Origin of the sequence: Halolamina salifodinae, assembly GCF_017874235.1 — an archaeon.
GTDB classification, from domain to species: Archaea; Halobacteriota; Halobacteria; order Halobacteriales; family Haloferacaceae; genus Halolamina; species Halolamina salifodinae.
Genome location: NZ_JAGGLC010000003.1, coordinates 53,704 through 109,506 on the forward strand (window position 1 = coordinate 53,704; position 55,803 = coordinate 109,506).

Consider the following 55,803-nt stretch of genomic DNA (forward strand, 5'->3'; position numbering starts at 1 on the left):
CTCATCCGTCGCCGCAAGGATATCGTTCTCGTTTCCGTTGAGTGTGTTAATAGTATCCGACTCGTAGGAGCTTACTGAGATGGTCTTGTCCGTAGTAGTAGAGATATTACCCGTACCGTCATAGGATGCGTTGTCAACGGTGATTGTAGCGTTTTTATCGATACTGTAGATAGTATCTTTAGAGAGCGACTGACTCTCGTGGCTTACGCTGGTGAGGAGATTGTCTGATGGGTCGAGAGCGAGTTGCGTCACATAGTTATCGGTTCTGTTGGTGAGATTGCCCGTGCTTGCGTTTAGGGTATAAATTTCTTTGTTAGAGGCAACATAGACATACTCGGAAGTCCCGACGACAGAAGCGCCAGTAAGACCACTACTGAGGTTAGAATTAGTCACCTCGGTCTGCCAGATGATTGTACCCGTCTCGTTGTATGCTGTTATCTCGGTCGTGGTGGAACCGCCGTTAGTGGTGGCTTCGAGCCAGGCGATATCTGTCGAGATTTGAGCGTCTGTTTCGTTCCCTACTGGTTCGCTGTCACCGACGGAGTTCATCGCCGCTACGGTGAGGATTGTTGTCCCTGCGACCGCTAGAACGATGAAGAGAGCGACAGCTGCAATAGTGAGTTGTTCGCCTAAATTTGAATTTCGTAGAAATCCAATCATATTAATTACACTATTGTCGAGTCCTATATAATTAATCCTTGACAAGTAGTGTGTTGACTTTCTACCTGGAGTGATACTCTGGTGGCAAAAGCTAAAGCTATTGAGCTAAACCATCGGGACAGATGCACGGCAACTTCGAATCGTTCGATGAGTTCGTAGAAAAACTCGAAGAGATAGAGAATATGGGATATGTCAAATCCCATCGGAGTGGGAATACGGGCATCGGTAAAACGCTCGAAGACCTACTCGGTATCGAGGAGAACAACATCCCTGGTCCTGACGCTGCTGGTGTCGAGCTGAAGTCCGCCCGACGGGACTCGGGTAGTATGATGACTCTGTTCACGAAAGAACCACCCCGAGGTTCCAGAGAACTGTGGGCGTCGTCGCTCGTGGAGAAGTACGGGTATGAAGACGATGACGGACGGCCCGCACTCAAGGTCACACTCTATGTGGATGAGTACAACAACCAGGGCTTCCGCACGGTCACGAACGAAGAAGGTGTCCACATCGAACACGAAGACGACGGTATAATCGCCACATACCCGCTCGACTACCTGCGAGACACCTACGAAGAGAAGTTCCCCGAGATGGTTCTCGTGGAAGCGGACACGCAAACTATCGACGGCGATGAGTACTTCTGGTACAACGAAGCGTTCTACCTGGAGGGGTTCGACGCCGCCGAATTCTTGAATTTGATTCGGGAGTCTATCATCAAAATCGACCTGCGGATGCACTTGCGGGACTCGGGCGGCGCACGCAATCACGGAACAGCGTTCAGAATCAAAGACACCTCGAAGCTCGATAGAGCGTTCGAGACTCGTTCGCAATTAATCGACGGTATCGGTCGGGACGCAACAGTCACCGAAGACCCACAGCAAGGACTCAGCGACTTCTGAGTTAAGTGGTCACGGCGCTCTGAGAATAACGATATTCTCGTTCGCCATCAGATTCCCTTTCGTTCCCTCGATGTTCTCAGGGGCGTTCTCCCACGGAAGCGTCTTGTTCGGGATTTCTCTTGGGAGATTAACATCGAACTCGTAGCCGAGATGCTCGCACAACTCTCGGGTGATGAGGTGCGTCGGGATGTTCACTCGGCTCATCGTCCGATTGGCGACAACCCACGCCACAGGCTGACCTGACTTGGTGACTTCGGCCACCTGTTCCATCACGGCGTAGTAATCCCTGAAGAAGTCCATCGCATCTTCTGCACGCCCGTCCTTCTCCCGAAGCGTATCGAGCGTGACTTTGAGTGTCTCCGAGTATTCTTCCAACTCAGAGAGCGGTTCGAGAACATCATACCGCCCGCCAAGCCCTGTCTTGTCCACATCCTTCATCTCGTCGTAGGTGACTTTGCCTGTGAGGAGAGCAGGGTCTTGCGAGAACTGCCCATAGGCAACCGTGGTCTGGTGGTCGCCGTATGGAGGCGAGGTGATGACGATATCGGCTTGATTCTCGCCAACATCATCAACTGCAGAGCGGGAGTCGGAGTAGTGGATGGTCGTGTCGAGGTCGTGGTCTACACGGTTCGAGTACTCCCGCATCTTCTCGATGTTCCGCTTCAGTTTCTTCGTGAAGATAGCCTCCACATCGGGATTGTGGTCTTCTCGGTCTTCCTCGGCAAGCCTGTAACGCTTGTACTCGCCGTTACGCTGGTAGGATACCTTACGGGTCGTGTGGGAGAGAACGATGCGGAAGAAGCGTGCATACGCCTCTCCAAACTCATCGTCAACCGAATCGATGCGGTCTCGGAGAGCGGTTAGTTCGTGGAGCTGCGGTTCGGGGAACCAACCATCACGCACATCGGGCATCTCCAACCACGACACTTCTCCGTCTTCCTCGTATGCTTCACGCACTTCTCGAAGGTCTTCCGACAGGCCGTCAACCAGAGCATCCCGAGCCTCACTCAGACTACCACGCTCTAACGGGATAGACTTCGCCTCGGAGAGCATCACGGCGAACGGATTGATATCGTTCCCTTCGGCGTTGAGACCGTGTAATCGTCCTTCGACAGCGGTCGTCCCACTCCCGCTGAACGGGTCGTATACAAGGTCGCCCTCTTCGATGACGCCCTGTTGTTTGTAGTGTCCGAGAAGCGTATCGGGAATCTTGGGAATCATCCGAGCAGGGTAGTTGTGCAGTCCGTGCGTGAGGTACTGCGTGTCGGAAGATTCGAAAGTCCAGTTATACGATTCAAGACTGTCGTCGTCCGTTACGACGCCTTCGATAGTAGATTGATGTGAGTTAGTCATGCGTGATGCGTAGTCGCTTGTGCAGATGGTTGGTGGTCGAGTTTATCGTCTTTTCGCTGTCCGTCTGAAGATGTTCCTGGCACATCAGTATCGAGACACTCCAGGGTAATATAGGTACTTTATTTGATAGTTTAGCTAAACGAGTTGAGCTTTTACTTTCCAAGATGATACCGACGACTATCCACACGAATACGATACTCCCCAAGCCGACCTGTGCTCTCAGAACTATTGGCTACTATCCCAGTCGAAGTCAATACGGTCGGATGGGCCTGTCCACGACTCAACTTCTGTCGGGTCAAAATTCGAAATCAGTACTTCATCCGCTTCTGTAGAATTCGTATCCTGGACGACTGACTCTTCGCTAATCACATACCATCCGTCGGGAAGGTCGAACGGAATCTCGTTCCCATATGAGAGTAGGAAGTACCCGTCTATGTCTTGGAGTGTGTTGAGAAGACGGTCGTGGTCAAACTCGCCGTCGTGATTGTAATAATCGTCACCTCGGGCATACGGCGGGTCAAGGTAGTACAGCGTTTCGTCGGTATCATATTTCTCGATGACTGCCTGATAATCTCGATTCTCTAGGATAACTCCACGAAGCCGTTCTGCTACATCATACACATGGTCTTTCTTCTTCTCCCAAGTTCGGGCACGATTTCCACTACGGGATGCTTTGAACCCGTTAAGACTTGTTAGGTCGGCCTGCATCGAAGCAGTTGCCACGAGGAAGAATCGAGCTGCTCGTTCAACACCATCGTCAGGATACTCGCCGTTGATGAGTTCCTGCTGGTACTCCTGATAGAGTTCTCGGGAGTATGGTGTCAGTTGAATCGCTTCAACAAGTTCGTCGGGCCGTGTTTTGACTATCTCGAAGAAGTGGACGATGTGGGAATACCCATCGTTGTAGACTTCAGAGTATGACCGTTGCTTGTTGAGGAGTACGGACGCCCCACCACCGAACGGTTCACAGTAAATTCTGTGTTCAGGAAACTGGGAGATAATCCAATCCGCTAGACGAGTCTTCCCGCCAATATACGGAACTAGCGTCGTCTGACTCATAGAGCATCAGGATAATCACCTCCGAGGTCGAAGTCGTGGTCTGGGTTGTCTGTCTGTTCGTAATTATGATGCTCTGAGAAGTAATCGAGAACATCGTCTCGGGTTTGAATCGTCCACTCTCTACCGTGGAGGTAACTCCCGTCGAGGTCGGAGAAATCGTGTTCTCGTTGCTCGTCTAGTTCGCCGTCGATATAGACGATGAATTCTGCGTGGTCGTCGTAGACGATAGTGTAGCGAGTCTCATAGCGTCGTTTCATCGTATCGTATTTCGCATACTCGAAGATGATTGGTTCCGAATCTGTACTCTCTTTAGTTGATTGTGTCATCATATATATTTATATGTATTGAGGGGTTAAAGGGATTGTCCCGAAAAGAAATAGAAAGCGGTCGAATTACTGGCGGACGAATTGATACTCGAACTCGTATGGTTCGAACATCCGTTCGACTGTTGCTCCTACAGCGTTTGTGGAGACCTCGACCAGGAGTTCTTCGTTAACGAGTCCAGAGAGTTCGTTCTCGAAGTATTCGCTTAGGTACGGGTCTTCCATCTCTCTCCGTGAAATCGTCCAGTAATCGGAGCGTGTGCCGTCTGTGTAGGCGAAGATTCCGATGCGGTTGTTGTAATTGTAGAGTCGGACTTGTGGGCTGTCGTCATCAAGGCGACCGACACCGATTGTTACATCGAGGACTTTCTGGGAGTCTCGTCGGAGCCGTTCGAATTTTTCGAGGTCGAGCTGCTCGTTCGGGTCGAGGTCTGTTGGATTGTTAGCGAGTTCGAGGTTGGTGCATCGTGGGCTTTTGCCGTTGAAGTCGAGTTGGACGATTACTTCGTCGCCTTCTTCGAGTTCTGTGGCTCGGGTGAGGCCAACATCTTCGATATGATAGAACGCATCTTCTTCGAGGTCGTCTACGGAGATGAATCCGAATAGGTCAGATTCTTCGCTGACGAAGGTGACTGTGCCTTCGTGTTGTTTGCTTGCTGTACTGTCGTCAGGTTTTGTTTGAGCTGACATAAGGAGCGTTGACGGAATCGAACCGTCGGGCGTGTTTCAGCCATCACCTGAGAAACGCTTAGATTAGTGGAGGTGGACACGCTCGGTCTCCACGGAGCCGTCAGCGCAAAGGTAGTACTCTACCTTGTCTGTGCTACACTCCTTGTTGTAATCGTCACAACCCTGTGTGTTGTCGTACACAAACTGTCGCTCACCAGCGTCAAGGTCTGAGAGCATCGCATCAACATCATCAACATAGTCGTATACTGCGACGATTTGACCAAATTCAGATTCTATCTGCTGGACTTGTTGGCGGTCATCTGCTCGGCGGAGTTGGACACCACTAACTTCCTGACCATCAATTTCAACATCGTTCCAGAATTTGAGTACATCGTCCTCACCGTGCATCTCTTTGTAAAACCAATCTGAATCGATGTTTTGTCCGTCTACGGTCATCTGGTTTTCTGTGTTAAGTGTGCCGTCAGCGTGGAGTGTTGCTGTGTAGTTGATTTTAACTCGTCCGTTTTTGAGGGAGAGTGTCTTGTCGTATACGGTTCGTGCGTCGGATTCATCAGTAGTCTGACTCATCATATATATGTATATGTGTTGAGGGGTTAAAGGGATTACCCCGAAAAGAAATACTATGAAAGAAACTGCACAACGAGTTGAGACAAGATATGAAGATATCTCACCCGCTCACACGCAAACCACTACTATACTACTAATAATAAAATAGCTAATAGCTAAGAAAATAGCTAATTAGCTATTCTACTATTATACTATTATACTATATCTTAGAAAATACAGGTCTGTCTTGGGAGTTAGGATTCAGCAACTTCTTCATCCCGAGTCTGCTCATCAGCGCCAGCGTAGAACATCGAGTAGGTTGTGTGGCCGATGGGGTAGACAGCAAACACTATCCCGATGATAGTTATCACAACTGAGCTGATGGTGACGCCGAGTAAAACGAGACAGACGCTCACACCACCAACTAAGAATAGATAGTCGAGGAAGTCGAATCGTTTGAGAATCCAGTTGGTGATAACGAGAGCTGGGCCGCCGCCAATCACGCTCCCCAGATAGTAAGCGCCGACATGTTCGACCGTCCCGAAGACAAGATAGACGATGACAGGGAAGACGAGGAGAGAGATACTCCATAAGAAGAGATGGTCTTTACGCATACGCATCACCCGACGAATCATCGGAGAAGTTGACGACCGTGTTCAGGTCGATGTGGTTTCGCTGTTCGGTGATTGATTGTTCGAAGACCTCTGGATGCTCGAATTCTTCTAACGGGAGGGAAAACATCTCCGTTCGTCCAAAGCCGAAGAAATCAGTCTTATCCTCCCAATAGCCGATGACATACTTCTGACCATCATCTCGATACTCAAGTTCCCACTCTACGATTTCGATGTGAGACCGTGGCAGTTGGTCAGAGAGTTCAGTTTCGGGCGTGCGTTCTGGATTGTCTGGTTCTACCTCAACTGAGACTGTTTCAAGTTCATCCTTTCGGATGAAACGCCGACAGTCCCTATCTGGGGTTTCGAACTTCCAGGAGTAAGAAATCGGATTTATAACATAAAATTCTGGGTTTTTCTCATACACTTCTATCCAAGGAGATTCATCATCGAAAACCCGAGTCCAATAAATCTCCATCGTGTCTCCAATAATCGAGCCTAATTCTTCTTCGATTTCATCTAGTGAAGCGTACTTGTTATCAGATTCTCGTTTTCGCCGTATTGCTTCGACTTTCTTCTCACCTCCACAAATTCGAGTAATTTCATCTCCAAGATATACTCGAAGTCGGTCGATAGGGTTACGCATACGCCTCACCCGATTCAGCATCGGCAAGTTCGAGAACTTCATCATAGAGGACTTCACTAGACTGTACCTCGGATTCATCATACAACTCATCGAGGAAGTTGAGAATATACTCGTCATCTGTTGGCGTCGATACATCGTCGTCATCATCCCGAAGCCCGTAGAATAACTCTACGACCGTGTAAGTCTCTAAAATCTCATCACGCACATCTTCGAGGAGACCGACGAACTCGACCGTATCCCTGGACGGGTCGTTGATTTCGTCTTGAACAAGGTTGATGAGGTCTACCAGTCGTTCGATGAGACTGTATTCGTAGTACCCTTCCGTTGGCCCATACTCTTCGATGTATTCGTGAAGAGGTTCGAGTTCGGCTTTGCTTCCGTGTAACTGTTTGATGTGGTGTTTTCGCTCGATTACATCGAGAGCGTCTTCACACCGCACGATTTGCTTGACTCGATGATGGTCAGTATGCTGTTCATCTTTGGGTTTGTATGCGACCCAGACAGTCGGATATACAAAATCCTGTTTAGTATCTGTCATAATTCTAACTAGCATATCCAAGCCTATTAGTTTACTGGCGAGGAGTATTTGAAGAAAAGTAATCGAGTTAGGATTGAGTGTGAGTTAGTCTTCAGAGAGCACAGGTCGGCGTAGGCAGAGCGTGCGAGCCATCCAATAGTAACTCCGACCAGACACGCACCACCGACGATAATCCCGCCAGCATACGCTTCAGCCTGATATGAGACACTATCAGAATAACTCACAAACCATCACCCGCACACTGGCGATATACTTTATGAGTGAGAGTCTGAATTGGCATCTCTTTCGTCGCATACATCTCACCACCACAATCTGGACACCCGAAATCGAACTTCGGTCCAGCATCTACCATCCACCGACCACCACAGTTAGTGCAGATGAAAACCGTGAGTGGAGCGACGAGAAGAAGAATAATACTGATTAATAGTCCGATGAGAAGACCGATTATACTCAAACTCACAAGTCATCACCCTCAGCGTCGAGGTCGTCTTCATCGAACTCAGCTAGAATAGCGTACTTCTCACCGTCTACGACGACTACACCTTCAGCTATTTCTTCCATCTGTTCGGGATAGTTAGTATAGACAGCATCCGAGCTAACGCCGAGTTGGTCAGCGATTCGCTCCTTCGCAACTTTGTCTTCGAGATAGCTTCGCAGATGTTCTACGGTCTCTTCGTATTCTTTGTCTGGATGACCGAAGTAATCCCACAGGCTTCGGAGTTCGTCTTCTGTAATCTCGCCTCGGATGTGAGATTCAACTGCTTCTCGAAACGCTCCTTCGTCGTAGGTGTTTGACGGGTCATGTTCGACTACTTCAGCGGAGACTTCGACTTGGAGTCGTCGCCCACAATCTTCGCACACAAGTTCGACTTCGCTTACATCGAGACCGCCGATATAGTGGAAATACTTCCCACAGACACAGTGTCCCCGAAGTCCGTCAACGGCTTCGAATCGGTCAGAGAGGTCGATATCCTCGTCACTATCCGTCATCGTAATCACCGTCGTTTCCGACAGAAGACTCTGGAACAAGCTGTATACCGACGACCTGCTGCTCGGCTATTGCTTCCATCTCTTCACGGTTCTGTTCAACATCATCCGACCGAATCCACTTTCTCACATCACTCCGACTCACACCATCTTCTTTACACAGATGAGTCGAAATCCCCGTCTCAACTTCTGGCGTCAACCAGAAGATGAACAACTCTTCCGTCTCAAACACAAATCCTTCAGGATAGGATGCAAGGCCATCATCGAGTTTGAATAGTGGTGGATTGTTACCGTGCTTATAACCCGTAATTTGAATCACATCCGACCAATCTATTCCAAATACTTCCTCTAATTCCGATTCAATCACATCTGGTTGCAAGTACTTTTGCTTATAACCAATCATATGTAAATAAGTCTATGTGTTTAAAACCCTATATAATTACTCCCGCCGTTATCCTGCAATAAAGACCTTTAAGCCCTGGCTGGAGTTATATAATTACTATGACATATAATAGTACTCCAGACGGTATCGACCCAGAAACAAAGTTCAACTATGTAATCGAATTATCGGACTCGCAAGTCTCACCGTTTGCTGTGGAAGTGTTTGATGAGCTTCCGTGCGTGGATTATGAAGAAGAGGACGATGGTTTTGTGCGAGTTAGTGTCACCGAGGACAAGACGACGCATATTAAAAAAGAACACATCGAGTACATCAAAACCCTCTAAGAATCGTCTTCGAACATCTCGTCTAATTCTTCATCATCTGGATTCTCATCCAGTAAATCATCTACATCAACTTCATCGATAACTCCAGGACTCTCTTCTACGAGGTCTAGAGTTAGAATCTTAGAAGTTTCTACTGCATGTTTCCAACAGTACCACTTTTTATCATCTATCCCTGTTTCAACAGTTCGAAGACGATTACAGTTTTCTTCGTCGCAAAATAGACGATTACTTAGAATACTGTATATGTGTTTCAGCATCGGTCATCACCCTCTTCATAGAGGTCTTCTGGAATCATCTCGTCTTCGTCAGGCGTGAAATACCAGTGAGTTAGAAAGTGTCCGTACCGCTGCCACAAGACGATGAGAGCGAGAATACTCGCACCGATAAGATATAAGATAGAGAGTTCGATTTGATAGAAAATCGTGAACCAATCATACCCACATAGGAGCTGTAACTTGTCAGGGTAACACGCAAAATCTTCAAAATAAAACTGGTATCCGAGAATACCCACAGACAAGTACGCATAGAGGTCTACAAAGTCCCGAGTCCTGAACACGACCGCTAACAACACGGCCACGACCAGCATCGCTACGAGACCATAATCACCTAAAAACTGTACGCCAGTATCTACTAACTGTTGAAAATCCAACATATAAAATAGACTATACTCGAACCCTAAAAAGATTATTACAAAGATAAAACAAACAAAAAAAATAATACACAGCGAAGTTACTTACCGAGAATTGGTTCCATCAACCATAAGGCGATACCAACTGCTATCTCAGCCTCATCACGGTCAAGGTCATACTTCTGTACGATATCTATGACTGCATCCTGAAGCCCAGGAGTTAGTTCTTCAAACCCATCTATCGCTTCGATGCGATACACATCCGAGAAGTACTCTGCAACTTCTTCTTCCGACGCACTTTCGCCGTTAGCAGCTCGTTCGATACTATCTTGAAGTTCAGAAGTCAAGTCAATCTCGTCAATATATTCTGGGACTTCGCCAGGGTTGTCTTCGAGGTCGCCAACATCTGTTTTAACCCGAGCCGCTAGAGCGTTCCCGATACCATCTACAGATGCGAGGTCGGACTGTGTAGCCGCCTGCAAGTCTTCCATCGTCGTATACCCTTCACGACGGAGACGAGCCTCTTCAACAAGACCTACGCCACTAACCGTAGTCAAATCCTCTTCACGATTCTTCATATAATTCGAACGCAAACACCCACCGTCTTCAACGACTTCAATATCATCTCGTAGTTCAATTTCAGACTCTCGAATATTCACCTGTTCGTTACCGAGCCAAGTAGATTGATAAATATATTCTCTGTCTCCGTCTTCTTCGACCCAATACCACCCGACGATTTTGTATCCATCTTCGATTAGAAAATCCGAATCATATTCGTCGTGGTCAGATGGTGTGAGGATTAAATCTCCCGTCGAATATTTCGGCTCGGTTTGCTGGTCGTCTTCGTCATCGTCTGACTGTGCTCGAATTGCTCGCAAGGCTTCCACGGTCTTCGACACGCCAGACCGACCAGAATCCACAAGAATAACCTCGCCGTCTTCACTTTCGACTGCTTCCATAAGTTCTTCAAGACGCTCATCTGTTGGGCCACTCTCTAACATCTCATCAATATCTGCTTCTTCCCGAGACTCCGCTGATTCAGAATCGAAGGCTTCTCGCCAATCCTCTTCACCAGCAAGAATCCTGTATTCTAAATCTTCGACAACCTCATCTGCTCGTTCTCGAACCTCACTAAAGCCACCTGTGAGAGTCGGTCGTTCGTCTTCCTCTTCATCGTCCACACGAATAGTCAAAATTGGGTCGAGACCGTTCTCACGATTCGCCGCCATCCGAGTCTTACTCCCCCAATACTCGACCTCGTTCGCAGACTTATACGCAAACACATCCACATCTTGCTTCGTCAAGAAATACGGCACATCATCCATCTTCGATACACCCACGAATAACCGACCACCGTTCCGACGCACAGTACGCAGATTCTCTTTGAGTCGCTCAGTCGGGCTATACGCTCGCACAAGCATATCCTCGTCATCTAAATCAAAGAAAACTCGACCCACTGAACCCACTAAGATAACTACATCACTATGCGTCTCAATATCTAAATTGTCAACTGACATATAAGAATATAACATATCAAACCCTATATAATTATTCCCGAGAATAAGTCGAAGAAAGCCCGAAGCCGACCTGTACTCTCTGAAGAATCGTCTCCTAGAGAATAGAGTATAATATAGTATATAGTAAAATAGCTAATTAGCTATTTTCTTAGCTATTAGCTATTCTAGTTATTACTACTACAGTACTTTTCTCTCAGATACATCTTGAACATCTCCACACTAAGAGCCATCACCACAAATCCCAAGAAGACGCTTTCAAAACTCATCGTCCTACTCTACCGATTCTTCATCGGGTTCTTCATCACGGTCGTCAGGAGCGTACTCGTCTTCGAATCGTTTCTTGTTCCGAGTTACCGTCTTTTCACTCACATCGAAGTGTTCAGCAATCTCGGCTCGGGTTAAGTCGGACTGCCATCCAAGCCATCCCATAAGTTCTCGTTCGTAGTCCTCGATTTCTTCTTCGAGCCACTCCTCGGCTTCTTGCTCCGACATATACTCATCGTACTCTTCCTCTTCACCAAGCATCCCCCAACTGGAGATATCGCCCGTCTTGTACTCGTAATCAGTTGGCGGAATCTCAGAGAGGCTCAATCGTTCCTCGACGCCTCGACGGTTCTTCACATCTAAGTAGAAAGTCGCCTCTTTCTCTGCTGTCTTATGAACACAGTAGGATGTAAGAGACCGAATCGCTGGCCCAACATCCTTCCCGTCTTGCCCGATGAAGATAACATGTCCGCTGTACTTACGAGCGAGCTTGAGTTTCTTCCCGACTTCTGCAGAGTTCTGTGCATCAGAGCCGACGCCAGACAGGGCTTGAGCGGCTTCGTCAATAATTAAGATGCGTTCGTAGTCGTCATCGACTTCCCCTTCTTCAAGCCAATTCTGCCAGTCTCGGTAGTTGTCGATGTACTGGTCGCCTCGTTCGAACGATTGTATGTTAGAAGCGACTTTGACTGAATCTTCACTATAGACGGCTTCGAAGACCTGGATGAGGAGGAGAGCGAAGTCCGTTTTACCGTTCCCCATCGCCCCCCAAATATAGAGGATGAGGACAGGCTCTTTCTTAATCATCTTCATCAGCTCGGAGATGACACCCATCCCTGAAGCGTCAGAATCGTAGTTTACGAGACCGCTGAAGAAACTCAGTTGAGTCTTATCTCGACGGTGGAAGGCTTCTGTTGCTGTCTCCGTCCCATACTTACGACGGATTTCTTGGGCTACATCAGTATCCTCGAAATTGGTTGGGACTTCTTCGTCGTCATCGTATTCGTCGGCGGCGTATTCGGGGTCGTAGGCTTCTGCAGCGAACGCCATAAATTGTCGAACGAGCGGGTCTTCGATTTCTCCCGCCCAGGGGTGTACGGTTTGATGGTCTACATCAAGTGTTCCCCGAGCGTATTCTCTGAACTCTGCTGCCGCATCTTGGGAATTTTTACTAGACATAGTTATCTATCACCACCGTTGTTGAGGTGCGAGTATCTATCTGGGAGATTGTCGCCGTCGATATCACCGTTCTCGACTTCTCGACGCAATTGTTTGTCAACGGCATCATCGACCCGCTCATCAGCGTCAGAACTAATCTCATCCATAACCTCTTCTGAGTCTGGGATGACGCCACGCTGGAAAGCGTGGACGATGTGATTCACCGCTTTTTCAACACGGTTACGGATGAGTTGCCCCTCGTTTAGCTTACGGAGCGTACCGAGTTGTGCTCGGGTGTGGAGGTCTTTCTTAACGACTTTACGGAGGTCTTCGTCGTTGCGGATTAACTCTGAAGTACGAACTCCGAGTTCTTTGTTGACGAACGAGATACGAGCCTCGTTTGCGTATGGGAAGTACTCATCTACCTCATAGGCTTCCCGAGGACTATCGCTGTGTGCTGTACAGAGAGCGGCGTGTGGGACATACATCTTCGACCCGTCTTCTGAAATCTTGTAATCGTCTACGAGTTCGCAGAGTTCATCAAACGCTTCTTCTGATAGGTTAGAGATATCGAGGAACACATCCATCTCTGCGAACCGACTCGGTGTGAGATACCAGAGCCAGAAGCCAGCGTCATCAGTCCTAATCTGGTCGAGTTCTACCCAATTCTTCCGAGCGAACCAAATCCCGACAATACCCGATGGAATCCCGAAGAGCAGCTCCCCATACGCCATATAGATGTTTATCTCGTTAGCGAGTTCAGAATCGAAGAGTCCGTGTCCGAAGAACGCTCCCACTCCACCGAGGAAGATTACAGCAGGAAGTACGATGAGACCCCATCCACTAATCCACTGTTTAGTGAATTTCAATTGTTTCACCATCGAATTCCAAATCCACGGACGATTAGATTTCAGATTATACTGGTAGTCAGGCGACTCGACTTGCAGAGTCTTCGGCCCGTTGATGTTCAGAGCCACCCGAGTCATCCGATTCTCCTTGCGGAAGAACCCGAAGATGAGGAGGAAAATCGGAATCCCACCAGAGAATACGATAAGAATTTCATGCGGTACATCAGGGCTGTGATTGACCGTGATGATTGTGTGCTCGATTTCGTAAGTTAATCGGGTGGTTTTACCAGTACCATCTTCCCCTGTAGTCTCGTCAAATTTCGAATTCGAAATCCCCGTATTCAGAATTAGCTTCCACTTCAGCGAGCCGTTCATCTTGATAGTCAAATCTCGCTGACCGTTTGCGGGAACAGCAACGAGAATATCTTCTTTACTGCCCGACCGCCGCAGGATGACACGCTTCTTCGTATCAGTCGGATTTACGAGCGTTAAGCGAGCCATCTCATCCGTATGATTACCTTCGATGAGTCGCAGACCGTTTAAGAAGACGAAATCATACTTAGAGAGATTTTCGTTCTGATTAGCGTTCGCAGATGAATTGTTCTGCGAACTGTTGTTCGCCGTGTTATTAGACGAATTGTTTTGCGTGGGCGTAGCCGTAGATTCGTTCGTCGTGTTGTTTGCGGTCGTGTTGTTAGTCGAAGAACCGTTAGCAAAGTCGTCATCGCCATCTTGTTGAAACAGTACATCGTCTGAGGGAGCAGCTGCTACAGTCCCGACCGACCCGATTAAGAGCGTCGAGATGATGAGCAAGACCCCGAGATGAGAGAGACTCGTCATATGTGTAGGAGGACGGAGAAGCGGAATCGAACCACCCCAAAGCGACCACGCTCCGTCAAAGAAACCTCGATAAAATCGAGGAGAGTTTTTTGAGAGAGTCTATGGACGACCTAGGGCACGACCAGCACCTCCAGATAACATCGCAATAATTCCGATGATGAAGGCGAAACCAAGTAGGCCACCGACAACGATGTAGACGAAGTAGGTTCCGTAAGTACTAGTATCACCACCACCGAAGACATACGAATTATCGCCCGTCACATCGATGGTTTCGTCTACCGCACTATCAGCATCAGTTGACTCTTCATCAGAGAGGTCAGCTGCAACCTGATATGTGAAGGTCGTACCGTTGTCGTAGACAACCTCGACTGTGTACGACTTACCGTCGTCAAGGTTCGAGACTCCAACCGTGTTATCTTGGTTGGAGTTTACAGAGTAACTCTGAATCGCAGTCTCGTTATCTCCGATAGTACCTTGGTAGACCTTAAGGTCAAAACTATCGAGAGGTTCTCCATCTTCTACGACCTCGAAGTCGTAGTCAACTTGAGTTCGCTGGAAGGCGAAGTCAACTGTCGAAGTCGTGTTGTACGAGATGCTGACTGTCTTACTGACGGTATTGTAGTGGTCAGCGTGTAGTCGGACCGTGTAATTCTCACCAGAGACGAGTTGTTTGCTGTAAGTGTCCGAGAAGTTAGTCGTGTTGACTACTTCTGTTCCGCTACTGTCTTCGATGATGAGTCGTTCACCGCTAAGGTTGGAGAACGATGTTCCATCGGAAGTCGTGATATTACCTACAGCGAAGGTCCCTTTCTCTTGCTGATATGCGAAGGTGTCAGTATAGGAACTGACTGCACCACCAGTAGTAACATCGGCAGTACCTGAGTCTGAGAATTGAATACTACTCAGACTGACCTCCATCGCAGTACCAGATGTGTTACTGGTAATATCGATGGTCACGACGAGTTTGCCGTCCTTGGTACGATTAACGTTATTAACACTAGCGTAAGCATCGCCCACCGAAGCAGTCGTATTCGTTAGGTCGATTTCGCCTGCTTCGTCTGTGTTGTTAATCGTCACCGTGACCTGCTCACCGCTGGTTGCTGTGAGATTTTGGACTGTGGCAGTCGTCGTCCATGTGTCTTCAGCTTGTTTATAGGTCGGGTCGTTAACGACGAGACCGTCAGCGGAGCCAGCGAGAGCTGCTCCAGCGAAAATCTGCATGATGAGTCCGAGGACTGCGAAAACAGTTAGTGCTTGTACGATTCTACTTGATTCGTGCCCGCCAAGGCGGGTTTTGATTTTATCTATCATATTTAATCTTACTTGTGAAGGGCGACTGGCAAATTCCATCCACCCGACTTCTGACTTCGATACACGACCATCGCCAACCCCGAAATCGCCACAAGCCCGAAGACGCCGAATAGAATCGACAGCACGGGCGGGATACCGTCATACAACGGAACCCAGTGGGCGATTAAATCGAGACTGAGCAACATCGTGTGAAGCGACAAAATCATCAGAACGGAAACAAATCCCAGTCTTCCCATAGTATAACAATACTGACAGTCCCCTAAATATATATCGGAGTTTCAAGACTAAATATTATCGAAAACAGCGATATATTTTTAGATACCCAAAAGAGTATTTATGATATGAGTTTTACACGATTTCGTTCGATACTCGCTGTAATCGGACTTGGTACACTCATCGCAATCGGAAGCATCGCAACTCTGGAACTACTCAAAATCAACCTCACACTCAACACGCTCATCGAGACCGTGGGCGGCATCTACGGAATTGGAGCTGTTCTCTTCTCCGTCTTGTCCGTTCTCGTCGTCCTCTACTCAGCATACTCGATATCCCAAAACGAATTCTAAATTATGACACGCAATATCCTCTCCACGACCTTCCTCGCTGTACTCGTACTCTCCAGCATCTTCCTCGGGAGTATCCTATTTACAGATACAGCGCACGCACAAGAACAAACTCTCAACATCAACGCTGATGGACTACTCTCGAATATTGACGCAGAGATGGTCGGCATCGGTTTCTGGATTCTCGTCTTCATCATCATCGTTCTCAAAATCCTCGGCCTCATCTGGGCTATCTTCACAGGATTCATCCCGTTCATCTGAATCCGAAGTCGATATTTCTTCTATAACCACTGTTCTCTTCTTGAGAGCCATAAGTAGAGATATCGGCGTTATGAGGGTTTGTATAGCCCGTGAGGGTGTATTGCTCGTTGTCGGTGTTGGTGGTCGAAGTCTAATCTGTCGGGAGAGGGTCTCTATGTCCCATACTGATTTTCTTAACCGTAAGTTTTATATAATATAGTTTTAATACAGTATCGACTCTAAACGAGATATAGACAGGGACAGGCTCGGTCTCGATGCCGTGGGTGGATTTTGAGATTTTGGAGAGAGACAGACAGACACGATAATCTTGGTTTCGTGCGCACGCTATTACAGAGGGGCGGGGGTGGGTGTCTGTCTGTCGTCTAGGTGGTTGCTTTCTTGCGATTTTGAGAACATAAACAGACATGTCTCGGGATGGGAGCCAAGAAAGCGACACCACTCTAAACCGTCAAGAACAGTACGCTCACACGCTCACACGCACGATGTGACGATGAAGACAACGAGAAGTCGGATAATCGGGGGAGACACTACCCACCGTATCCTACGAAAGTCTGTCCGTAACCCATCCGAAACCGTTGAATCGTGTTAAGATAGAGTCCGACTCCCAAGCCAACCTGTGTTCTCTGAAGATGAGTTAAGATTGGGCCAAGATAGAACAGTACTGTAACAGTAATAACTAGAATAGCTAATAGCTAAGAAAATAGCTAATTAGCTATTTCTCTAGTATAGTAGTATAGTAGTATAGTAGTATAGTAGTAAATATAGTAAATAGCTAATAGCTAAGAAAATAGCTAATTAGCTATTTGTTAGTATAGTAGTTAGTATAGTAACAGTAGTTCCGTGTGTTTGGGTGGAACATCTTCATCCCAATCAGGGTAGACTCGTCGGGAGAAGAATCTTGACGGGATATGTCAGGGTACTGTATTGTGACTATATTATTTAAAGTTTACGGGTACTTAAAAGAAACCCACCTATAGGGACAGACGGACACTCAGACAATCTTGACACCACCAGCCTACCTACCACCGACGGCGTGCATATGCCTCAAATACGCCTGTATATGGTGGATATGACCGACAGTATAGCCGTATACACGGGCACGCATAGACGGGTTGTATAGGGCGTTAGAAAGTGGGTGTGTAGTCGTCGTCCATCCGACCTCGTATCTTTTCTCGGATGATTTGTTCTTCTGACTGTTGTTGATTGTCGATTTGTCCTTCGGCGGCGCAGACTCCGAGATGATGGACGCAACTGTAGTATTCGTCTAAGAGTTCGTCGTCTTCGAGGTCGTCTAGGGTTGTAGAATCAGTGTCTTCGATATCATCGGGGATGTGTTCTGTGGGGTCTTCGCTCATAGGAAAGAATAGTATCTACAGCTTGTTAGGCGCTCCTCTATTCGTCTATTTCCTGTTTTGTCGTTTGACCCCTAGCTTACTAACCGTGGGTGTATTAGTAAGCTATATGACAGAAGTTGATATTAGCGACCGTGATTTGTCTGAAGAGGAAGCGAATAAAGCGTTGGATAGAGCTGAGAAGAAGAAGGGTGGTTCGGGGTCGAGTTCTTCGAGTAGTTCGTCTTCGTCGTCGGATGATGGGAACGGTGGGTTTTGGTTGTTAGTGGCTATTATTGCGTTGGTTGTGATTGCGAAGTATGGTGCTGATGCGTCGGGTATTTTGATTGGGTGATTTGGTCGGTCGGAGGTTTTGGTTTTGTTCAATTTCTGGTCTTCCGTGTGCGTGTGTTCAATTTCGGCGTGTTTCTCGTCGTGTTGAGCGTGGGAGGTCGATAGCGTACAAACAGCGTTAGTAAAATTAGTTTATTTCTGGTTGTAGAGGCCGGCCGAGGAGATGGTCTCGGCGAGTTCGTCCTGCGGGGCGGCGGCGAGCGATTCGGCGAGATCGCCGGCCGGGCCGTCCTCGTCGTACCGGTTCATCAGGCTGTCGTGGGCCGGCTGGCTGGCCTTGTCGCTGGTGTTCTGGCTCAGAATCGTTCGGACCAGACACTCGAAGGCGTCCTGCCCGCCGTAGGCCTTCTGCCAGTACATCTCGCCGAGTTCGTCGACGACCGCCTCGGCGCGGGTTTCCGGCTCGCTCTCGCCGGCCCCGATTGGTGCGTCGCCCTCGGTGGGTCGCGGGTCGTCGCCATCGTCGATGTGCTCGCCATCGGCGGCAGCAGTCCCGGCGTCGATGTGCTCCCCGCCGCCGCCCGGGCCGCCACTGATGTTCTCGGCTGGCTCGTCCGGCCGGTTGTCGGCGTCGTCGCTCATACGCGCCGTTGGCTCGCGGTCCGCAAAAAGCGCCCGGCAGCGGTGGGCGGCCTCAGTTCGCTCCTGGCTCGACGGTCAGCGTCAGGGTCAGCTCCGCACCGTCGGCGAGCGCGTCGATCAGGTCCTGATCCAGATCCGTGGCGGCGCCGTCGGCGTCGACGAACACGGTCCGGTCGTCGACGTAGTCGCTGGTTCGGCCGACGAGGCTGCGGTCGCCCTCAAAGGTGAGTTCCGGGTCGCCGCGTGCGCGGATGGTGTCCGTGAGGGTGCCGTCGTTCGTCTGGACGGTGAACTCCGCGGTGATCGTTGCGTCGGCGGACTGGCAGGCGGAGACGAACGTCTGGTCGAAGTCGGCGGGCGTCGTATCGGCCTCGATGCCGACGATACAGTCGCCCGCGGGGGTGAGCCAGTCGTCGCTGGTGAGTTCGACCGTGCTCTGGTGCTCGCCGCTCACGTGCTCGTGGCCGTGGGCGCGGATCCGATGGACGTGGCGGCCGTCGTCGACGGGCACGTCGTCTGCGTCGCTCATACCGCCCGGTCGGCGACGGCGCGGGAAGTGCCTGCCGGACCGGAACGACCTCCAGTGGGGTGTGCGGGTACGTGACGGTCGGTAACGGGCGTGTGAGGCAATTACACCCGCCACTCACCGAAGAATTTAACTACGGCAACAGCATACGTTTGATCACCAGAACGCCTCCGGCGCTGGTGGCACCGCACGCAGAATGATCGGGAACTCTTATTCACGTTCCGTCGCGGTTCCATCAGCGTCCGCTGTGTCCGGAGGGCGGATGGTACAGAGGTTTGATTAGCATGGTAACGAAAGAGGACGTACTCCAGAAGTACGACGTCGCAGCACTGAAAGAAGAAGACAACGTCGACCTCCCCGACGAGAAGTTGGAAGACGGTTCGAAAGGTGAGCTGATCAAGCTCGCCGGCCAGCTTCGGGATCGACGAAACGACCTGAACCAGCTCGCATCCGAGCGAGCCTCCGAGCGTGACGACCTGAACGCGAAGACGCGCGAGAAGGTCGACGAGGCTCAGGAGCACCGCGAGAAGCGCGACGAGCTCAACGAGCAGGTTCAGGAGCACAAGGAGAGCCGAAACGAGCTCAACGCCGAGGCCAACGAGCTGTTCGACGAGGTCGAGGAGATGAAGGAGGACCTCGAACTCGACGACGGCAAGGACGCCGAGCAGCTCCGCGAGGAGATCGAAGACCTCGAGTTCCGTCAGCAGACGGAAGTGCTCTCCGCGGAGGACGAGCGCGAACTCATCGAGGAGATCGAGGAGAAGCGCGAGCAGCTCGCCGAGCGCGAGGAGAAGGTCGACCAGAGTGGCGATCTCGAGGAGACCGTCGAGAAGGCCGAGGAGGTCCGCTCCGAAGCCAGCCAGCACCACCAGAAGGTGACGGAGCTGGCCGACAAGGCCCAGGAGCACCACAACGAGATGATCGAGGCCTACCGCGAGGCCGACGAGATCCGTGACGAGGCCGACGAGATGCACGAGCTGTTCGTCGAGGCCCAGGAGGCGGCCGACCGCCACCACGAGGACTTCGTCCGCGTCCAGAAGCGCCTGCGCGAACTGGACAAGGAAGAAGAGGAAGAGCGCAAGGACGAGCGCGAGCAGAAGATGGAAGAGGAGAAAGAAGAGGCCGAGGAGATCTACCAGAAGTTCAAGGAGGGCGAGACCCTCGACACCGAGGACCTGATGAAGCTCCAGAAGACCGGCCTGCTGTAACGTTCGGGAACAACGTTTCCGTTTTTGCGTAGTCCACGAGCCAGATAGCGGCGGCACCGTCGACACCGCTGACGCCATCGGCGCCGTCGACATTCCGACGCCATCGGCGCCGTCGACATTCCGACGCCATCGACCCGCCCACCTATCGACGCCTCCCCGTTGCGGCCACCCTTTTGTATGATCGCGCCGCAGTAGGATCCATGTCTAACACGACTGAACGACTCGGACGATTCCTCCTCGTCGCCGGCGGCGCGTTCGTCACGCTGGTAGCGGGCTGGCTGCTGTTCGTCGAGTTCGCGGCGGATCTCGCCGATCTGCTCGGGATCCTGCTCGCCCTCCTCCTCGCGGGCGTCGCCGTCCGCCTGTTGGCCGGTATCGCCGGGAGCCAGTTCCCGACGTACAACGTCGCCGAAGTAGGGGTCGAGGGACCGATCACCCGCGACGGCGCGGGCAACAACCCAATTCCGACTGGCCCCGTCGGCGCCACTGCTGACGAGATCGCCGACCAGATCGACACCGCCGACGACGACCCGGCCGTCGACGCGCTGCTGGTCAAACTCAACACGCCCGGCGGCGAGGTGGTGCCCAGCGAGGACATCCGCAACGCCGTCGAGCGCTTCGAGGGGCCGACAGTCGCCTATGCCACCGACGTCTGTGCCAGCGGCGGCTACTGGATCGCCTCCGGCTGTGACGAGATCTGGGCGCGCGAGCCATCCATCGTCGGCTCCATCGGCGTCGTCGGCTCCCGGCCCAACGTCTCGGACCTCGCGGACCGACTGGGGATCAGCTACGAGCAGTTCACCGCCGGCGAGTACAAGGACGCCGGCACGCCGCTGAAGGAGATCGAGGAGGACGAACGCGAGTACCTCCAGGGGATCATCGACGGCCTCTACGACCGCTTCGTGGACCGCGTCGCCGAGGGCCGGGAGCTGAGCGAGACCGAGATCCGCGACACCGAGGCCCGGATCTATCTCGGCGACGAGGCCGAACAGATGGGGCTGGTCGACGATACCGGCACCCGAGAAGACGTGACCGACCGCTTCGAGGAGGAACTCGGAGAGGAGGTCTCGGTTCGGGAGTTCGAGCCCCAGCGCGGGCCGCTCGCCCGCGTCGGCATGGGCGCGCGTTCGGTCGCCTACGCGTTCGGCGCGGGGCTTGCCAGTCGCGTCGATGCGGATGGGCTGGGGTTCCAGTTCCGGACGTAATCAGCGACGGCACAGTCTCCATCGCCGCGCGACGGAGCGCGCGGCAGTGAGCGAGCCGTCGCTGTCGCAGAGTGGATGATTGTCGACCGAACAACGCACTGACCCGAAGCTTAACCTCCCGGGGCCCGTCGCCCTCGCTGTGAGCACGCTGGTCCTCTGTGTGGACCGCTCCAACGACATCGGCGCCAAGTCGGGCGCGGCGATGCCCGTCGCTGGCTGGGAGGCGGTCCGCTCGCTCGTCACCGACGTCGGCCTCGCTGACCCCGAGGACGCGAGCGTCAACTGTCTGCTCGAAGCCCTCCGCGTCGCGCGCGAACTGACAGACGGCGGCGACGACGCCACCGTCGCGGTCGTCTCCGGCGGCGGCGACTCCCGCGTCGGCGCCGACCGCGCCATCGCCCGCCAGATCGACGACCTGATCGAGCGCTACGACCCGGATTCGGCTGTGGTCGTCGTCGACAGCGCCGAAGACGAACGCGTCGTTCCGATTGTGGAGTCCCGCATCGGCGTCGACGGCGTCGACCGCGTGGTCGTCCGGCAGGCCCGCGACCTCGAGTCCACCTACTACCTCCTGAAGCAGTTCCTCGGCGACGAGGAGATGCGCGAGACCGTCCTCGTCCCGCTGGGGGTCGCGCTCCTCGTGTTGCCGGCGCTGGCGATCCAGTTCTCCCTCCAGATCGCGATGGCGGGGTTGGCCTCGCTGCTCGGGGCCGTCTTGCTGTACAAGGGGCTGGCTATCGACGACCGACTGGAGAACACGCCCGAGCAGGTGCGTGAGGCGCTCTACTCCGGGCAGGTGTCGGTCGTCACCTACGCCGTCGCCGTCGGGCTGGCGCTCGTCGGTGCCTTCCTCGGTGGCCTCTCGGCGTCCGCCGCCGCCGAGGAGCCGGTGTTGATCCGGGTCGCGCTGTTTATCTACGACGCCGTGCCGTGGCTGGCGCTGGCAGCGCTGACGGCCTCCGCCGGCCGGCTGATCGACGAGCGCATCCGCGACGAACGGCTCACCTCGCCGGTGTTGAACCTCCCGTTCGGCGTCGTCGCTGTCGGGCTGGTCGTCCGCGGCTTCACGGGCTACTTCCTCGAACGGCAGGCCGGCATCGATCACCTCACGATGTCTCTCTGGACGATGGAGATCACGTTCCAGCCGGGCCAGCGGCTGCTCGCGTTCATCGTCGCCGGCATCGTCGTGTCGCTGATCGGCGTCCGGGTAGCCTCGCGCGTGACCGAAGAACTGCCAGAAGAGACCGTGGAGTCAGAAGCCGAGCAGTCCTAGAACTGGCCGGAACTGCTCGAGCGGCTGGTGTTCTCCTGCTGGGGGCGGATCACGTCGGCGAGCGTGACGACCCCGCCGAGCAGCCAGCCCAGCGGGACGGCGATACCGAACCACATCGCGACGTACGCCGGGCCTTCGAGGGCGAACCGGCTCCGGATGATCTGGTTCAGCCCGCCGACCGTGAGCACGTTGTCGAGGATCCAGATGGCGAGGTTCGTGCTCCCGGTGAGCACGCCCGCGAGCGCCGGCGAGTAGAGCGCGGCGACGACGGGCGGCAGGAACAGCGCAGTCATCGCCGCCGGGTACGCGAGCACGACGCTCGTCGCGCGGCCGCCCCGGCGCGAGAGCACGAACGCCAGCGCCGCGGCGATGGTGGCGACACCGCCGGCGGCGCCGACTGCGATCAGTCCGTCTGTCGAGAACTGGCGGACCCACGCCCCGACGGTGAGCAGGCCCCAGGTGACTGCCGCGAGGCCGACGACGCCGACGATACCGAGTCGGGTGGTCGCGGAGTCGAGTTTGGTCGCGTAGTAGCGGGTCGCGAAGCCAAGCAGGAGAAGCGGGTAGCCGATCACGACCAGCGGAACCCCGAGTGCGGCCCACGCGTAGTAGGCGGCCTTCTGCCCACCCGTCTCGGGCTGCCACCGGCCCAGCACGCTGCCGGCGTTGAGCTGTCTCGGGAACAACAGCTCCATCCACGTCGCGTGGAGGCGCGCGACGTCGATGCGGATGGCGTCGATCAGTCCGGTTCGTTGCCCTTGCATTGGGCGTGCAGAGTAGCCGCGCCGAAGTGAAAGTTGCGGTGCGGAGGGCGGGTGACTACCGCCCGCGTTTCGGCTGGCTTACTGGTTCCACGGGCCGAACTCCGGATCGACCTTTCGGTCGTGTTCGTCGAGTTCGTCGATGGCGTCGAGTTCGCCGTCGTTGAGCTGGAGCGAGAGTGACGCCCAGTTGTCGTGGAGATGCGCTTCGCCCGAGGCCTTCGGGATGGCGGTGACGCCGCGCTCGCGGAGCCACGCCAGACTCACCCGTGCCTCGCTGACGGTGTGGTCGCCGGCGATGTCGCTGAGCACCTCGTGGCCGAACACGTCGCCGCGGGCCAGCGGCGAGTACGCGACCGGCTCGATGCCGTGCTCCTCGGTCGCCTCGCGGACGGCGTCCTGCTGGAGCAGCGGGTGACACTCGAACTGGTGGGCGAAGATGTCGTGGTCGGCGTGGTCGACGGCGGCCTCGATCTGTTCGGGTTCGAAGTTGGAGATGCCGATGCGGTCGGTGACGCCCTCCTCGACCAGTTCGTCGAACGCGCGGAACGTCTCGACGGGATCGTACGCCTCGGCCGGCCAGTGGACGTACAGCAGGTCCACCTTCTCGACGCCGAGGTCGTCGACGGCGTCGTGTGCCTGCTCGATAGCGTCCTCGTAGCCGAGGTCGGATTTCCAGATCTTGGTCGCGAGGAAGACATCCTCGCGGTCAACGCTGCTGCGCTTGATGCCGTCGCCGACCAGATGTTCGTTCCCGTAGCCGCGCGCGGTGTCGATGTGGCGGTAACCCATCCCGAGGGCGGTTTCGACAGCTTCGGGCGTGACCTCCTCGTCGGTTAGCTGCCACGTCCCCATCCCGAGCATCGGCATCCCGCTCGCCCGTGGACAGTCGTTGGCCGTCGCGACCTCATCGCCGGTAGGCTTCTCGCTCATGTCCCAGCGGAGGTCCGCGCAAGGAAAAGTCGTTGTGGCCCCGGCCCGGGTGGGCCCTACCGCGAGTCGGCGAACCGCTCGCGAGCGAACTTCGCGAGCAGCGGCACGTCGGTCAGCCGCAGCAGCTTTCGCATCGCGCCGAGGTTGCCAGCGTTGACCTTCGCCAGCGTGTCCTCATCGGTCTCGTTCAGATCGGCCATCAGCTTGTCGTACCGGGAGTTGGGCGCCAGATACAGCAGTTCCGTCATCAGCAGGCGCTCGCGGGCCCGCGGGGCGACCTCGCTGTGCCAGAGTTTGTTGTACACCGCCATCGCCGACGCCGAGGTGTCGGGGTCCTCGGGGGTGAGACAGCGGTCCGCGGTCGTCGCCGCCGCGCGGCCCGACTGCATCCCCTTGTGGATCCCCTCGCCCCAGAGCGGGTCGATGGTGGGGACGGTGTCGCCGATGGCCATGAAGTTGTCAGTGCTGAGTTCGCCCGGCGTCTGGATGTGGGCCGAGCCACGGTGGACCTTCCCCGCCAGCCGTTCGGCGTTCTCGAAGCGCGGGTCCGAGTCGAGCCAGTACTGGAGGTAGTCGTCGATCCCCATCCCCTCTTTGGCGTGGCGCTGGTGGCTCTCGTTCTGGATGTAGCAGATCCCCACCTTCGCCTCGTCGCCGCCGGTGTGGAAGATCCACGAGTAGCCGCCGGGCGCGAGGTCGTGGTCGAGGCGGAGCATCATCGAGTCGGTCAGGTCGGCGTAGTCGGGGTGGTCGATCTCCACGCCTTCCATCTCGTACTCGACGCCGATGGCCTGCTTTTCGCGTTTGAGTTCGCTGACGCCCAGATCCTTCGCCAGCGGCGCCGCGGGGCCGGTGGCGTCGACGAGGATCTCGCCGTACACCTCCTCGTCGCCGTTGTAGCGCACGCCGACGGGCTTGCCGTCCTCGGTGATGGGTCGGGAGACGCGGGCATCGAACCAGACCTCGGCGCCCTTCTCGCGGGCGTCGGCGACGAGCCACTGTTTGAACTCGGCGAACTCAAGGACGGCGCCGGGTTGGTTCTGGACGTAGTGGTCGCTGGGCGACTCGAGCACCACGTCGTCAGTGTAGTTCATCACCACGTCGTCGGGGACGCCGAAGGCGGCCATCATCGACGGGAACGTGCCGGCGGTCGATTTGTTGCTCTGACGCGGGAACTCGTCCTCCGACTCCAGTTCGAGGAGGACGACGTCGTAGCCTCGCTGGGCGAGGTCACGGGCACACTGTGCGCCCGCAGGTCCCGCCCCCGCGACGACCACGTCAAAACGGTCGGACATGAACACACGAAGCGCGGTGTGCGTAATGAGTGTTGCTAACTCCGGAGTGGAGCCCGCGAGTCAGTGCCGCAGTCCGGGGATTTCCGTCGGATCGTGGGGGTCGGAACCCCCGCATCGACCGCCCCTGCTCAGAGTGCGTCGACGACGTTCAGGTAGCCCGATCCGTAGTACGCCTTCTCCTCCCCCTCGGGCAGTTCGGCGGCGCCTTCGAGCGCTGAACGGAGCTGATTCGCGCTGTAGCCAGGGTTCGCGCTCTTGACCAGTGCGGCGGCGCCGGCGACGTTGGGGGCAGCCATCGAGGTGCCGAGCGCGTAGAAGTACGCTCGATAGATTCCGGCGATGTCCGACTTGTTAGCCGGGTCGTCTTCGCCGTCGCCGTCCTCATCCACCGGGAGGAGGTCCCCACCGGCGTTCACGAAGAACGACCCCGTGCTCAGCACGTAGTCGGCCGTCGACGACCCTTCGCCGAGGTTGCCACCCGGCGCCGCGAGATCGATCGCGTTCGTGCCGTAGTTGGTGTAGGAGGCGGGTGTCTCCGGGGGGGCATCGGCGCCGCGGCCGGGAACGAACCCCAGTGGCCCGGTCGCCGCGATGGACATCACGCCCGCGGCTTCGTTCGGGAGGCTGATGAGGCCGCTGTCGTGTTGGAGGTCCGCGCCGTCGTTGCCCGCCGAGACGACGAGCAGCGTCCCCTCCTTGCGTGCGTACGTCGTTGCCTTGTTGATGAACCCGCCGTAGAAGCTCCCCAGCCCCTGCCGAGAGATGGGGTAGGCGCCGATGGAGAGGTTCGCCACGTCACAGTCGGTGCGGACGGCCTCCATGATCGCCGCCACGAGGATCGAGAACGCGCCGTTCGTTCCCCCGAAGTCCGAGAACACCCGGAAGTCGACCAGTTCGGTTCCGGGTGCGGTGCCGGCGACGCCCTCGCTCCCGGCCGTCTCGGCGCCGACAATGCCGGCGACGTGGGTCCCGTGGTAGCCGCCACCCGGGACGCCTGCGGGGAGATCGTCGCCAGTGAAGTTCCGTGAGAGGTCGGTGTTGACCTTGAGGTCCGGATGGCCGGCATCGACGCCCGAGTCGATGATCGCCACACGAGTGCCTTCACCTTTCGTCGTCTCGTGGGCCGTGGAGATGTCGAGATCCTGCTTGTCCCACTGGAGGGGGTACAGTTCGTCGTCGTTCGCGTCGCCCTCGTACTCAGCCCTGTCGACCGGTTCAGAGAACTCCAGTTCGATGTCCGGCGCGAACGACTGCACGGCCGTCGACTGCTCGAGTTCTGACTCACTGCCCCGAACCACCGCGTAGCCGATCTCTGGGAGGTCGTACAGCACCTCCGCGTCGAGTGATTGCTTCCCGTTTCGCTTCACGATGAACCGCTCTGTCGACTCCGCGGCGACGACGCTGCTCCCGAACGCCGAGAGCCCCAGCGTCGCGGCGGAGAGTTTCGCGAACTGTCGCCGTCCGACTGCCGACTCCTGAGTTCCGTCTGTCATAGCGAGTATCTCACACGATGTGAGCTACCGAGTGACAATCGGGGAGGCAGTTAAGCGTTAGTAAACGAAAAACAACGAAACGAACCGGGAAAGAAAGCGCCTATCGGTCGCGGCGCGGCGGCCTCAGTAGAACTCGCGGACCAGGTCCGTCGCGTCCTCGGGGGCGCCGTCCGGAATCTCGGTCATGTTCTCGGTGACGCCGTGGGACTCGTGGTAGGGGACGGAGTCCTCGTCCTGGTAGAGGATGCCCTGATACTCCGCGTCGGCGTCCATGATGCGGTCCTTGGCCTCGTCGAAGTCGTTCGGGTCGTGGTCGGTTTCGGCGAGGTCCGTGAGGTTGTCGCGGAAGTAGTCGTACGTGTCCGTGTCGTTGAACGTGACACACGGCGAGAACACGTTGACGAAGCCGAACCCGTCGTGCTCGATGGCCTTCTGGACCAGTTCGGCGTGGCGCTGGGCGTCGGAGGCAAAGGACTGGGCGATGAACGTCCCGCCTGCCGAGAGCGCGAGCGCGAGGGGGTTGACCGGCGGCTGCTTCGGCCCTTCGGGCGTCGTCGCCGTCTCGAAGTCCTCGCGCGAGGTCGGCGAGGCCTGCCCCTTGGTGAGGCCGTAGATGCGGTTGTCCATCACGATGTAGGACATGTCCACGTTCCGGCGCACCGCGTGGATGAAGTGGCCCGAACCGATGGAGTAGCCGTCGCCGTCGCCACCCGCGACCATCACTTCGAGGTCGGGGTTGGCCATCTTCACGCCCGTGCCGACGGGCAGCGCCCGGCCGTGGACGCCGTGGAGCGCGTAGCTGTGCATGTACGTCCCGATCTTGCCCGAACAGCCGATGCCGGCGACGACGAACGTGTTGTCGGGGTCGTTGCCCGTGTTCGCCAGCGCCTTCATCATGCCGTTCATCGTCCCGAAGTCGCCACAGCCGGGACACCAGGTGGGCTGCTTGTCAGATTTGAAGTCGATGAATCGAACGTCGCTGCTCATTGGAGCACCTCCGTGATCTCCGCGGCGAGTTCGTCCGCCTTGAACCCGACGCCGTTGTACTTGTTCACTCGATCCACGCGCTCGAGCGTGTCGTGCTCCAGCACGTCCGCGAACTGTCCGGTCGCGTTACACTCGACGACGACGACCTGTTCGGCCTGTTCGAACGCCTCCGAGAGGTCCGGCCGCGGGAACAGGTACGGCACCGAGAGGAACCGGAAGTCGGGGGCGTCCTCGCCCATCAGATCCATCGCCTCGCTGATGGTGCCCTCGTTCGAGCCCCACGAGACGACGAGGTTGTCGGCGTCGGGGTTGCCGAACTCGCGCGGGCTCCAGTCCTCACGCTCCTTTGCGGTCTCGACTTTCCGCTCGCGCTTGTGGACCTGTTCGACGCGGATCTCCGTGTCCTCGGTACGGCGCCCGAGTTCGTTGTGCTCGAGCCCCGTGGACATGTGCGCGCCGTCGGTCGTCCCCGGGAGTGCGCGCGGGCTGACGCCGTCCTCGGTGGCGGCGTGGGCGCGGAAGTGGCCCTCGTCGTCGAGCCACTCGTCGACCTCGTCCTCGTCGACGATCTTCCCGCGGTCGATATCGACCTCGTCCATGTCGAAGGCCTCGGGCGGGAACGTCTGCTCGGTGACCGCCATCTCGAGGTCCGAGACCAGGTAGACGGGCGTCTGGTACTTCTCGGCGTAGTTGAACGCCTCGACGGTCTTCCAGAAACACTCCGCGATGGTGGTCGGCGCGATCACGAACCGCGGGATCTCGCCGTGGCCGCCGAACAGCGTCATGTTGAGGTCCCCCTGCTCCTGCTTGGTCGGCATCCCCGTCGAGGGACCCGAGCGCATCACGTCACAGATGACCAGCGGCGTCTCGCTTTGGGCCACGAGGCCGAACGTCTCGGCCATCAGGTCGATCCCGGGGCCGGAGGTGGCGGTCATCGACCGTGCGCCAGCGCGGGCCGCACCCAGCGCCATGTTGATCGCCGAGAGTTCGTCCTCGGCCTGCACGACGTGGCCCCCGTAGCGTTCGAGGCGGCCGGTGAGATACTCCATCACGTCGGTCGCCGGGGTGATGGGGTAGCCCGAGTAGAACCGACAGCCGGCGGCGATGGCGCCCATCCCGATGGCCTCGTCGCCGTTGATCAGGACGTAGTTCTCGTCGGTGGTTTCGAGTTCGTACTCGAACTCCGTGGTCTCGGCCTCGTAGCTCTCGCGAACGAACTCGGCGCCGAGATCCGCGGCGGTTTTGTTGTTTTCGACAATCGACTCGCCCTTGTCGCTGAAGCGCTTCTCCAGCGAGGAGCCCAGATGCTCGATGGGGAAGTCGGTGACCTCGCAGGCGGCCCCCAGCGCGACGATGTTGCGCATGATGGCGCCGCCGGCGTCCTCCGCCAGCGACTTGAGGGGGACGTCCATCCCGACCATCCCGTCGGGAATCTCGAGGTCCTGCATCGATGTCCGCTCGCCGTCGTAGATGATCACCGACCCCTCGTGGAGTTCGTCGATGTTCTCGTCGACGGTGCGCTGGGTCAGCGCGATCAGGACGTCGAGACGGTCGACCGTACTCTCGACCGGGTCAATGGCGGTCCGCACTTTGTACGCCGTGTACCCGCCGCGGATACGTGAGGCGAAGTCCTTTGACGTGAACACGTGCCGACCAGCCCGGGAGAGTGCTCTCGCAAAGATCTTCCCGGTCGAGTTGATGCCATCGCCGGCCTCGCCGCCGATGGCCCAGTTGAAGTCCGCGGGCATGCTGCGATTGATTTCCCGCGGCCAGTCCAAAAGCCTTCTGAAGCGTGTCACCACCCATCAGGTTTTGGCCGGTTCCTCCGGGGGAGAACCGACCGTTCGTGGCACCGTCGCCGGAGACGCAAACGGCTTGAGTCCCCCCGGCGAAGCCGCAGTATGGACGCTACCGACGTCGCGGTCGTCGACCGAGGATCGGTCGGGCCGGACACGTTCACGCTCACGTTCGATACGCCCGCGGCGTTCGAGGGACGCGCCGGCCAGTTCGTCCGCCTCTCGGCGGAGGTCGACGGCGAGAGCCACGCTCGCTTCTACACGCTCTCCTCGCCCGACACCGAGGACACCTTCGAGGTTACCGCCGAGGTCCACGAGGAGGGTGGCCCCTTCAGCGCCTACCTCGCGGATCTCTCAGTGGGCGACGAACTCACGATGGCCGGCCCCTACGGCGAGGACTACTACGAGGGCGAGGACCGCGCGGTCGTGCTCGCGGGCGGACCGGGCATCGGCGCCGCCGTCGCCATCGCGGAGGCAGCCAAGGCAAACGACGCCGAGGCCGCGGTGGTCTACAGCTACGACGGGGAGCCGGCTCACACCGCGCGCCTCGACACGCTCGAGGCCGCCGGCGCCGACGTGGCGCTGCTGGGCGACGACGCCGACGCTGACGCGTTCCACGCCGCCGTCGACGACGTGCTCACCGGCGCCGAGGCTGAGGGCGTCTTCGTCTACGGCTTTGCGGACTTCGTAGATCTGGCTACCGAGGCTATCGAGGCCGCTGGCGGCGACGTGGATGGGGCGAAAGTCGAGAGTTTTGGGTAAGCCAGCGACGGCTCGTGACCTGCCGCCGGCTCCATCCGGCGGCTACGGAGACTGTGCCGTCGCTGTGTAACACCAGCCACGGCGCGTGACCTGCCGCCGGCTCCGTCCGGCGGCTACGGAGACTGTGCCGTCGCTGTGTAACACCAGCCACGGCTCGTGACCTGCCGCCGGCTCCGTCCGGCGGCTACGGAGACTGTGCCGTCGCTGTGTAACACCAGCCACGGCGCGTGACCAGCGAGCGGCTGCTGTCGCTCGCTCGGAAGCCATGCCGTGGCTGTGTAGAGCCATCCCCACCGGACTGAGTTCGGAACCGAACCAAAGTATTCACTATCGGGCGTCTACAAGCCGGGTGTATGGAGAACGACGACGCCCTTTCTCGCCGCTCGTTCCTGCGTGTCGGCACCGCTGGCGCCGCCGCGACGACGGCGGTCGGGACCGCCGCGGCACAGGAAGGTACCGAGACCGGAACCGACAGCGCCGGGAGCGGCCCGACCGAAACGGTGACCGTCGGGCCGGGCGGGAGTCTGGTGTTCGAGCCCGACGATCTCACCATCGAGACGGGGACGACGGTGAACTTCGTCTGGGACAGCAACATGCACAACGTCGTGCCTCGGAGCCAGCCGGAGGACGCAAACTGGGAAGGTGAGGGCGAACCGGGCACGACGTTCGACGCCGGCCACGAGTACTCCCACACGTTCGAGGTGCCCGGCACCTACGACTACGTCTGTACGCCCCACGAGTCCGCGGGGATGACTGGCAGTATCGAGGTCGTGGAAGAGCTGTCGACGCCCGAGCCCACCGGCCCGGCGGTGCCCGACAGCGCGAAGACCCTCGGCGTCGGTGCCGCGTTCGCGATGGTCGCGACGCTGCTGATCGCCTTCTTCTTCCTGAAGTTCGGCGGCGACAGCCCCGGTCACGAGACCGAGGAGTAGCTCAGAGCAGTCCGCCGCCCCGGATCTCCTTGTAGCAGTCCAGATACGTCTCGAGCACCGCGCGGTGGTCGTACGCGTCGAAGGAGTCGTCGTACTCGCGGTGCGGGACGTTCCTGGCTTGGGTGATCGCGTCGGCCATCTCCTCCGGGCTGGTGACCCGGCGCCCGCGGTCGACGCCCTCGACCAGTTCGTGCGCGCTCGAGTTCGCCTGATACTCGACGACGCTGAGACAGCCACACGCGAGCGCGCGGAGCAGTTCGGTGGCGAACGGCTCGACGCTCGCGGTCTGGGCGAACACGTGTGCCCCTTTGTAGATGCTGACGCGCTCGGGCTCGGAAAGCGCGCCGGTGAAGGTGATCCGGTCGTCGATGCGGAGGTCCTGGGCAGCCGTCTCGACTGCCTCACGCTCGGGGCCGTCGCCGACGATGGCCGCTGACCAGTCACGCTGCCGGCGTTCGGCCAGCGCGAGCAGCAGCGTGCCGACGTTGGCGTGTTCGTCCAGCCGGCGGGTGTACACCACGTCGAAGCGGTCGTCGACCGGCGCCTCCCGGATCATCTCCACGTCGATGCTCTCGGGGATCACCCGGACAGAGCCCTCGTCGGCGCCGCACTCGCGAACGCGCGTGCGGATCAACTCCGAGGGCGTCGTCACGAGGTCGGCGCCGGCCGCGGCCCGGGCCTCGCTCCCCGGCTCGCCCGCGCCGTCGCCGAACCAGTCGACGAGTACGGGCGTCCGGAGCACGGTCCCGGCCTTCTCGGCGACGGCGACGTGCCGCGGGATCGAGTCGACCGCGTGGATCACGTCGGCGCCCGTGCGCCAGAGCGCGGCCGGGAGCTTCACACTGAACGCCCCCGCGGCGGGCTCACGGGTCACGCGCCGGTACTCGATCCCCTCGTGTTCGAACGTGGGAACGGCGTCGCCGCCCCACCACTGCGCGCAGAGATAGGTTACGTCGTGGCCCCGTTCGGCCAGCAGTCGGGCAGTTCGACGCGCTCGCTCCAACCCCCGCCGGTCGCCGTGGTGGGCGGTCCCCATGGAGACGAACGCGATGTGCACGAACTGAAGTTGCTCCCTGCGGGGTAAAAACTGCCCCGACTCAGTCCGCTCGCCCGGTCGTTCGCGACCGGTACCTAAGTAAGGGACGAGCGGCTACAGCCGACAATGGCAGACTCTCCCACCGAAGAAGATCAACGGTACGCCAAGCAACTGTTCGCCCTCATCGTGTTCTGGCTCGTGCTGGTGCTGGGTGCCGGCGTACTGATGGTCTATTTCCTGTAGAAATGGCCCGTGGCGGCTACAGCATCCCTTCCGCTTCGAGCCCCGCCATCACGTCGTCGGCCAGCGACTCCACGTCGCTGTAGGGGAACTCCTGCTGCCCGCCGAGCTTCGCCGCGAGCTCCATCGCGGTAAAGGAGACGTCGCCGGCCTCGAAACGCGTGCTCGGCCCCTCGGGGAGCGCGGGCACGAGATCCATCTGGCTGTCGACCGGGAAGTCGGCGCCGTCGAACGCTTCGGTAAGCTGTGCGCGGAGTTCGCGTTTGGTTTCGTCGGTAGCCATACCCCCCAATGTCGCCGAACGCCGGATAAGCGTTTCCGAAACGGGGCAGAACCGGCCGGCGGTTCCCCGAGAACCCCGACCAGTTGACCGGAACCGCCCCGCTTTAGACGATAGGTGCGGAGCTACGGCCATGGCGTTCGATTTCGACTTCGACCTGCTGCGAGACCTGACCGAGACCAGCGGCGTCCCGGGCTACGAGGACCGCGTGCGCGACCTCGCGCGCGAGGAACTGGAAGCCAACACCGACCGCGTCCGGACCGACGCGATGGGCAACGTCGTCGGCACGGTGGAGGGCGACTCGGAGTACTCCGTCGCCGTCGCGGCCCACATGGACGAGATCGGGTTCATGGTCAAGCACATCACGGACGACGGCTTCCTCAAGATCGACGCGCTCGGCGGCTGGGACGCGCGCGTGCTGCGCGCCCAGCGCGTCGTCGTCCACGGCGAGGAGGACATCACCGGCGTCTTCGGCTCCGTCCCGCCCCACACGCTGGACGAGGAGCCGGACGGCGAGGAGGAGGTCGGCGACCGCGTCGTCGACCTCGGCCGGGACGCCGAGACAGTCGAGGAGCTCGTCAGCGTCGGCGACATCGTCACGATGGAGCAGTCGACGGTGAAGATGGGCGACTCGGTCACGGGCAAGGCGCTCGACGACCGCGTCTGCCTGTTCGCGATGCTCGAGGCCGCCCGCGAGATCGAGAACCCCGACGTGACGATCCACTTCTGTGCGACCGTCCAGGAGGAAGTCGGCCTCCGCGGCGCCACCGCGCTGGGCAGCGCGGGACGGGCTCGCGCTGGCTCCCGGACGCAGTCCGGGAACGTCGACATCGATCCGGACCTCGCGGTCGCGCTGGACGTGACCATCGCGAGCGACATCCCGGGCGTCAGCGAGGACAAGCACGTCACCAAGCTGGGCGAGGGGACGGCGATCAAACTGAAGGACAGCTCCGTGATCACGACGCCGAAGGTCCACAAGCGCCTCACGTCCGTCGCCGAGGACGAGGGTATCGACCACCAGCTAGAGGTGCTCCCCTCCGGTGGCACCGACACGGCTGGCTTCCAGAACACCAACGGCGCCACGCCCGTCGGCGCCATCTCGATCCCGACGCGCTACCTCCACACCGTCACCGAGACGGCCAACGGCGACGACATCCGGTCGACCATCGACCTGCTGACGGCGTTCCTCGAGAGCGAGGACGGCGAGCACGACTACTCGTTATAACCGACCACGGCGAGACCGGTCGTCGACGACGCCATGTCGACGACCCGGAGCCTATGCCGCGGTCGTGTACAACCGCCCCGTTCCTACCGCGCGGGAACCGCCGATACCGATTCACGAGTGGAAACCCCTTTCTCTACCAGGGGCGAACCCCTGCTAGATCCAACGAGTGACCGACTGATGAAAGAGCACGAGTTCGTCTGTCAGGACTGTGGCCAGCAGATCGAGGTGAACGAGCCGGTACAGCAGGCCATCCTCGAGAACGGCTGCCCGGTCTGCTCGGCGCCCGCCTCCCCCGACGATTTCTCGTAGCTACTCGCGCTCGACTTCGGTCCGGCGTCCGGTCAGTTGGGTGGTCTCGAACTCGTAGAGCCGGATATCCAGATCATCCTTCGGTTCGCCCCAGATCTCGAACAGCGGGCGCTTTGCCCGGCCGTACTGCTCGATCTGTTCGACCGAGAGCGACTCCGGATCGATCTCGTGGAGCGTCCCGCCGGCGACGACGCTGCGGTAGCTCTCCTCCTGTTCCCCGTCGTAGACGACGAACCGCGCGGTGGTGTCGGGTTTCAGGAACCGGCGCTTCTCGCTTTCGGGCGTCGAGACGAGCCGGAAGTAGAACGCTTGCCGCTCGGGGTCATAGCCGTACGAGACCGGCGCGGCGTAGGGGTCGTCGTCCTCGGCGAGTGAGAGCACTCCCGTCTCCTTCTCACCGAGAAACGCGTTCGTCTCCTCCCGCGTCATCTCGGTCTCTCGGGCGAGTGGCATCGTACTCCGACCCAACGGAGCTTCGGGCTAAGCCGTTACGGTTGGCTGCTACCCTTCGTCGAACACGTCGGCGAACAGTTTGCGCTGGGCAGCAACGAGATGCTCGGTGAACGTCGACCGCGAAATCCCCAGCTCCTCGGCGAGTTCGGTGGCGTTCGCCCCTTTCGGCCGCTCGAAGTAGCCCTCGCGGTAGGCGGCCCGCAGCACCTCCAGCTGTCGGTCGGTCAGCTTCCCGCGGTTGACGAACCGGCGGTCGTCCGGGCTCCCCGATAGCGGCGGCTGGAGTAGCTGTTTCACGTCGGCGGAGGGGAACTCCTCACGGAGCGTCGCCATCACCTCCTGGAGCCGTTCGAACGACTCCGCGTGGAAGACGAGCGTCAGGTCCCCCGGCTCCGCGACGTACCGATGGATCGGACAGCCGAACGAACCGAGACACGAACAGGGGCACTCGCCGGCGTGCTCGACGCGGTAGACGTCGGTATCGCCGTAGGAGAACACCGGTTCGGCGTCGACGCCATCGGCGGGGCTGTCCAGCAGGAACTCCGTGACCGGCCGGTCGTTGGCCGAGACGCTCGTGGCGACGCTCTCGACGGCGGCGTCGGCGGCGACTGCAGAACGGGCGACCGGGCAACCTGTGGGCGCCGCAAACGCCACCGTCGCCCGGATGCCGGAGGCCATGTCGGGTGGGAATGCGGTTGGCCCGAACTTCAGTGCCGTGGTCCCGCTGAGGCGGCGTCGCCGACCGGCCGTATAAACCCCCCACAGTATGCGTGCTCTACGCTTGTGGGGTATCACCCGCTATGGTAGATCATGAGCCAAGCCGTCTCGACCGTGGAGAACCGGTCCACAGACAGTCCCGCCGAGGAGGTGCTTCACACTGAGAGCGAGATCTCCGAGATGCTCGCCGCGCTGGACGACCCCGACTGCCGGTCCGTACTGGAGGCGACTGGGGAGGACTCGCTGTCGGCCAAGGAGATCGTCGAGCGCTGTGAGATCCCCTCCTCGACGGCCTACCGGAAGATCGAACAGCTGATCGATGTCGGCCTGCTCCGGGAACAGATTCGGGTGCGAAGCTCCGGGAACCACACCCGCGAGTACCGCCGCAGCGTCGATCACGTCGGCCTGTCGCTCGGTGACGACGGCTCCGAACTTCGCGTCGTCCGTCGGCCGGACGCGTAGTCCTCGACCCGTATTCGATATCGCGGTCAGTAGTTTATTTGCTCGATACCCCCGCTTACCTTGCCACCCCAAGAGCCGAACCCTTCATGGTCGTTCCGGTGATACTGATCGGGCATGTACGACGACGAGGATCTCGCGGCGATACGTGAGTCCCGCGAGGGGTGGGAAGCGGAGACACTCGACCCGACCCTCGACGCCTACGGCGAACGGAAGGATCGCTTCGCGACCGTTTCGAACCTCGAGATCGACCGGCTGTACGACCCCAGCGACGTGGAGGACCTGGATTACGAGGAGGACTTGGGCAACCCCGGAGAGTTCCCCTACACCAGGGGTCCGTACCCGACGATGTACCGCGGCCGGACGTGGACGATGCGGCAGTTCGCCGGCTTTGGCTCCGCAGAGGACACCAACGAACGCTTCCACTACCTGATCGAGGAGGGTCAGACGGGGCTCTCGACGGCGTTCGACATGCCCTCGCTGATGGGGCTGGACTCCGACGACCCGATGGCGCTGGGCGAGGTCGGGCGGGAGGGCGTCGCCGTCGACACGCTACGGGACATGGAGATCCTCTTCGACGGCATCGACATCGGCGAGGTGTCGACGTCGTTCACGATCAACCCGTCCGCGTCGGTGATCTACGCGATGTATCTCGCGCTGGCCGACCAGCAGGATGTCCCCCGTGAGGAGGTGCGCGGGACCCTCCAGAACGACATGCTCAAGGAGTTCATCGCCCAGAAGGAGTGGGTGATCCCCCCGGAGCCGTCGCTCGATATCGTCACCGACACCATCGAGTTCGCCGCCGAGGAGACGCCGAAGTTCAGCCCGGTCTCCATCTCGGGCTACCACATCCGCGAGGCCGGGTCGACGGCGGTGCAGGAACTCGCCTTCACGCTCGCAGACGGGTTCGCGTACGTCGAGGACGCGATGGACCGGGGCCTCGACATCGACGAGTTCGCGCCACAGCTGAGTTTCTTCTTCAACTCCCACAACTCCATCTTCGAGGAGGTGGCGAAGTTCCGGGCCGCACGGCGCATCTACGCCCGCGTGATGGACGAGTGGTACGACGCCGAGGCCGAGGAGTCAAAACAGCTGAAGTTCCACACCCAGACCGCCGGCCAGTCGCTGACGGCTCAGCAGCCCCTGAACAACATCGTTCGGGTGACGATTCAAGCGCTCGCGGGCGTGTTCGGCGGCACGCAGAGCCTCCACACCAACTCCTACGACGAGGCGCTGGCGCTGCCCAGCGAGGAAGCGGTCCGGGTCGCGCTGCGCACCCAGCAGATCATCGCCGAGGAGTCCGGCGCCGCCGACAGCGTCGACCCCCTCGCCGGGTCGTTCATGGTCGAGAGCCTTACCGACGAGGTGGAGGAGGAGGCCATGGAGTATATCGAGACGATCAAAGAGATGGGCGACGGCTCGGTCCGGGACGGCGTGCTCACGGGGATCGAGGAGGGCTTCTTCCACCGGGAGATCCAGGAGTCCTCCTACGAGTATCAGGAGCGCGTCGAGGACGATGAGGAGGTGGTCGTCGGCGTCAACAAGTACGTCTCCGAGGAAGACACTTCGCCCGAAGTGCTTCACGTCGACGAGGAGGTCGCCGAACACCAGCGTGAGCGCCTCGCGGCCGTGAAGGAGGAGCGCGACGACGACGCTGTCGAGGCGGCGCTCGACGACCTGCGTGAGGCCGTCGAGGCCGGTGAGAACCTGATGCCCCACGTGATCACTGCCGTGAAGGCCTACGCGTCGATGGGCGAGATCATGGACGTGTTCGAGGCCGAACACGGCGGCTACCGCGAGAAAGTCGGGCTGGCCTGATCGGTCGTCGTCCCCTGGGTCGGTTTCTCGGAGATGGGTTTATATCCGCGCCGGCACACGGTTGCTGTGACTATGTCGGATGATGACACGGAACTCGAGGCGCGACTCGAAGCACAGGACAGCTTCGAGCCTCCCGAGGCGTTCGTCGAGCAAGCGAACGTCGCCGACCCGGGGATCTACGACGAGTTCGCGGCGAACTGGCCGGACTGTTGGGACCAAGCCGCCGAGATGCTCGACTGGAACACCGAGTACGACCAGACGTTCGACGGCTCGAACCCACCCTTTTTCGAGTGGTTCACCGGCGGGGAACTCAACGCCTCCGCGAACTGCGTCGACCGCCATCTCGAGGCGCGTGCCGACGAGGTAGCGATCGAGTGGATCGGCGAGCCAACCGAGGAGGCCAACCGCACCTACACGTACGAACAGCTCCACCGCGAGGTAAACGAGGCCGCCGCAGCACTCCGCGAGATGGGCGTCGGCGAGGACGACGTGGTCACGCTCTACATGCCGATGATCCCGGAACTCGCGATTGCGATGCTTGCGTGTGCCCGCATCGGTGCCCCCCACTCGGTCGTGTTCGCGGGGTTCTCCGCGGACGCCCTTGCAACGCGGATGAACGCCGCTGATTCAGAGTACCTCATCACCTGCGACGGCTACTACCGCCGGGGCGACCCGCTTGACCACCTCTCGAAGGCTAACGAGGGTCTCGACGGCGTCGAGCACGACACCGAGACGGTCGTCGTCGAACGCCTGCCCGAAGAGGACTCGTTCGGCCACGATCTCCGGGAGAATCAGCGCCTCTGGGTCGATGCTGTCCACGCCCAAAAGGGCGTGACCGTCGAACCGGTCGCTCGGGACGCCGAGGACATGCTGTTTCTCATGTACACCTCCGGGACGACGGGGGAGCCGAAGGGCGTAAAACACACGACCGGCGGCTATCTCGCGTGGTCCGCGTGGACCTCGCATTCAGTATTGGACATCAAACCCGAGGACACCTACTTCTGCAGCGCCGATATCGGCTGGATCACCGGACACTCCTACATCGTCTACGGCCCGCTCGCACTCGGGACGACGACGATGATGTACGAGGGCACGCCCGATTACCCCGAGCGGGACCGCCTCTGGGAGATCGTCGAGGAGTACGAGGCCACGCAGCTCTACACCGCGCCCACGGCAATTCGCGCGTTCATGAAGTGGGGCACGGAGTACCCCGACCGGCACGACCTTTCGAGCCTGCGCCTGCTCGGGACCGTGGGCGAGCCGATCAATCCGCGGGCGTGGAAGTGGTACTACAAACACATCGGCGACGAGTCCTGCCCGGTCGTCGACACCTGGTGGCAGACCGAGACCGGTGGGCAGATGATCACCACGCTCCCGGGAATCAACGAAATGAAGCCCGGCTCCGCGGGGCCGCCGATCCCGGGCATCGACGCCGAGATTCTCGACACGAACGGGGAGCAGGTCAAGCCCGGCCGTGCCGGCTACCTCACCATCCAGAAACCGTGGCCCGGGATGCTCCGAACCTTGTACAAGAACGACGAGCGGTTCGTCGACGAGTACTGGCGGGAGTATTCGGATACGGACAGCGACGACTGGCGCGACTGGACCTACTTCCCCGAAGACGGCGCGAAGATCGACGAGGACGGCTACATCACCGTGCTCGGCCGCGTCGACGACGTACTGAACGTTTCGGGCCACCGGCTTGGAACCATGGAGATCGAGTCGGCCATCGTCGGCGTCGAAGGCGTCGCCGAAGCGGCGGTCGTCGGTGGCGACCACGACGTGAAAGGTGAAGCCGTCTACGCCTACGTCATCACCGAGGACGGCTACGAGGAGAACGAGGAACTCCGGCAAGCGATCATCGCGGGCGTCGAGAACGCTATCGGGCCCATCGCGCGGCCCGAGCAGGTGATCTTCACGCCCGAACTGCCCAAAACGCGCTCGGGCAAGATCATGCGCCGCCTGCTCGAGGACATCGCCAACGGCGAGGACCTCGGCGACACCTCCACCCTGCGTAACCCCGACGTGGTGGCGTCGATCAAGGCACAGGTCGAACATTGACATCCTCCCGCGCCTGAAGACGCGGGAATCCCACGGTACCGCACCGCTGGATTGGGATATTAGGGTTTGCAGTCTACCACTTGTTCCTGCGGTTGGAATCCGCTGGACAAGTCGTGAAGGTAGACCGCTGGCTGTGCCAACCAGCCGGTACTCCTATCCCCGGGCAACTCCCCAGAAGACTCGGAGTTACTTTCATTGTTGATGTCGAGACGAATGTTCTCCGCCCCGTTCACATCAGCGTTGAACGCCGCATCGCACTCCTCGCAGACGTACAGACCACGCTCAACACGGTGACTGTCATCTTTCCGACCGCACATCGAACACGTCTTGCTCGTGTTTCGCTCGGACACTTCTACGACTTCTATGCCCTTGACCTTCGCTTTGTACGTGAGAAGCTTCGTGAAGCGGTTAAACGCCCATCCGTGCAGGTCGAGGTTCCCGTGTTTGCCCCAGCTCTTCGACTCACCATTCTCATCCTCGCGGACACCGTTGAGATTCCCGACGTTGATGCGACCAACTTCTTTGTCAACACACCGCTTGACGATGTGTTTCGCTAAGGAATGGAAGTAGTGGGTGCGGCGCTCCGACCACTTTTTGTGTAGACGGGTCGCTTCTTCGCCGCCTGAGTCGTCGCACTTGGCAATCTTCTTCGGGAAGTAGTAGCCGTCCTGTTTGAGGCGGTTGCCGGGGTACAGGTCGGCTTCCTCTATCCCGTATGCGACCGCCGCGAAGTTGCTGATGCCGAGATCGATTCCAGCCGTCTCGTTGCCGGGTGCGTTGGGTGTCTCGATTTCGTCTTTGCAGACGAGGTGTAGTTCCCATCGCCCCTTTGCCTTGTCATAGACGGCCCTAACTTGTTGCAGGTTCTCGACGGTGACTCCGGGGCGCATCTCGTACTCGACAAGGATGTACTCCCACGCTTTCGGGTGTTCCTTGTGATTCGCGCCCTTCGAGAGTCGCACACGATTGTTTTTCGAGTCGTGTTTGATGCCGTTTTGCTTCCACGTCACCGTACTGCGTGGATGTTCTTCGTGGACGTGGTTTCCATCGTCGTCGTAGTAGTTTTTCTTGCGGTAGCCGGGTGGATTCGCTCGACTGTCGGACTCTCTCTTGCCGTACCACGAGTTGAAGGCTTCAGCGAGTTCCTCCAGAACGCGCTGACTGGACTGACTGTGCAGTCCCTTGTATTTGGTGTGACCTTTCAACTCGTCTTTGAGGTCGCCGTGGTCGGGGATTTCTCCCGTGTCCTCCCAGACGTGCCGGGAGTGGTAGTTGGCGACGTTCCAGAGTTTGCTGGCACTCCACCCGTGCCGGTCGAGCGGTTTCTCTACCTGACTGTGGTTGAGGATTTCCGCTCGGTGGGTACGGTGGACTTCCAGCATTCTGAACGTCTGTATAAGCACTTATACTCGCGTCTCTTATAAGGGTTCGGTTTGAAGGTGGTGGAATATCCGGGCTTGCTATCGAACGGTGGATTGAGGAGGAGTTGTCGGATTCATCCCGCGCCTAAAGGCGCGGGTATTCTCCTTACTCTTTATAAACCCGATACGGCGATAGCGAACTGCCGTCGGCACTCTCCCGTTTTTCGGCCCGCCTAACGATCGAAACGGCTTTACGCATTTAGGCTGGCCTAATCCGTATGGCGCAGGACACTCGCGGAGCGTTCGATCACGACGTGGCCATCGTCGGCGGCGGGCCGGCGGGATCGTCGGCGGCCGTGTTCACCGCCCGCTACGGCCTCGATACCGTGGTCTTCGACCGCGGCCGGTCGTCGATCCAGCAGTGTGCGGTGCTGGAGAACTACCTCGGGTTCCCCGGCGGCATCGACGCCGGGACGTTCTACGCCCTGATGCACGACCACGTCGAGGCGGCCGGGGGGGCGGTCGTCTCCGACCTCGTCGAGTCCGTGGAGCGCGCCGACGCGGGCGAGGGGTTCCGCGTCGAACCGCAGTCCGGGGGATCCGTCACCGCCCGCCGCGTGATCGCTGCCACGCGCTACGGCGGCGACTACCTGCGCGGCCTCGACAGCGAGGGACGAGGTCCCTCTGGCAGGGAGGAGCGAAGCTCCTCGGGCAACCGGGAGCCTGCGGCTCCCGGTGACAGCCGGACGGAGTCCGGCGACAGCGAGGACGCGATGTTCGAGAGCCACGAGTACGACGGCGAGACCCAGGAGTACTTCGACAAGACGTACGCCGACCCCGACGGGACGACCCCGGTCGACGGGCTGTTCATCGCCTCGCCGTACGTCGAAACCAGCCCGCAGGCGATCATGGCCGCGGGCCAGGGCGCCCGCGTGGGCGTCGGCGTCGTCGAGGCCGTCCGGCGCGACCGTGGCTACCCCGAAGGCGTCACCGACTACTACGACTGGGTGCGCCGCGAGGCCGAACTCGACGAGGAGTGGGCCGACCGGGACCGCTGGCGGGAGTTCTTCGACCAGCGACTTCCGGAGGATCACGGGCTCTCCGAGGAGCGCGTCGACGAACTCCGCGAGCGGGAGGTCGACCGCCGACTCGACATGTACGTCTCGGCTGCGGACGCCGACCAGCGTGCGGAGGAAGGGAAGCGACGCCTGCTCGAGCAGATCGACGACGACCTCGTGCTCGAGGCGGCCCGCGAGATCGAAGCCGACCGAGCGACCAACGACGACTGATTACCGATGACTGACTCCAATCTGACGCGACGACAGTATCTGACGTACGGGAGCGCAATCGCCGCGAGCGGCCTGCTCGCCGGCTGTATCGGCGGCGACGGCACCGACACGCCGGCCGGTGAGGGAACCGATGAGCCGACCGAATCCGGCGACGGCACCGTGACGCCGAGCAGCCACACGGCGTCGATGGCGCCCGTCGGCGAGGTCGAGTTCGACAGCGTGCCAGAGAACGTGATGGTGTACAGCCTGCTCTACGCCGACCTGGCGGTCGCCTACGGCCACGGCGACGCGGTGAACTCGCTGGGGTTCAGCGCCGAAGCCGGCGGCAACACCCTCGACGCCTACTACGAGCGGCTCCCCGGGGTTTCGTTCGACCACGAGGGGATCGAACAGCTCAACTCCGGCAACAGCGGCGTCACCATCGACAAGGAGCTACTCTACGAGCTGAACTCCGACCTCCATCTCGCGGACCCGTGTCTGGTGATGGGCTTCGACGGCTGGGAGGAAGCCGATGTCGACGAGATCCGTGAGAACGTGGGGCCGTGGTTCGGCAACACGCTCAGCCGCCGGAACGCCGAACCGCCCGAGGCGTGTGCTGACGACTACGAGTACTACACGCTCTGGCAGATCGCGGAGACCGTCGCTGACGTGTTCCAGTCGCCCTCGGCGTACGAGGAACTCGCCGCGGTCCACGACGACCTGCGTTTGACCATCGAGGCCGACCTCCCGCCAGAGGAGGAGCGACCGACGGTCGCCTCGGTCATCTTCATGCAGGACACGTTCTACCCCTCGCGTATCGACACGGCCGGGTTCAGCAACGCGCACGTCCGGCCGCTGGGCGCCGTCGACGCGTTCGACAGCGCGGAGATCAGCTACCAGACCGCCTACGACTACGAGCAGATGCTCGAGATCGACCCCGACATCATCCTCCACCGGTACGGGATCAACTCCTACTACGACGTGGGCTCGATCAGCCAGACCATCGCGGACCACGCCGTCGGCGGCGATCTCACGGCCGCCCAGAACGGCCGGATCTACCCCGGCGGCCACCCGGTGCAGGGGCCGCTGATGAACCTGTTCCAGATCGAGATGACCGCCAAACAGCTCTACCCCGAGCAGTTCGGCGAGTGGCCGGGCTACACCCACGGCGAGCCGTATCCGGAGATCCCCGAGGAGGAACGGCTGTTCGACCGCCAGCGCGTCGCCGACGCCGTTTCCGGCGAGTAGCGTTTCGAACTTTTCCTCAGAACGTCGCCTGTACGACCACGAGACCGACTGACGACACGACGAGCAGCGTGACCAGTACGACCAGCACGGGCCGGTAGCCCGTCTCCCGGAGTTCCGAGAGTCGGATCTCCAGTCCCAGCCCCGCAAAGGCCAGCAGGAACAGCCAGTCCGCGGCGTTCGAGAGGGAGGCTAGGTCCGCGGTGCTCAGCAGGCCGAGGTTCGCGACGGCGACGACGGCGACGAAGCCGACGACGAACTTCGGGAACGGCTCCCAGATCCGGGCGAGGAGCCCCTGCTCGGCCCCGTCTCCTCCATCCCCGTCTCCGCGCTCCTGTGTTCGCCCGCGTGCGTACAGAACTGCGTACGCGACTGCAACCACGCCGATGGCGGCGTTCCGGGTGAGTTTCACCAGCACCGCCCACTCGCCGGCCGTCTCCGAGACCGCGAACCCAGCGGCGGTCACCGGCCCGGTGCTGAACATGGTGAGGCCGGCCCAGATCCCGAAAATCCGGTCGGGGAGACCCAGCGCGGCGCCCACGAGCGGGTAGGCGACCAGCGTGAGCGCGTCGAACAGCAGCACCGTCGTCGCGGCGTAGGCCACCGCGGCCTCGTCGGCGTCGATGCTCTCGGCGACGGCGACGACCGCCGAGACCCCACAGATCCCGGAGCCGGCGGCCAGCAGCGACCCCGTCTCGCCGTCGATGTGGAACGCGACCCGCGAGAGCGCCTCGACCAACAGGAGCGTCGCCGTCACGACGCCGGCGACCAGCACCAGTACCCGCGGGCCGGCGGCGGCGACGCGGTCCAGCGCGACGCTCGCGCCCGTGAGGACGATTCCGGTCTTGAGCCAGAGTTTGTGTGTTCCGACGCCCGCGCGTGTGAGCGAGGGAATACCGACCGTGTTGCCGACCACGAGACCCAGCAGGATCGCCAGCACGAGGTGGTTTGCGGGGGCGACGCTGGCGAGCAAGCGCGCGACGAGGCCGAGGCCCAGCAAGAGTGCGAGGCCGGGGAGGAGCGACCGGCGCACGGTCACCACGGCACCGAGAGTCCCAGTCGGACGGCGAGCACGAGCAGCAGGCCCACCAGCACCGCCTGCCAGCCCTCGCCGATGTTCGCCCACCAACGCGCCGCGTCGTCACCGTCGATCACTACCGGGGCCTCGGTGGGTGGGAGACATACTCCTTGCGCTGTCGGCCCGTTCTGTCAGTTCTCGCCAGGAGGAAACGAGGAGCGCGTAGCGAGTCACCCGCCGTAGGCGGCGTCCCAGCGCCGCGGCCGGCGCTGGTTCCCGCAGTCGTCACAGACGATCTCGCCCATCGTGCCCATGTTCACGTCGAGGCTGTCGCAGGCGCCGCAGTGCCAGCCGAGGCGCTCCTCGCGGGACGCGTCGAAGTAGGTGGGGTGGAACGGCCCCTTCGTTCCGTGTTCTGGCTCGTCGGTCGCGATCTCCACACTCCGCTCTTCGCCGACTTCGACGGATTCGGCTTGCTCGTCCGCCACGGCTGCGGATTCGGCATCGGCGACGAGCGTGAGTTCGGACACTCGCTCCTCCCCGATGCGGATCTGGCGGGTGGTCTCGCGTTCGTAGCCGCGCTCCTCGTAGAACGCTCGCCCCTCGTCGTTGGCCTCGATGACGCGGGCCTCGATCCGGTCGGCGCCGCGTTCGGCCAGCGCTTCCTCGATGCGGGCCCGGAGGTCATCACCGACCCCCTCGTCGCGGCGGTTCGGGCGGACGTGGATCCACTCGATGCAGCCGACGCCCTCCGAGAGAAACGCTTGGGCGAACCCAGCGATCCCGCGGTCCGACTCGGCAACGAGGACGACCGTCCGGCCATCCGCCATCTCTTCGCGAAGCACGCTCGGAGCCGACTGCTCGGTGCCGTACCACGACTCGACCACCCGCTGTCGGGCGTCGGCGTCGAGCACGTCGTCGTAGGAGGCGGCCAGCGACCGGTTCGCTACGTCCCTGATCCCGGGAAAGTCGTTGGGGGTGCCAGTACGGACTCGCATGTATGGTAGTTAGTCTCACCCGTGTTGAATCTTCGCCGGGTCGGGCTGATCGGGATCCGAGGCGGGTTCGACGGCCAGCAGCCCCACTCCGAGCAGTATCGCGGTGGTCGTGGCTGGGTTGGGCACCGCCACGGCATCAAGCGCCGTCGGTCCGACACGTCGGTCGGAACAGGCCGCTCTCGTCGACGCGGCTGGTTGGAACACAGCCGCGGCGTCAAGCTCCGCGACGACGACACGGAGGCCGTCGTCGGTCGCTCGCCGCGGCTGGTTGGCACACAGTCACGCCGTGGTCTCGTTGCTGCGAGACGGAGCTCGCAGCAGTTCGTCCGGCGTCACCAGAAATCCATGATTTCTGGTTGGCAGACGAGAGCCACCGGCTCTCGTCGACGTGACTGGTTGGAACACAGCCACGGCATCAGTCGCCGTGGTTCCGACACGTCGGTCGGAACAGGCCGCTCGCCGTGACTGGTTGGAAGGAACAGGTTTAACGACGCCGACGGCCGATTTTCGACTGATGGGACTCGAGGAGGAGATCGAAGAACTCCGCGAGGAGATCGCCAGCACGCCCTACAACAAATCTACGGAGAGCCACATCGGGCGGCTGAAGGCGAAGCTCGCGGAGAAAAAGGAGAAGCTGGAGAACCAGTCCTCCTCCGGCGGCGGCCACGGCTACGCTGTCGAGAAGACCGGCGACGCGACTGTCGCCCTCGTGGGCTTTCCCAGCGTCGGGAAGTCCACGCTGATCAACGCGCTGACCAACGCCGAGAGCGAGACCGGCGAGTACGAGTTCACCACGCTGGACGTCAACCCGGGGATGCTCAAACACCGCGGGGCGAACATCCAGATCCTCGACGTGCCGGGGCTGATCGAGGGCGCCGCCAGCGGCCGCGGGGGCGGCCAGGAGGTGCTCTCCGTGGTTCGGACCGCCGATCTGGTGGTGTTCATGCTCTCGGTGTTCGAGATCGACCAGTACGAACGCCTCCGGCACGAACTGTACGAGAACAAGATCCGACTCGACACCGAGCCGGCGAGCGTCTCGATCACGAAATCCCACACCGGCGGGCTCCGGGTCACGCTCAGCGACTCGGTGAGCATGGACGCCGAGACGATCAAGGACGTGCTCCGGGAGCACGGCTACGTCAACGCCGAGGTGACGGTGCGCGGGGACCCCTCCATCGACGAGCTGATCGACTCGATCATGGACAACCGCGTCTACCTCCCTTCGATTGTCTCGGTGAACAAGGCCGACCTGATCGACGCTGACTACCTCCCGACGGTAAAGGAGAACCTCCAGAGCCACGACATCGACCCCGAGGCGGCCATCTTCATCTCCGCAGTGGAGGAGAAAGGGCTGGAGGGGCTCAAGGAGCGAATCTGGGAGGAACTGGGCCTGTTGCGGATCTACATGGACAAGCCCGGCCGCGGCGTCGACTACGAGGAGCCGCTGGTGCTCCCCCCGGAGTCGACCGTCGAGGACGCCTGTCTGGACATCGGCGGCGAGGAGTTCCTGAACCGCTTCAGGTTCGCGCGGGTGAGCGGTGCGTCCGCGAAGCACAACGACCAGCAGGTGGGGCTGCAGCACGAACTCGCCGACGAGGACGAACTGCGGATCACCGTTCAGCGGTAGCTGATTTGGGGTTTCGGGCGTGTGGGGATGGTTTCTACTGAACAGCTACTGCGCGGCAGCATCTCGATGCTTGGCTACTTGTACCGCACCGCTGACCACTCGGCGGCCACAGCCTCCCCAGCCGATTCGCTCCCGACAGTCGCTCATCCCTCGCGCTGACTCGTCCACAGAGGGACTCGCGTTTCGCGCCACCGCCGGCTGCGGTGGCGATGGATGCCTCGCGGGCGTTACGAGAGCGTTCGGCTCTCGTCTGCCAACCAGAGCGCTTTGCGTTCCGGTGACGTCGACGAGCGGCGCTCTGCGGTCACGAGTGACCAAGCACACTCCGCGGTACTGTCCGAAGTCGTGGTCGTCTTGTGACCTTCTTCGGTTAGCCACCGGGCCTTCCTCATCGCACACGCCGGAACTACCCACTACCGGCTCCGGTACGCTTTTCGCGCTCACGTTCCGACTTTCCCCCACATGAGCCACACGCTCGATCACGTCATGATGCGCGTCGAGGACCTCGAGGCGAGCCTCGAGTGGTACACGACGCACCTCGACTACGAGGAGAAGGGTCGCTGGGAGGCGGACACGTTCACCAACGTCTACCTCGGCCCGGCAGACGTCCACGAGGAGGGCGCGATACTCGAACTCACCTACAACCACGACGGGCGCTCCTACGAGATGGGCGACGCGTGGGGCCACATCGCCGTCCGCGTCGAGGATGTCGAGGAGGCCTACGCCGAACTGATGGACGAGGGCGTCGAGGACTACCGCCCGCCCGCGGAGAACCCCGGCTACGCGTTCGTGACGGATCCCGACGGCCACGAGATCGAGATCGTCGAGCGCGACCACGGCGCCCGCTGGAGCCTCGACCACACGATGATCCGCGTCGAGGAAGCCGACGCCGCCATCGGCTGGTGGACCCGAAAGATGGGCTACCAGCCCGACGGCCGCTGGGAGGCCGACACGTTCGCGAACTACTTCCTCGCGCCCGAGGGCGCCGCCGAGGAGGCGATGACGGTGGAGCTGACGTACAACTACGACGACCGGACGTACGACCTCGGCGACGCCTGGGGGCATCTGGCCGTGGAGTGTGAGGATCTGGAGGCGTTCTGGGACACGCTGCTGATCCGCGAGGCCGAGGACTACCGCGATCCGGAGTCGTGTGACTTCAACTACGCGTTCACGAAGACGTTCGGTGGGCACGAAGTCGAAGTGATTACGCGGGAGTGAGGGGATTCGCGGTTCACGCAATTATCTGAAGCGGAAGAATCTTTATTGAGCTACGCTCCGAACAACGAGCCATGAGTGAGGAGACTCCTGGCGTCGAGGCGTGGAAGGAGCGGACGACCGCCTTCGATAGAGTGCGATCGGTCGCGGAGTCGGCGTCCAGCCCGCAGACAGTGGCGGAGATCGCCGCCGACGCCGCGGTCGCGGAGAACACCGCGCGGAACCACCTCGACCGACTCGTAGCGATGAACGTACTCGTTCGAACGGACAGTAACGGGACCACCACGTACGCGCCCGACCCGCTGCACGCGCGGGCAGGCGCGATCCGGGAGTTGCTGAACGAACACGATCACGACGGGCTTCTCGAACTCCGTGCGGAGCTACAGGAGCGAGTCGCGGCGTGGACCACGGAGTACGGCGTCGACTCGCCCGCAGCGCTTCGAGAGCGCGCCGCCGACGCCGAGGACGCGGCGACCACGCGCCGCATGCGGGCGGACGCGAACGATTGGGAGCTGGTCGCTCATCGGCTGGATCTCGTCGAGGAGGCGATCCGGAACTACACCGCGTACAGTCGCTCCGGGCGGGCGTCGGCCTGAAGCGTGTCGGGACCGGCCTACGACCCTGGCGAAGCGTCACACAGAGCGCTCCGCGGGATCCGCCAAGAGCTCGAACGACATCCTGCGGTATCGGTCGCTCGGGGGTTTCCCGAGGGGGAGTTCACGAGCGTCGTCGCCGAACTCGATCCTGCGGTCGTCGGAAACGAGGATGCCACCCTGGCGGTGCGGTGGTTCGCGGGCGAACAGCCGGGCGCCGATCCGGAGTTCTCGTTCCACGTCGGCGGCCCGGACGCCGATTTCGGCTGGCACCACGAGCCGAACCCTCACGTGAAGGGATGGGGTCACTTCCAGCGACGGGAGGGGTCGGCGTATCGCTACGAACCGTATTCGTTCTCGTCGCTCGCGCCGGCACGAGTGGTGTGGAAACTGATGGCTCGGTTGACGGCGCGACTGGAAGAGTAGGACGCTGTCAGTATCGAGGAGTACGAACCACCGTCCTTCGCCGGATTGGCTCTAGGGCCCGTTCCGACACCACTGGCGCTACCGAAAGCGTACTCCGCCTTCTGGCCCGCGTCGACGCCCCCGGCCACATAGCCTCGTCCCCGAGTGTCGTCCGGGTCACGTCCGGGGATCGCGTCGGTCGAGCGACGCCGCTCGGCCCCTTCGACTCCGTGTTCGGGGTCGCTCGGCGTGCTTACACGATCGACCCCCGATTGCGTACGACGCGTGGGCGTGCGTGAGCGTCGGGGCTGCGTGGGGCGAACGCAGGAGTGTTCGACCGGTCCCGAGCCCGGCGGTCGTCGACGACTGCCGTGGCGGCGGCGGTCGTCGACGACGCCATCTGCACTGGCGGGCGCAGTCGACCGGCATAAAGCCACCTCGTCTGTACACAAGATACTTAGTGGCCGATTCGCTGAATCGCCCGTTCGCGGCCTGTAGAGCGTATGTGTCGAAGTAACACGACCCGCGACCACCACAAGACATTTATAACGAGCTGCACTTGTTTCGCACACCCCTACCCATGGTGGCAACAGTGAGTATCGCCGTACGGTTCGGCGTGGAAGTTGGCGCCGCCGGTTGCGGTGCAGTGCGAAACCTTAGACAACAATGACAGACAACTCAGACAAGATCCGCAGCATCGTTCTGGCTGCGCTGATGGTGTTCTCCGTGTTCGCGGGGACCGTTGCCTTTGCAGGCACGGCCGCTGCGACGAACGCGTCCACCATTAGTGCTCAGCCGAATACGACTGCGGCTACTTCAACACACACAGTAACCGCGACAGTAGAATCGAACGACGACTCTAACTCCTTCAACAGCATCGAGGTCGACTATAGTGCCGGTAGCGGCAACTTCGATACCTCGAACGTTGGACAGGATGACATCGTGACGCTGACGGCCAACGGGACTGATGTCACCAGCGACATTCAGGGCGTCAGTACGTCGAACAACGGCGGGACGCTCCTCGTTTCGCTCGGCGGAACGCACTCGCTAAACGCTAGTAACGAGGTTGTCCTCGAATTCAGCGATGTCCGGAACCCCGATCAAGCGGGTACCTACTCTGTTGAAACTGCAATCAACACACAGAGTACGGATAACCCGACGGCGGCCGACCTGGATATCGCTGCAGCAAACACCAGTGCGAACGCGAGCCTCGTTGAGGGCTCGATCATCTACCAGGGCCAGGCGGTCAACGGCATCAACTTCGGTGCGAACCAGGACGTGGTCCTACGCTCGGGTACTGCAGCGGACCCCGGGACCTTCCAGAACTCGTACACGGCTGATGGCGCCGGTAACATCAGCTTCAGTACGTCCGACCTCGCTACGGGTCAGAACTACTTCCTCGAAGGCGGTGACGGTGACGTCGTCGAATTCGAGGTCGTCGAGCACAGCCTTTCGCTGAGCCTCGACGACACGGAGCTCGGTAACGCCGGTGGTTCCACGACCACGACGGCAGTGTTCGACTCCAACCGTCAGCAGTTCGATGTCTACGTCTCTGCTGACAACCTCGCAGCGAGTGAGGTCCAGAATATCGTTGACGACGGCTTCGGCAGTACGTCGCTCGTCGACGCGAACGGCGACGGTACGGACGATTACGTCCGTGCCACTGTCGACCGTGGCGCCGATTACACGCTGAACGCCAGCGGTATCGATGCAGGCGACTACAACCTCGACTACGAGGTTGTGGACACGACCGCCTCCGTCTCCACCGCACTCAACGTCTCTGCCGTTGGTACCGGAGAGGCTGAACTCGACACGAGCAGCTTCACGGTGAGCCAGGGCGACGTCGCCTCTATTAACGTTACCCTCGACGGTGCCGCCGAAGGCACCGGGGGGACGCTCGTCATCGGGGACGAATCAACTGAAGGCTACCAGGCCAACGTCTCGTTCTCCGACGACGGTGACGGCGAGGTGACGATCATGTTCAACACCTACGCTGCTGGTAGCCCCGATAACGGTACTGTCGTCTGGGCGGCTGGCGACGACTCCGTCACCTTCGACAGCAGTACTAACCAGACTACTATCGACAACATCCTCGCACAGGGTGACTACACTCTGTCCGTGAGTACTGCGTCCGACGCGGCCACCACGGTCGATCAGCCGCAGGACCTCGGTGCGCTGGCCATCGGCGAGCGCACCACCGAGAACATGCAGCTGTGGACCGCACCTGCAAACGCAGATCTGAATGCTGACGGTGAGAACGGCGTTACCGACAGTGACGTCGCTGCTCTCATCGAGGACGGTCTTGTCACCGAGGCAGACGGCACTATCACCGCGGGCGACTACGTGGTCCACCAGGTCAGCGCGACTGGTCTGGAGGGTCTCGTTGAGGCCGAGGGTAACCTCAGTGCTGCTCTGCTGTCCGAGGACGTCCTCTCCGTGAGTATCGTTCAGACGAACCCGGTCCAGAACCAGGAGCCGAAGGCGGTCAACGTCTCGGCTTCCACCAGCGCTCTGACCTTCGTTGAAGGCGACGGTGCGTACTACATCGTTGCTGACACGAGCAGTCTCGAGCTCGAGCAGTCGAGCAAAAGCATCGCGGCAGGCGACGAGTTCAAGGCGACCTTCACGGTCGCTGACAACCGTCTCCTCAGCTCCGCCGAGTCTTCGGCCCACCAGTCCGTCAACGCGACGTTCGAGGTCGAGGGCCCGACCACGGAGCTCGACAGTGACCCGGTTGAGGTCACTTCCGACTCCGGTCAGAACATCACGGGTACGTCGAACTACGCTCCGGGTACGGAGCTGACGGTCCGCATCCGATCCACCTCGGATGTGAGCCCCGGCTTCTTCAACACCCAGACCGTTACCGTCCAGCCGGACGGGACGTTCTCCGCAACGTTCGACTTCAGCGACCAGGCAGCTGAGGACACCTTCACCGTGAGTGTGCGAAAGACCGGCGACACGGTTGCCTCCGCTGACGGTGAGGTCGTCGAGAGCGTCGGTACGCCGACCGCGACGGCTACGCCGACCGCGACGGCTACGCCGACCGCGACGGCAACGCCGACGGAGACGGCCACCGCGACGGCCACGGCGACGCCGACGGATACGGACACCGCCACGGCCACGGCGACTGAGGAACCCGGCACGACGACTTCGACGACGCCCGGCTTCGGCGTCGCAGTCGCACTTGTCGCGCTCCTCGCCGCTGCGCTGCTGGCCGGTCGACGAGAGTAACTGACTCTCCCGACTCCCAGTAGCTAACACCGGCCTCGCGCCGGTACTTCCGCCTTCACTTTCTTTCGAACGTCACGCCCGCCAGCGGCAGCGCTCGTGCGTGAGAGACCCCCACAACGGTAAGGGATTTACACGGCGGACCGCATTCTTCGAGTATGGTCGGTATCGCGGGTAGCGTTCCGCCGTGGCTTCTCGATGTGACTGACGTGCTGGCGTGGATCGTCATCGGGGCGTTCACGCTCGGCGCGGTGCTCGAACTCAGCGCGCGGCGACAGGACCGCAGCGCGCCGAGCAGGTCGCCCGAGTCAGCCATCGGCGCCGGACGAAAGCGCCTCGAGTACGCACGAACCGTCGCCACGGGCGCGTGGGGACTGTTCGCGCTGTTCTGGCTACTCCTGTTCCCGCATTTCGCGTTCGTCCACAAGAGCTACGTCGAGGGCATCCTCGCGCTGATAGCCGTCCCCGCCTGCCTCTACGCTGGCTACCTCCTCTGGGAGGGCCGGGATACGCTGTTCGTGCTCTCGCGCTCGTCGGCGATCATGGGGCTGATCTACCTCCCCTTCGAGACGATTCCCGCCGTCCAGCTGGGCAGCCTCCGGATCCCCTCGCCCCGCGGGGTGCTGATCGAGACCGTCACCACCCAGACGGGATTTCTGATGAGTCTGCTGGGCTACAACCCCGAACTGATCCCCGGACCGCAGGGGTTCCAGAACACCTACGAGTTCGTCGCCGCCGACGGGCAGATCCTCCAGTTCTCCATCGTGCTCGCCTGCACGGGGCTGGGGAGCATCGCCATCTTCGCGGGCCTGATCGGCGCGGTCCGCGCGCCGCTGCGCCGAAAGCTGCGGGCGCTGGGCGTCGCCGTCCCGATCATCTACGGGCTGAACCTCCTGCGCACGACGTTCATCGGCATCACGTTCGGCGAACAGCTACTCCAGATCTTCCCGAACCTCGTGCTGGCGCTGTTCGGCGGGACCGACCCCTACCGGGTCTCGTGGTACGTCTCGGACCGCATCATCAGCCAACTGCTGGCGGTTATCGCGCTGGTCGGCGTCACCTACCTCGTCGTCCGTGAACTCCCCGAGATCCTCACCGTGATCGAGGACGTGCTGTTCATGGCCACCGGCGACGAGTACGACCTCTCGGACGCGCTGGACCTGCCGCAGGGCCAGAAAGAGCGTCAGGTCCCCGAGCAGTCCGACTAGAGCAGTTCCGCGGGCGCGCCCGCAAGCGACGAAAGCGCCTCGGCTTCGAGGTGGTGGGGCTCGGCGGGCACGACGAGCAGGTGGAGCGGCCCGCCGAACTCCCGATCCGCTAACGCCGAGAGCCGGTCGGCCGCGACCACCGGCTCCGGGCTCCCCGCACGGGCGACGACGACGGCGAGTGCGTCCGCCCAGTTCTCCGCGAGCAGTTCGGCGGCGTAGTCCGCGGTCATGTAGCGCTCGTTCTCACCGAGTCCAGCCGCGTCGGCGGTCGGGTCGTCGACCTTGATGTCCAGATAGACCAGCGTGTGGAGGTCCCGCTCCCGGTTGGCTTCAACCGTCTCGATCACGCTGTCGGGCACGTCGCCGCCGCCGTGGGCGCCCGGGAACGGCAACGTCGTCGCCTTCCCGAAGCGGTAGTTCTGGAGCCCCGTCAGCCCCGAGGCCGCCGACTGGGCCGAGACGCCGTGGATCACGCGGGTCTCGATCCCGCGCTCGTGAGCGCGCAGGCGCAGATCCACGTGGGTCGTCGAGATCATCGTGTCCCCGGCAGTCAGGAAGGCGACGTCCTCGTCCTCAGCGGCGTCGAGGATCGGTTCCGGATCCTGCTCGACGCCCGCGCGGTCCCGAACTTCGATGTCGATCCCGTGGAACGTTTCGAGTTCCTCGACGGTCGTGCCGACGAGGCGGCTGGTGTAGAACTCCGCGAACGCGCGGTCGGCCGCCGCGAGCGCCTCCCGGCCCTCGACGGTGATGGATCGCTCGTCGTAGAGGCCGAGTCCGATGAAGGTGAGCATACCCGGAGTGGGCACGCGCCCCCCAAATCGGTGTTCATCGGCGGCCGCGGCGGCAAGGAATACGTGCCTCGGGGCCACAGAGCCACACATGACCGACACCGACCCGGTCGAGGAGGCATCGGTGGAGGACCGGGATCTCTACGACGTGGCGACGTGGGAGCCCCGAACCACCCTCGACAGGGCCGCCGTCAAACTCCACGGCGCGCTCGCGGGCGGCGCCAGACTCACGGTGGTGCTGCTCGCGGCGGTGGTGTTCCTCGCACAGGTCGGCGGCGTCGTGTGGCTGGCGAGCCAGCGCCCCACGCTGGGCGCGGTAGCGCTCCTGTCAGCCGTACCGGCGTTCGGCCTCGTCGCGTTCGTCTGGAAGCAGGACATCGTCGAC

General features: G+C 60.2%; 57 protein-coding genes and 1 pseudogene (2 of these 58 cut by a window edge). 24 read left to right on the top strand and 34 right to left on the bottom strand.

The genetic code is table 11. From position 1 onward, the window contains the following. Positions 1-660: the 5' portion of a PEGA domain-containing protein gene (locus J2753_RS07230; RefSeq protein WP_209491271.1), read on the bottom strand. 1,026 nt of this gene lie to the left of the window's left edge; the window shows 660 of its 1,686 coding nt (coding positions 1-660); the start codon lies at positions 658-660; its stop codon lies beyond the left edge, outside the window. 122 nt (positions 661-782) lie between these two features. Here J2753_RS07230 and J2753_RS07235 point away from each other — a divergent pair, with 122 nt between their 5' ends. Beyond that, entirely contained in the window at positions 783-1,556 is a 774-nt protein-coding gene (locus J2753_RS07235; RefSeq protein ID WP_209491272.1) for an MvaI/BcnI family restriction endonuclease, read from the top strand. Between the two features lie 9 nt (positions 1,557-1,565). Here J2753_RS07235 and J2753_RS07240 read toward each other — a convergent pair whose 3' ends face one another. The 10 genes from J2753_RS07240 to J2753_RS07285 form a co-directional block, all read right to left on the bottom strand. Further along, a complete protein-coding gene (locus J2753_RS07240; RefSeq protein ID WP_209491273.1) occupies positions 1,566-2,909 on the bottom strand; it encodes a DNA adenine methylase in 1,344 nt (447 codons plus the stop codon). A 225-nt stretch (positions 2,910-3,134) separates the two neighbouring features. Further along, positions 3,135-3,968: a DNA adenine methylase gene (locus J2753_RS07245; protein ID WP_209491274.1), complete on the bottom strand. Its 834-nt coding sequence runs from the start codon at positions 3,966-3,968 to the stop codon at positions 3,135-3,137. After that, the gene (locus tag J2753_RS07250; protein WP_209491275.1) at positions 3,965-4,297 is read right to left on the bottom strand and encodes a hypothetical protein; all 333 of its coding nucleotides are present in this window, start codon (positions 4,295-4,297) and stop codon (positions 3,965-3,967) included. Before J2753_RS07250 ends, J2753_RS07245 begins: the two co-directional genes overlap by 4 nt. 63 nt (positions 4,298-4,360) lie before the next feature. Beyond that, positions 4,361-4,981 (bottom strand): cold-shock protein, encoded by a 621-nt coding sequence (locus tag J2753_RS14675; RefSeq protein WP_209491276.1) that lies wholly within the window; start codon positions 4,979-4,981, stop codon positions 4,361-4,363. A gap of 63 nt (positions 4,982-5,044) precedes the next feature. After that, positions 5,045-5,548 (bottom strand): hypothetical protein, encoded by a 504-nt coding sequence (locus J2753_RS07260; protein ID WP_209491277.1) that lies wholly within the window; start codon positions 5,546-5,548, stop codon positions 5,045-5,047. A gap of 233 nt (positions 5,549-5,781) precedes the next feature. Beyond that, positions 5,782-6,141, bottom strand: coding sequence for a hypothetical protein (locus J2753_RS07265; protein WP_209491278.1), 360 nt, complete (start codon positions 6,139-6,141; stop codon positions 5,782-5,784). Beyond that, complete coding sequence (locus tag J2753_RS07270; RefSeq protein WP_209491279.1) at positions 6,134-6,784, bottom strand: hypothetical protein; 651 nt, start codon at positions 6,782-6,784, stop codon at positions 6,134-6,136. Before J2753_RS07270 ends, J2753_RS07265 begins: the two co-directional genes overlap by 8 nt. Further along, on the bottom strand, positions 6,777-7,322 hold the full coding sequence (locus J2753_RS07275; RefSeq protein WP_209491280.1) for a hypothetical protein: 546 nt from the start codon (positions 7,320-7,322) through the stop codon (positions 6,777-6,779). The genes J2753_RS07270 and J2753_RS07275 overlap by 8 nt, the downstream gene beginning before the upstream one ends. A gap of 456 nt (positions 7,323-7,778) precedes the next feature. Then, positions 7,779-8,312: a hypothetical protein gene (locus J2753_RS07280; protein WP_209491281.1), complete on the bottom strand. Its 534-nt coding sequence runs from the start codon at positions 8,310-8,312 to the stop codon at positions 7,779-7,781. Continuing rightward, on the bottom strand, positions 8,302-8,712 hold the full coding sequence (locus tag J2753_RS07285; protein ID WP_209491282.1) for a hypothetical protein: 411 nt from the start codon (positions 8,710-8,712) through the stop codon (positions 8,302-8,304). The genes J2753_RS07280 and J2753_RS07285 overlap by 11 nt, the downstream gene beginning before the upstream one ends. A 98-nt stretch (positions 8,713-8,810) precedes the next feature. Between J2753_RS07285 and J2753_RS07290 the strand changes: the two genes are divergently transcribed. Further along, positions 8,811-9,035 (top strand): hypothetical protein, encoded by a 225-nt coding sequence (locus J2753_RS07290; protein WP_209491283.1) that lies wholly within the window; start codon positions 8,811-8,813, stop codon positions 9,033-9,035. Here J2753_RS07290 and J2753_RS07295 read toward each other — a convergent pair. From J2753_RS07295 to J2753_RS07320, 6 genes are all read right to left on the bottom strand, one after another. Next, positions 9,032-9,292 (bottom strand): hypothetical protein, encoded by a 261-nt coding sequence (locus J2753_RS07295; RefSeq protein WP_209491284.1) that lies wholly within the window; start codon positions 9,290-9,292, stop codon positions 9,032-9,034. The genes J2753_RS07290 and J2753_RS07295 overlap by 4 nt on opposite strands. Further along, positions 9,286-9,687, bottom strand: coding sequence for a hypothetical protein (locus J2753_RS07300; protein ID WP_209491285.1), 402 nt, complete (start codon positions 9,685-9,687; stop codon positions 9,286-9,288). The genes J2753_RS07295 and J2753_RS07300 overlap by 7 nt, the downstream gene beginning before the upstream one ends. Before the next feature lie 77 nt (positions 9,688-9,764). After that, positions 9,765-11,180: a helix-hairpin-helix domain-containing protein gene (locus J2753_RS14390; RefSeq protein ID WP_245334540.1), complete on the bottom strand. Its 1,416-nt coding sequence runs from the start codon at positions 11,178-11,180 to the stop codon at positions 9,765-9,767. Positions 11,181-11,450: 270 nt separating this feature from the next. Then, on the bottom strand, positions 11,451-12,623 hold the full coding sequence (locus J2753_RS07310; protein ID WP_209491286.1) for an ATP-binding protein: 1,173 nt from the start codon (positions 12,621-12,623) through the stop codon (positions 11,451-11,453). A 2-nt stretch (positions 12,624-12,625) separates the two neighbouring features. Further along, entirely contained in the window at positions 12,626-14,263 is a 1,638-nt protein-coding gene (locus J2753_RS07315; protein ID WP_209491287.1) for a hypothetical protein, read from the bottom strand. Between the two features lie 126 nt (positions 14,264-14,389). After that, positions 14,390-15,601: a hypothetical protein gene (locus J2753_RS07320; protein WP_209491288.1), complete on the bottom strand. Its 1,212-nt coding sequence runs from the start codon at positions 15,599-15,601 to the stop codon at positions 14,390-14,392. Between the two features lie 341 nt (positions 15,602-15,942). Here J2753_RS07320 and J2753_RS07325 point away from each other — a divergent pair, with 341 nt between their 5' ends. Together J2753_RS07325 and J2753_RS07330 are read left to right on the top strand one after the other, a co-directional pair. After that, positions 15,943-16,167 carry a hypothetical protein gene (locus tag J2753_RS07325; protein ID WP_209491289.1) on the top strand — a complete coding sequence of 75 codons (225 nt, stop codon included), beginning with the start codon at positions 15,943-15,945 and terminating at the stop codon, positions 16,165-16,167. A 3-nt stretch (positions 16,168-16,170) separates the two neighbouring features. Further along, positions 16,171-16,425 carry a hypothetical protein gene (locus tag J2753_RS07330; RefSeq protein WP_209491290.1) on the top strand — a complete coding sequence of 85 codons (255 nt, stop codon included), beginning with the start codon at positions 16,171-16,173 and terminating at the stop codon, positions 16,423-16,425. Positions 16,426-17,549: 1,124 nt separating this feature from the next. Here J2753_RS07330 and J2753_RS07335 read toward each other — a convergent pair. Beyond that, the gene (locus J2753_RS07335; protein WP_209491291.1) at positions 17,550-17,780 is read right to left on the bottom strand and encodes a hypothetical protein; all 231 of its coding nucleotides are present in this window, start codon (positions 17,778-17,780) and stop codon (positions 17,550-17,552) included. Positions 17,781-17,886: 106 nt separating this feature from the next. Between J2753_RS07335 and J2753_RS07340 the strand changes: the two genes are divergently transcribed. Continuing rightward, on the top strand, positions 17,887-18,111 hold the full coding sequence (locus J2753_RS07340; RefSeq protein WP_209491292.1) for a hypothetical protein: 225 nt from the start codon (positions 17,887-17,889) through the stop codon (positions 18,109-18,111). Positions 18,112-18,245: 134 nt separating this feature from the next. Here J2753_RS07340 and J2753_RS07345 read toward each other — a convergent pair. After that, positions 18,246-18,692: pseudogene (locus tag J2753_RS07345) on the bottom strand (endonuclease III domain-containing protein); the annotation flags it as partial. A 52-nt stretch (positions 18,693-18,744) separates the two neighbouring features. Then, on the bottom strand, positions 18,745-19,221 hold the full coding sequence (locus tag J2753_RS07350) for a DUF371 domain-containing protein (protein ID WP_209491293.1): 477 nt from the start codon (positions 19,219-19,221) through the stop codon (positions 18,745-18,747). Between the two features lie 281 nt (positions 19,222-19,502). On the opposite strand from J2753_RS07350, the gene J2753_RS07355 reads away from it, so the two are divergent. The 3 genes from J2753_RS07355 (at position 19,503) to J2753_RS07365 (ending at position 22,904) form a co-directional block, all read left to right on the top strand. Continuing rightward, entirely contained in the window at positions 19,503-20,426 is a 924-nt protein-coding gene (locus J2753_RS07355) for a coiled-coil protein (RefSeq protein WP_209491294.1), read from the top strand. A gap of 200 nt (positions 20,427-20,626) precedes the next feature. After that, positions 20,627-21,631, top strand: coding sequence for a signal peptide peptidase SppA (gene sppA, locus J2753_RS07360; RefSeq protein ID WP_209491295.1), 1,005 nt, complete (start codon positions 20,627-20,629; stop codon positions 21,629-21,631). Positions 21,632-21,770: 139 nt separating this feature from the next. Then, positions 21,771-22,904, top strand: coding sequence for a DUF373 family protein (locus J2753_RS07365; protein WP_209491296.1), 1,134 nt, complete (start codon positions 21,771-21,773; stop codon positions 22,902-22,904). Here J2753_RS07365 and J2753_RS07370 read toward each other — a convergent pair. The 6 genes from J2753_RS07370 to J2753_RS07395 all read right to left on the bottom strand — a co-directional run bounded on the left by J2753_RS07370 (position 22,901) and on the right by J2753_RS07395 (position 30,121). Next, the gene (locus tag J2753_RS07370; protein ID WP_245334541.1) at positions 22,901-23,668 is read right to left on the bottom strand and encodes a hypothetical protein; all 768 of its coding nucleotides are present in this window, start codon (positions 23,666-23,668) and stop codon (positions 22,901-22,903) included. The two genes, J2753_RS07365 and J2753_RS07370, sit on opposite strands and share 4 nt — an antisense overlap. Positions 23,669-23,746: 78 nt before the next feature. Next, positions 23,747-24,598: an aldo/keto reductase gene (locus tag J2753_RS07375; protein ID WP_345777184.1), complete on the bottom strand. Its 852-nt coding sequence runs from the start codon at positions 24,596-24,598 to the stop codon at positions 23,747-23,749. A 56-nt stretch (positions 24,599-24,654) separates the two neighbouring features. After that, the gene (locus tag J2753_RS07380) at positions 24,655-25,893 is read right to left on the bottom strand and encodes a digeranylgeranylglycerophospholipid reductase (protein ID WP_209491297.1); all 1,239 of its coding nucleotides are present in this window, start codon (positions 25,891-25,893) and stop codon (positions 24,655-24,657) included. 128 nt (positions 25,894-26,021) lie between these two features. Further along, on the bottom strand, positions 26,022-27,386 hold the full coding sequence (locus J2753_RS07385) for a S8 family serine peptidase (protein WP_209491298.1): 1,365 nt from the start codon (positions 27,384-27,386) through the stop codon (positions 26,022-26,024). Positions 27,387-27,509: 123 nt separating this feature from the next. After that, positions 27,510-28,373: a 2-oxoacid:ferredoxin oxidoreductase subunit beta gene (locus J2753_RS07390; RefSeq protein ID WP_209491299.1), complete on the bottom strand. Its 864-nt coding sequence runs from the start codon at positions 28,371-28,373 to the stop codon at positions 27,510-27,512. Next, positions 28,370-30,121 (bottom strand): 2-oxoacid:acceptor oxidoreductase subunit alpha, encoded by a 1,752-nt coding sequence (locus tag J2753_RS07395; protein WP_209491300.1) that lies wholly within the window; start codon positions 30,119-30,121, stop codon positions 28,370-28,372. Before J2753_RS07395 ends, J2753_RS07390 begins: the two co-directional genes overlap by 4 nt. 153 nt (positions 30,122-30,274) lie before the next feature. On the opposite strand from J2753_RS07395, the gene J2753_RS07400 reads away from it, so the two are divergent. Then, positions 30,275-30,931, top strand: coding sequence for an FAD-dependent oxidoreductase (locus tag J2753_RS07400; protein ID WP_209491301.1), 657 nt, complete (start codon positions 30,275-30,277; stop codon positions 30,929-30,931). 353 nt (positions 30,932-31,284) lie between these two features. Next, complete coding sequence (locus tag J2753_RS07405) at positions 31,285-31,863, top strand: plastocyanin/azurin family copper-binding protein (protein ID WP_209491302.1); 579 nt, start codon at positions 31,285-31,287, stop codon at positions 31,861-31,863. Between the two features lies 1 nt (position 31,864). Here J2753_RS07405 and J2753_RS07410 read toward each other — a convergent pair whose 3' ends face one another. Continuing rightward, positions 31,865-32,920, bottom strand: a complete 1,056-nt coding sequence (locus J2753_RS07410) for a glycosyltransferase family 4 protein (RefSeq protein ID WP_209491303.1) — start codon at positions 32,918-32,920, stop codon at positions 31,865-31,867. 238 nt (positions 32,921-33,158) lie between these two features. Further along, entirely contained in the window at positions 33,159-33,422 is a 264-nt protein-coding gene (locus J2753_RS07415) for an MTH865 family protein (RefSeq protein WP_209491304.1), read from the bottom strand. A 130-nt stretch (positions 33,423-33,552) separates the two neighbouring features. On the opposite strand from J2753_RS07415, the gene J2753_RS07420 reads away from it, so the two are divergent. Together J2753_RS07420 and J2753_RS07425 are read left to right on the top strand one after the other, a co-directional pair. Continuing rightward, complete coding sequence (locus J2753_RS07420) at positions 33,553-34,644, top strand: M42 family metallopeptidase (protein ID WP_209491305.1); 1,092 nt, start codon at positions 33,553-33,555, stop codon at positions 34,642-34,644. Between the two features lie 177 nt (positions 34,645-34,821). Then, positions 34,822-34,953 (top strand): DUF7560 family zinc ribbon protein, encoded by a 132-nt coding sequence (locus J2753_RS07425; RefSeq protein ID WP_209491306.1) that lies wholly within the window; start codon positions 34,822-34,824, stop codon positions 34,951-34,953. Here J2753_RS07425 and J2753_RS07430 read toward each other — a convergent pair whose 3' ends face one another. Further along, positions 34,954-35,406, bottom strand: a complete 453-nt coding sequence (locus J2753_RS07430) for a pyridoxamine 5'-phosphate oxidase family protein (RefSeq protein ID WP_209491307.1) — start codon at positions 35,404-35,406, stop codon at positions 34,954-34,956. It lies immediately after the preceding gene. Between the two features lie 48 nt (positions 35,407-35,454). Further along, positions 35,455-36,084: a helix-turn-helix domain-containing protein gene (locus tag J2753_RS07435; RefSeq protein WP_209491308.1), complete on the bottom strand. Its 630-nt coding sequence runs from the start codon at positions 36,082-36,084 to the stop codon at positions 35,455-35,457. A gap of 132 nt (positions 36,085-36,216) precedes the next feature. Between J2753_RS07435 and J2753_RS07440 the strand changes: the two genes are divergently transcribed. From J2753_RS07440 to acs, 3 genes are all read left to right on the top strand, one after another. After that, a complete protein-coding gene (locus J2753_RS07440; RefSeq protein ID WP_209491309.1) occupies positions 36,217-36,585 on the top strand; it encodes a winged helix-turn-helix domain-containing protein in 369 nt (122 codons plus the stop codon). 114 nt (positions 36,586-36,699) lie between these two features. Beyond that, on the top strand, positions 36,700-38,400 hold the full coding sequence (locus J2753_RS07445) for an acyl-CoA mutase large subunit family protein (protein WP_209491310.1): 1,701 nt from the start codon (positions 36,700-36,702) through the stop codon (positions 38,398-38,400). A gap of 72 nt (positions 38,401-38,472) precedes the next feature. Beyond that, entirely contained in the window at positions 38,473-40,461 is a 1,989-nt protein-coding gene (acs, locus tag J2753_RS07450; protein WP_209491311.1) for an acetate--CoA ligase, read from the top strand. Positions 40,462-40,520: 59 nt separating this feature from the next. Here the strand turns inward: acs and J2753_RS07455 are convergent, their stop codons facing one another. Continuing rightward, a complete protein-coding gene (locus J2753_RS07455; RefSeq protein ID WP_209491671.1) occupies positions 40,521-41,843 on the bottom strand; it encodes an RNA-guided endonuclease InsQ/TnpB family protein in 1,323 nt (440 codons plus the stop codon). Between the two features lie 257 nt (positions 41,844-42,100). On the opposite strand from J2753_RS07455, the gene J2753_RS07460 reads away from it, so the two are divergent. Next, a complete protein-coding gene (locus tag J2753_RS07460) occupies positions 42,101-43,111 on the top strand; it encodes an NAD(P)/FAD-dependent oxidoreductase (protein WP_209491312.1) in 1,011 nt (336 codons plus the stop codon). 6 nt (positions 43,112-43,117) lie between these two features. Beyond that, positions 43,118-44,338, top strand: a complete 1,221-nt coding sequence (locus J2753_RS07465; RefSeq protein WP_209491313.1) for an ABC transporter substrate-binding protein — start codon at positions 43,118-43,120, stop codon at positions 44,336-44,338. A gap of 16 nt (positions 44,339-44,354) precedes the next feature. Here J2753_RS07465 and J2753_RS07470 read toward each other — a convergent pair whose 3' ends face one another. Together J2753_RS07470 and J2753_RS07475 are read right to left on the bottom strand one after the other, a co-directional pair. After that, complete coding sequence (locus J2753_RS07470; RefSeq protein WP_209491314.1) at positions 44,355-45,377, bottom strand: YeiH family protein; 1,023 nt, start codon at positions 45,375-45,377, stop codon at positions 44,355-44,357. A 206-nt stretch (positions 45,378-45,583) separates the two neighbouring features. Beyond that, a complete protein-coding gene (locus J2753_RS07475) occupies positions 45,584-46,351 on the bottom strand; it encodes a GNAT family N-acetyltransferase (RefSeq protein ID WP_209491315.1) in 768 nt (255 codons plus the stop codon). A gap of 514 nt (positions 46,352-46,865) precedes the next feature. Between J2753_RS07475 and J2753_RS07480 the strand changes: the two genes are divergently transcribed. From J2753_RS07480 to artA, 6 genes are all read left to right on the top strand, one after another. Next, a complete protein-coding gene (locus tag J2753_RS07480; RefSeq protein ID WP_209491316.1) occupies positions 46,866-47,978 on the top strand; it encodes an OBG GTPase family GTP-binding protein in 1,113 nt (370 codons plus the stop codon). 462 nt (positions 47,979-48,440) lie between these two features. After that, entirely contained in the window at positions 48,441-49,196 is a 756-nt protein-coding gene (locus tag J2753_RS07485; protein ID WP_209491317.1) for a VOC family protein, read from the top strand. 71 nt (positions 49,197-49,267) lie between these two features. Then, entirely contained in the window at positions 49,268-49,789 is a 522-nt protein-coding gene (locus J2753_RS07490; RefSeq protein ID WP_209491318.1) for a DUF7342 family protein, read from the top strand. Positions 49,790-49,792: 3 nt separating this feature from the next. Then, positions 49,793-50,212, top strand: a complete 420-nt coding sequence (locus J2753_RS07495; RefSeq protein ID WP_209491319.1) for a hypothetical protein — start codon at positions 49,793-49,795, stop codon at positions 50,210-50,212. Positions 50,213-50,857: 645 nt separating this feature from the next. Next, positions 50,858-53,422 carry a BGTF surface domain-containing protein gene (locus J2753_RS07500; protein ID WP_209491672.1) on the top strand — a complete coding sequence of 855 codons (2,565 nt, stop codon included), beginning with the start codon at positions 50,858-50,860 and terminating at the stop codon, positions 53,420-53,422. 155 nt (positions 53,423-53,577) lie between these two features. Then, the gene (gene artA / locus J2753_RS07505; protein ID WP_209491320.1) at positions 53,578-54,627 is read left to right on the top strand and encodes an archaeosortase A; all 1,050 of its coding nucleotides are present in this window, start codon (positions 53,578-53,580) and stop codon (positions 54,625-54,627) included. Here artA and dph5 read toward each other — a convergent pair. Beyond that, on the bottom strand, positions 54,624-55,421 hold the full coding sequence (dph5, locus tag J2753_RS07510) for a diphthine synthase (protein WP_209491321.1): 798 nt from the start codon (positions 55,419-55,421) through the stop codon (positions 54,624-54,626). The genes artA and dph5 overlap by 4 nt on opposite strands. A gap of 88 nt (positions 55,422-55,509) precedes the next feature. On the opposite strand from dph5, the gene J2753_RS07515 reads away from it, so the two are divergent. Then, positions 55,510-55,803: the 5' portion of a PrsW family intramembrane metalloprotease gene (locus J2753_RS07515; RefSeq protein ID WP_209491322.1), read on the top strand. Its footprint extends 894 nt past the window's final position; the window shows 294 of its 1,188 coding nt (coding positions 1-294); the start codon lies at positions 55,510-55,512; its stop codon lies beyond the right edge, outside the window.

Excerpts from the sequence above, each read along its gene's own strand:
- J2753_RS07310 (WP_209491286.1), bottom strand. The coding sequence starts at position 12,623 with ATGTCTAGTAAAAATTCCCAAGATGCGGCAGCAGAGTTCAGAGAATAC.
- J2753_RS07300 (WP_209491285.1), bottom strand. The coding sequence starts at position 9,687 with ATGTTGGATTTTCAACAGTTAGTAGATACTGGCGTACAGTTTTTAGGT.
- J2753_RS07455 (WP_209491671.1), bottom strand. The coding sequence starts at position 41,843 with ATGCTGGAAGTCCACCGTACCCACCGAGCGGAAATCCTCAACCACAGT.
- J2753_RS07375 (WP_345777184.1), bottom strand. The coding sequence starts at position 24,598 with ATGAGCGAGAAGCCTACCGGCGATGAGGTCGCGACGGCCAACGACTGT.
- J2753_RS07245 (WP_209491274.1), bottom strand. The coding sequence starts at position 3,968 with ATGAGTCAGACGACGCTAGTTCCGTATATTGGCGGGAAGACTCGTCTA.
- J2753_RS07355 (WP_209491294.1), top strand. The coding sequence starts at position 19,503 with ATGGTAACGAAAGAGGACGTACTCCAGAAGTACGACGTCGCAGCACTG.
- J2753_RS07485 (WP_209491317.1), top strand. The coding sequence starts at position 48,441 with ATGAGCCACACGCTCGATCACGTCATGATGCGCGTCGAGGACCTCGAG.
- J2753_RS07395 (WP_209491300.1), bottom strand. The coding sequence starts at position 30,121 with ATGCCCGCGGACTTCAACTGGGCCATCGGCGGCGAGGCCGGCGATGGC.
- J2753_RS07405 (WP_209491302.1), top strand. The coding sequence starts at position 31,285 with ATGGAGAACGACGACGCCCTTTCTCGCCGCTCGTTCCTGCGTGTCGGC.
- J2753_RS07390 (WP_209491299.1), bottom strand. The coding sequence starts at position 28,373 with ATGAGCAGCGACGTTCGATTCATCGACTTCAAATCTGACAAGCAGCCC.
- J2753_RS07290 (WP_209491283.1), top strand. The coding sequence starts at position 8,811 with ATGACATATAATAGTACTCCAGACGGTATCGACCCAGAAACAAAGTTC.
- J2753_RS07475 (WP_209491315.1), bottom strand. The coding sequence starts at position 46,351 with ATGCGAGTCCGTACTGGCACCCCCAACGACTTTCCCGGGATCAGGGAC.
- J2753_RS07460 (WP_209491312.1), top strand. The coding sequence starts at position 42,101 with ATGGCGCAGGACACTCGCGGAGCGTTCGATCACGACGTGGCCATCGTC.
- J2753_RS14675 (WP_209491276.1), bottom strand. The coding sequence starts at position 4,981 with ATGTCAGCTCAAACAAAACCTGACGACAGTACAGCAAGCAAACAACAC.
- J2753_RS07235 (WP_209491272.1), top strand. The coding sequence starts at position 783 with ATGCACGGCAACTTCGAATCGTTCGATGAGTTCGTAGAAAAACTCGAA.
- J2753_RS07320 (WP_209491288.1), bottom strand. The coding sequence starts at position 15,601 with ATGATAGATAAAATCAAAACCCGCCTTGGCGGGCACGAATCAAGTAGA.
- acs (WP_209491311.1), top strand. The coding sequence starts at position 38,473 with ATGTCGGATGATGACACGGAACTCGAGGCGCGACTCGAAGCACAGGAC.
- J2753_RS07400 (WP_209491301.1), top strand. The coding sequence starts at position 30,275 with ATGGACGCTACCGACGTCGCGGTCGTCGACCGAGGATCGGTCGGGCCG.
- J2753_RS07295 (WP_209491284.1), bottom strand. The coding sequence starts at position 9,292 with ATGCTGAAACACATATACAGTATTCTAAGTAATCGTCTATTTTGCGAC.
- sppA (WP_209491295.1), top strand. The coding sequence starts at position 20,627 with ATGTCTAACACGACTGAACGACTCGGACGATTCCTCCTCGTCGCCGGC.
- J2753_RS07335 (WP_209491291.1), bottom strand. The coding sequence starts at position 17,780 with ATGAGCGAAGACCCCACAGAACACATCCCCGATGATATCGAAGACACT.
- J2753_RS07325 (WP_209491289.1), top strand. The coding sequence starts at position 15,943 with ATGAGTTTTACACGATTTCGTTCGATACTCGCTGTAATCGGACTTGGT.
- J2753_RS07440 (WP_209491309.1), top strand. The coding sequence starts at position 36,217 with ATGAGCCAAGCCGTCTCGACCGTGGAGAACCGGTCCACAGACAGTCCC.
- J2753_RS07350 (WP_209491293.1), bottom strand. The coding sequence starts at position 19,221 with ATGAGCGACGCAGACGACGTGCCCGTCGACGACGGCCGCCACGTCCAT.
- J2753_RS07430 (WP_209491307.1), bottom strand. The coding sequence starts at position 35,406 with ATGCCACTCGCCCGAGAGACCGAGATGACGCGGGAGGAGACGAACGCG.
- J2753_RS07270 (WP_209491279.1), bottom strand. The coding sequence starts at position 6,784 with ATGCGTAACCCTATCGACCGACTTCGAGTATATCTTGGAGATGAAATT.
- J2753_RS14390 (WP_245334540.1), bottom strand. The coding sequence starts at position 11,180 with ATGTCAGTTGACAATTTAGATATTGAGACGCATAGTGATGTAGTTATC.
- J2753_RS07275 (WP_209491280.1), bottom strand. The coding sequence starts at position 7,322 with ATGACAGATACTAAACAGGATTTTGTATATCCGACTGTCTGGGTCGCA.
- J2753_RS07425 (WP_209491306.1), top strand. The coding sequence starts at position 34,822 with ATGAAAGAGCACGAGTTCGTCTGTCAGGACTGTGGCCAGCAGATCGAG.
- J2753_RS07370 (WP_245334541.1), bottom strand. The coding sequence starts at position 23,668 with ATGCAAGGGCAACGAACCGGACTGATCGACGCCATCCGCATCGACGTC.
- J2753_RS07380 (WP_209491297.1), bottom strand. The coding sequence starts at position 25,893 with ATGTCCGACCGTTTTGACGTGGTCGTCGCGGGGGCGGGACCTGCGGGC.
- J2753_RS07265 (WP_209491278.1), bottom strand. The coding sequence starts at position 6,141 with ATGCGTAAAGACCATCTCTTCTTATGGAGTATCTCTCTCCTCGTCTTC.
- J2753_RS07285 (WP_209491282.1), bottom strand. The coding sequence starts at position 8,712 with ATGATTGGTTATAAGCAAAAGTACTTGCAACCAGATGTGATTGAATCG.
- artA (WP_209491320.1), top strand. The coding sequence starts at position 53,578 with ATGGTCGGTATCGCGGGTAGCGTTCCGCCGTGGCTTCTCGATGTGACT.
- J2753_RS07435 (WP_209491308.1), bottom strand. The coding sequence starts at position 36,084 with ATGGCCTCCGGCATCCGGGCGACGGTGGCGTTTGCGGCGCCCACAGGT.
- J2753_RS07415 (WP_209491304.1), bottom strand. The coding sequence starts at position 33,422 with ATGGCTACCGACGAAACCAAACGCGAACTCCGCGCACAGCTTACCGAA.
- J2753_RS07280 (WP_209491281.1), bottom strand. The coding sequence starts at position 8,312 with ATGACGGATAGTGACGAGGATATCGACCTCTCTGACCGATTCGAAGCC.
- J2753_RS07260 (WP_209491277.1), bottom strand. The coding sequence starts at position 5,548 with ATGAGTCAGACTACTGATGAATCCGACGCACGAACCGTATACGACAAG.
- J2753_RS07250 (WP_209491275.1), bottom strand. The coding sequence starts at position 4,297 with ATGATGACACAATCAACTAAAGAGAGTACAGATTCGGAACCAATCATC.
- J2753_RS07330 (WP_209491290.1), top strand. The coding sequence starts at position 16,171 with ATGACACGCAATATCCTCTCCACGACCTTCCTCGCTGTACTCGTACTC.
- J2753_RS07240 (WP_209491273.1), bottom strand. The coding sequence starts at position 2,909 with ATGACTAACTCACATCAATCTACTATCGAAGGCGTCGTAACGGACGAC.
- J2753_RS07340 (WP_209491292.1), top strand. The coding sequence starts at position 17,887 with ATGACAGAAGTTGATATTAGCGACCGTGATTTGTCTGAAGAGGAAGCG.
- J2753_RS07465 (WP_209491313.1), top strand. The coding sequence starts at position 43,118 with ATGACTGACTCCAATCTGACGCGACGACAGTATCTGACGTACGGGAGC.
- J2753_RS07490 (WP_209491318.1), top strand. The coding sequence starts at position 49,268 with ATGAGTGAGGAGACTCCTGGCGTCGAGGCGTGGAAGGAGCGGACGACC.
- J2753_RS07500 (WP_209491672.1), top strand. The coding sequence starts at position 50,858 with ATGACAGACAACTCAGACAAGATCCGCAGCATCGTTCTGGCTGCGCTG.
- J2753_RS07385 (WP_209491298.1), bottom strand. The coding sequence starts at position 27,386 with ATGACAGACGGAACTCAGGAGTCGGCAGTCGGACGGCGACAGTTCGCG.
- dph5 (WP_209491321.1), bottom strand. The coding sequence starts at position 55,421 with ATGCTCACCTTCATCGGACTCGGCCTCTACGACGAGCGATCCATCACC.
- J2753_RS07420 (WP_209491305.1), top strand. The coding sequence starts at position 33,553 with ATGGCGTTCGATTTCGACTTCGACCTGCTGCGAGACCTGACCGAGACC.
- J2753_RS07445 (WP_209491310.1), top strand. The coding sequence starts at position 36,700 with ATGTACGACGACGAGGATCTCGCGGCGATACGTGAGTCCCGCGAGGGG.
- J2753_RS07480 (WP_209491316.1), top strand. The coding sequence starts at position 46,866 with ATGGGACTCGAGGAGGAGATCGAAGAACTCCGCGAGGAGATCGCCAGC.